Here is a 57671-nt window from a genome sequence, read left to right as displayed (position 1 = left end):
ATCGAGATCACTCCCGACGGATCGGTCTTCGCCAACGGGATGCAGCTTCAGTAAGCTTCGCACCTATATTCTGTTGCAACGAAATAGCCCGGCAGAAGAGGTCCTTCTGCCGGGCTAAGCTTTTCTGGTCGCCTTATCCTAGCCCTTAGTTAGGGACACAAGATATCAGCGGTCGTGGTCGTCGATGTCCGATTTGCCGGGCACGCCATCGCCGCCGTTACCGTCGCCATCTCCGGTTCCACCGCCGCCACCATCGCCACAGTTAGATATGCAACCCGGATCGGCTGCATGAAGGTTTGCTGGCACCATCAAAACAGCAGCTAAAAGTGCCACGAAAAGACTTGGGATTTTTGAAATCATAATTCCCCTCCTAATAAATTTTCTGCCCAACCACGCGGGTATTAAATTCAGGTTGCGCTCTGCAGCTTACTAAAAATGCGCCTTCAAGCCCAACTTTCTGCCGCCATTTAGACACACTCTCGCCCCACTTGCGAAACCCGGCGTCCCGCAGAAGAAGAACAGGTCGACACCGAAACGGGCCGACCAGTTCAGAGGACAACGGGAAATAAATTGCCAGGGCAGGCAAGCAGCGCGCGTCAGATCATCCGAATGACATCCTTATCAATCGACAGCATATAGCCGCGGCGGGCGATGGTTTTCACCAGAAGCTCGCTCATCAGCTGGTTGCCCAACGCGTCGCGCAGGCGCTTGATACGGGTGGCGCCAGCGGCCTCGTCGCACTCGGACGGATCACGCCCCGAAATCAGCCCCTCAAGCTGCGAGCCAGACAAAACATCCTCGTCCATACGCGCTTCGGCCAATGCAGACAGGGTTTCGATGGCCGCCTCGGTCAGCGAGAACTCCATGTTGTTCAGATACACGGTGCGTTCCTCGCGGCTGATCAGAAGCGAGTTCACCTGAATTCCCGCGCGCTCGATCTCGCTCATGCGGCGGTTCAGACCAAAAATGGTCAAAAGAAACACAAGCGCCGCCACCAAAAGCGCTGCGGCAAAGATCAGCAGCACGAAAATCACCATGCGATAGCTGGTCAACGTATCGGCAAATGATGTGCCTGACTGGGCCAGAATCTCAAGCAGCTTGATCTCGGCCCCAGAATTCAGCGCGTCATTCTCCACGAAGATCTGTTCAACCCGCGCGTTAAAAGCATTCGCGTCCGGCAAGGTCATGAACAGGAACACGGCCGCCACCAGCAGAATCGCAACGATCGCTGCAATCCCAATGACAACCACGCGATTCGAGCGCTTCAGCGCATCAGTAGCGAAGGAAGAATTTTCCGGCACTTTCTTTCCTTTCCTCAAGACCTGTGGCGTCGAATATGGATTGGACTTTCAGAAGGGACCAGCCATTGGCCTCCAACCGGTCACTTATCTGCCGATTTGCAGCCTTGCGATTATCGCAGACGCTATCCGACAGCTCAATCACACCATAGTGAAGCTTTAGCGGGTTATCCCGTTTGGCCTTGTAATCCGCATAGCACGCGGCCTGAGCCGTCGATGCCATGGCGACAAGAAGTAAAGTAAGAGCGGTACGTTTCATCATGCGTCGACCATGCGGCGCGGGGGCTGGTTATTCAATAACAAACCCGGTCTGAACGCACTGATAGGGGATAACACTGCCCCGTTATTGCCTGTCTTTCAGGGGGATCCGCATGTTGGGGACATGACAAGCGCCTGCCGCACCGATCCAACAGACAGGAGGGTCCGATGATCCCGAATTCAATGCCCCGCTCTTTGATAAAACTCGTTCTTAGCGCTGCTGTCGCGGCGACGTTGGCCGCTTCACCCGTTCAAGCGCGCGACGCCACGGATGGTGATGACACCGCTGCCATCATCGCTGCGCTTCTGGGCCTGGTCACGCTTGGCGTCTTGCTGTCCGAGGGTGACGACAAACCCTCGTACTCCTATGGGCATGCCTCGCGCCCCCATAAACCGGCCTACCCGCACCGTATCAGCAAACGCAAAGCCCTGCCGGAACGCTGTCTGCGCGAATTCCGCACGCAAACCGGCCGCAAGGTCATGTTCGGCAAACGCTGCCTAGAGAAAAACTTCAAATACGCCAGTGATCTGCCCCGCACCTGTAAGCGCGATCTGATCGTGAAGAACCGCAAAGGCATCTACGTCAACCGCAAGGTGTTCAAGCCCGCATGCCTCAGCAAACGCGGCTACCGTGTCGTACATCGCTACTAAGTATATCGAGCAGCGGCGTAGCGGTCCCTTACACTTTACGCGCCGTTCAACTTGGCAGAGGCTTCGGCCTCTGCCCTTTTTACTTGCGAGGCAGGCCGGATTGGGTCAGGCCATATATATGACCAAGACTGTTCCAGATTTCAGCTTTGAAGCCGCCGCGATGACCCGTGGTTTTCGTCATATCGCCGGCGTGGACGAGGTCGGGCGCGGCCCGCTCGCCGGTCCCGTCACCGCTGCCGCCGTGATCCTGAACCCCGATGACATCCCGGAAGGGTTAAACGATTCCAAGAAGCTGTCCGCAAAACGGCGCGAGGCGCTGTGGGATGCGATCCATGAAAAGGCCTGCGTGTGCATCGCCCATGCATCGGTCGAAGAGATCGACGAACTGAACATCCTGCGCGCCAGCCATCTTGCGATGGAGCGCGCGGTGGCAGGTCTGTCGCAACAGGCGGACTATTTGCTGATCGACGGAAACCAGACCCCGCGCGGGTTGAACGGCCCGTCCGAAACCATCGTGAAAGGCGATGCACGGTCGGTGTCGATTTCCGCCGCATCCATCGTGGCGAAAATTGCCCGCGATCGGATCATGGTGGATTTGGCGCAACAGTTCCCCGGCTATGGCTGGGAGACGAACGCCGGATACCCGTCAAAAAGCCACAGGTTGGCGCTGCAAAATCTTGGTGTAACCCCACACCATAGACGTTCGTTCAAACCGGTACACAATATCTTGTATCAACAGTAAAATGTAAGTTGCTGATTCAAAAAAGAATTTGACGGCGAATCCACTTTGACTCATCCTGTTCTCATCAAAACGAGCGTGAAAACACGCCGCTGATAGAGCGCAAAAGCGCCGGTACATGAGGCAGAAATGGTAACCAAAACCAAAACGAAGGCGGCTGTAGAGCTGCCCCTGAACCAGATTCTTGATGGCGACTGCATCGAGGTGATGAACAGTCTTCCGGAAAACTCGGTCGATATGATCTTCGCGGATCCCCCCTATAACTTGCAGCTGAAAGGTGAACTTCACCGCCCGGACAATTCGAAAGTCGACGCCGTCGATGACGAATGGGACCAGTTCGACAGCTTCAAAGCATACGACCAGTTCACCCGCGCCTGGCTGAAAGCCGCGCGTCGTATCTTGAAACCAAACGGCGCAATTTGGGTCATCGGCTCGTATCACAACGTGTTCCGCATGGGTGCCGAGCTTCAAAACCAAGGCTATTGGATCCTGAACGACGTCATCTGGCGCAAGTCGAACCCGATGCCGAACTTCCGCGGCAAGCGTTTCACCAACGCGCATGAAACGATGATCTGGGCCTCGAAATCCGAAGGCGCCAAGTACACCTTCAACTATGAAGCCCTGAAAGCGCTGAACGAAGGTGTTCAGATGCGTTCCGACTGGGTGCTGCCGATTTGCACGGGCCACGAGCGCCTGAAAGACGAAAACGGCGACAAAGCACACCCCACCCAGAAGCCCGAAAGCCTTCTGCATCGCGTTCTGGTCGGCGCCACCAACCCCGGCGACGTCATCCTTGATCCGTTCTTTGGCACCGGCACCACTGGCGCCGTTGCGAAGATGCTGGGTCGTGACTTCATCGGCATCGAGCGTGAAGAGGCATACCGCAAGGTGGCCGAGAAACGCATTTCGAAGGTGCGCAAGTTCGACAAAGAAGCCCTCACCACCACGCCGTCGAAACGCGCCGAGCCGCGCGTTCCCTTCGGCCAGCTTGTTGAACGCGGCATGCTGCGTCCGGGCGAGGTTCTGACCAGCCCGCGCGGGAAAACCGCAAAGGTCCGCGCTGACGGCACGCTGATTTCCGGCGAGGCCCGTGGCTCGATCCACCAGGTGGGTGCTGCGTTGGAAAGCGCGCCCAGCTGTAATGGCTGGACCTACTGGCACTTCAAGCAGGACGGAAAGAAAGCTCCGATCGACCTGCTGCGCCAGCAGATCCGCGCGGAAATGAACTAAGCCAGACCTCCTTACACAACAGAATTTGCGTGGCGCGCGACAGACGCGCCCGCATCATCAGGTACCGCCTGTGCCTGTGGCCCGCCGCCACAGCACAACCTGACTGACCCTGCCTACTTGTTAGGCAGGGTTTTTTTTGCTTTCTGGGGGCATGACCGCGATCCTTTATTCTTTCCGCCGCTGCCCTTATGCGATCCGCGCCCGTCTGGCGCTTGCCAGCGCCGGCGTTCCCGTCGAACTGCGCGAGATCCTGTTGCGTGACAAACCGGCTGCGTTTCTGGTCGCCTCGCCCAGCGCGACGGTGCCATGTTTAGTCTCTAATTCAGGGGTTTTGGACGAAAGTCTGGACGTGATGACATGGGCTTTGACGCAATCCGACCCAGAGGGATTGCTGGACATGCCCGAAGCAGGGCACACCCTGATCGATCGCTTCGACGGCCCCTTCAAGCGCGCGTTGGACCTAACGAAATACGCGGTGCGCCATCCCGACAGTGATCCAGAAAAGACGCGGGCCGAAGCGATGGAGATGCTTGGTGCGCTGGAAGATCAACTGGCTGAGGGATGGTTGTTTGGCGCTCGCCCGACGCTGGCGGATCTGGCCATCCTGCCCTTCGTCCGTCAGTTTGCGAATATCGACAAAGCGCGCTTTGACAGCGAGGCCACACCTAACGTTTTGGCTTGGTTAGAAACGTTTTTGGCCAGTGACCGCCTGTCCTTCGTAATGAAAAAGAACACTGTTTGGACGGAAGGTGGCACGCCCTTGATGTTCCCCTAACGGATCACCGGCGGCGGCAGAGCGCCCGTCTTGTAGGCGTTCCAATCAGTCACCTCTGGATAGTATTGCTTGCGCCACGCGCGCACACGCGGGTTCATCACGCGTCGCCAGACGGGTGGGACCAACGCCGCCATCGTCATAATCGGATAGCCATGGGGCAGTTGCGGTGCCTCGCTATCGGGATAGGTCTGCAACAGCGGGAAGCGTCTGGCCGGTTTATAGTGATGGTCCGAGTGGCGCTGAAGATTGATCAACAGCCAATTCGACGCCTTGTGATCCGCGTTCCAGCTGTGATGCGGCATCACGCGTTCGTATTTCCCGTCGCCCAAATGTTTGCGGGTCAGGCCGTAATGCTCAACGTAATTCACCAACTCCAACTGCCAGACAGCGACAAACGCCTGAAACGCAAACAGCGCAAGACCCATCCAGCCGCCGATCCAGACCGCCAGAATGATCGCCACGAACTGCAGCGTGCCATAGCGCCAGAACGGGTTGGCGCGATCAAAGGCCGACAATCCTCGCCGGGCCAGCATCGCTTTTTCCGCCCTCCACGCCGAAATCGGTGCCTCGATCAGCACTCGAAAGAAAAAGCGGTGGAAGCCTTCGTTGTATCGCGCAGTCACCGCATCACGGGTGGTGCCAACATGGGGGTGGTGGACCAGCAGATGTTCAGTGCGGAAATGGCTGTAGAGCACGGAGGCCAACAATAGGTCGCCCAACCAACGCTCGAACCGGTTGGATTGGTGCATCAGCTCGTGGCTATAGACGATCCCCACGGTGCCGGACAGCACGCCAACGCCAAAGAATGCGCCGAATTTTTCGGCCATCGACAGGTGCTCGGCCCCCGTGACGTACCAGATCATACCATAGATCATCACGAACTGAATCGGGAACCAGATCATGGTGATCAGGCGATACCAGAACAGATCCGCGTCCTCGATCATCGGGTCCGCGTTCTCGGTGTAGCGCCCGGTAATCGCGTCAAGAATGGTGTAAAGCCACCATGTGCCCAGCGGCGGCAGCAACAAATACCATCCGCCCTGCGTTACGGCGGCAATCACCAACAGAGGCAGAGCGATCGAAATGCCAAAGGGCGCAGCGTTGCGAAAGCGCGAGATCTTGGACGCAGGAAGCATGGTTTGGTCCTTCTGTACACGCGAAGACTAGCGGCGAATCCGCGTCCGCTCAATGCGACAGATGCGTTGTCGCCACGTCAAAGGCCTTGCGCATCACGGTCGGCAGATCCGAGCGTTTGACGTCCATAAATCGACCCTGTTTCGGCTGAACTTGGCCTTCTGTCTGCACAACCTGCAGTGAGAGATGTAGGTTGAAATGCGTAAAAACGTGCCGAACTTCCACGCCGGGATCCTGCCAATCGGTGTCAAATGGGGGCTGCTCGACGGCAACATCACCCCAATCCGCACCGGGCCAACCCAGCATGCCGCCAAGCAGGCCCTTCTCGGGCCGGCGCTCTATCAGCCATTCACCCACTTCATTTCGCGCCAGATAAGCCACCCCGTACCGCGTGGGTTTCTTGGCCTTTGGCTTCTTCTTGGGAAGCTCGACCTGAACGCCAAATTTCCGGGCCAAACAGTCTCTATTCCAAGGGCAAATGCCACAAGCAGGCGACTTTGGCGTGCAGATAGTAGCGCCCAGATCCATTACGGCTTGGGCATAATCGCCCGCCCGATCTTGCGGCGTCAGCGTTTCGGCCAGTTGCGTCAACTCACCCTTGGCATCCGGCAGAGGCGTTTCAACGTGAAATACCCGCGACATGACGCGTTCGACATTCCCATCCACAACCGTTTCCGGCAAATCATAGGCAATTGCCGAGATCGCGGCAGAGGTATAGGGCCCGATCCCCGGAAGCGCCTGAAGCCCATCGCGGGTCGTGGGAAAAGCACCCAGCGCGGCAACTTCGCGCGCGCACTTTAACAGATTTCGCGCCCGTGCGTAGTATCCAAGTCCGGCCCATTCGCCCATAACCCGCTCATCCTCGGCCGCAGCCAAATCCTGAACTTTAGGCCAAATGGACATGAATCGGGTGAAATAGTCTCTTACCGCGGCGACGGTGGTCTGCTGCAACATGATCTCGGACAGCCAGACGGCATAGGGATCCGGTACCACACCTTGCGCCCGGTCGGCCGGGCTGACGCGCCACGGCAGATCGCGGGCATGGCGATCGTACCAGTCCAGAAGATCGGCAGTTTTCGGCACGTCACGCACGTGTTATCTCCTATCCGTCGTTTGTTCTGGCATAGCAAAGTGAACCGCCTAGAATAAGCGAAAAGAAACGAGTCACACGTATCTGTCAGATGGAAAAGCCCGCTAAATACCCCCGCCGCAAGAAGGGTTTCGAGCGTACCTCGTCCCTGCTGTCGGCCCGGATTCGCAAAGCCAGCGAGACCCGCGGCTTTGCGGTGACGCGTGTGCTGACCCATTGGGCGGAAATCGTGGGAGAGGCGACGGCCGGAATCTCGCGCCCCGTGGACATTTCCTATGGGCGCGGTGGTATGGGTGCGACGCTGACCGTGCTGACCACCGGCGCGCAGGCGCCCATGCTGGATATGCAAAAGGACCAGCTGCGCGAAAAGGTGAACGCGGTCTATGGCTATAACGCCATCTCGCGCATCCGGATTACGCAAACGGCGGCAACGGGCTTTGCCGAGGGGCAGGCCCAGTTCACCCACGCCCCGAAGAAACAAACTCCGCCTGACCCCAAGGTCCTGGCGCGCGCAACAGACGCGGCCAAGGACATAGGTGATGACGGGCTTCGATCTGCGCTAGAGCTTTTAGCGCGGAACGTCATAACAAAAAACAAACACAAGGCATAAAACAGATGAATCGCATCCTTCCGATCCTGATCGCAGCCGTGATCGCCATTGGCGGCGCGTTCTATATGACGCAAAATAACGGCTCTCTGCCCGGCGTGTCCGTGGCCGAGGCACAGAGCAACGACGCGGCAATCGAACCAGCAGCTGATATGTTTCTGGGCGATGAAAACGCTCCGGTTACTGTGATCGAATACGCCTCGTTTACCTGCCCCCACTGCGCGAACTTCCACGAAGGGGCATTCAAGAATCTGAAGCAGAACTATATCGACACCGGCAAAATCAAGTTCGTCCACCGCGAAGTCTATTTCGACCAGTTTGGTCTTTGGGCTGGCATGATCGCCCGCTGTGGCGGCGAAGAGCGGTACTTTGGTATGGCCGACCTGATTTACGGTGGTCAGAAAAACTGGATCGCCGATGGGTCCCCCACCACCATCGTGGCCAATCTGAAGAAACTGGGCCGCACCGCCGGAATGACCGACGAACAGATGGATGCCTGCCTGCAGAACGAAGACTCGGCCCGCAGCATGGTCGCTGCATATCAGCAGAACGCTGGTGCGGACGAAATCACGGGCACCCCGACATTCATCATCGACGGCACCAAATACTCGAACATGAGCTATGTCGACTTCGCGGCTATCTTGGACGAGAAGCTGGGCGAATAAGAGATTTGGGTTAGGGCCTATCTGGCTCTAACCCACCAAAACACGTGCAAGCGCCGCGTCAACAGCGCTCCAATCCTCAAGCTCCAATCGCACTGGCACGGTCAGCACCTTGCGGCGGAAACCGTCCGGAAGACGCACGGCGTCTTTCTCGGTCGTGACCAGCTGCGCGCCGAGCGTGGCGGCCTCAAGTTCTAGCCGCTTCATCAGCGCATCAGTCAAAGGCTGGTGATCGGCCAAAGCTTCGGCCCGCAGCAGGTTTGCACCCAGATCGCTGACGGTAGCAAAGAACTTCTCTGGCAGGCCAATCCCGGCGAAGGCCAACACGTCCATCCCCTGCCAATCCATGCCGGTTTGAAGCGGCTCGAGCTGCCCGGTGACACGTGGACAGGTGATCATTTCATCCCATTTCTGCCGGAATAGGGTCTGCGCGCGGGCATGACCGACAGACAACAGGAGATCCGCACGCTTCATCCCGGCGCGGACGGGTTCGCGCAAAGGACCCGCCGGAATGCAGCGTGCATTCCCGAACCCTTTCACCGCGTCGACCACCACGATGGACAGGGTTTTATGGACGCTTGGGTTCTGAAATCCGTCATCCATCAAGATGATCTCGGCACCCGCAGATTCGGCAGCCTGCACCCCCTTCACGCGGTCGCGGGCGATCCAAGTGGGCGCAAAGGCGGCCATCAAAAGCGGCTCGTCCCCAACCTGATCGGCCCTGTGCAGACGTTCATCCACGCGCAGCGGCCCTTCCTCGCTTCCGCTATGTCCGCGCGACACAATATGCACCACCCTGCCCTGCGATATCAGTCTCTGTGCCAGCGCAATCGTGGTTGGCGTCTTCCCCGTGCCGCCCGCATTGATGTTGCCAATACAGACCACCGGGACCGAGGCACGATACCCCTGATCCGCGCGTGCAACGCGCCGGGCCGTGCCAAATCCGTAAAGCCAGCCCAAAGGCGCCAGCAGACGGGCGCGCCAATTGGGTTTGTCGGGGTCGGTGAACCAATAACTGGGTGTACGCATCAAAAACCCTTTCGACTTTCAGCTTCGTCCAGCAAATCCAACAGCCGCCGCATCAAAAATTCGCCGACTTCCGCGCCCTTGGTGGTGACGTCCCATGCAGCCATCGCCATCTCGGCCGCCTTGTCCGGCGCCAGAAGATGCTCGATCTCGACCGCCAGAGTCGCCGCGTCGCGCACCCGACGGGCCGCACCGGCGCGGGTTAACCGCTCCAGAGACGCCGCGTGCCGCCCTCCTTCCGGACCGAAGAGCACAACAGATCCAAGCGCCGCGGAATCCAGTGGGTTCCGGTTGGCCCCACCAGCCAACGTGCCGCCGATCAAGGTGATCGAGGCCAAATGCATCCAAAGCGCGCATTCATCCGCGCGATCGACGACAAAAATCTGGTCATCACGATGCGGGCAATCATCCTTGGACCGTGAAGAGATAATCCAACTGTCACTCTCAAGCTGCATGGCCAGCTCAGCGGCGCGGGCAGGGTCCTGAGGGATCATGACCAGTAAAAGCCGATGCGATTTGCGGATCAGAAGGCGATGCGCAGACAGAATGGCGTTCTCTTCGCGTGGATCCACTCCTACAGCCAGCCAGACCGGCCGCGCGTCCAGTTTCTGGGCGATGCGATCTCGTTCCTCGTTGTCACAGTTGGGCACCTGACTAAGCGGCTGAAGAATACCGGTGACGTCCATCCTTTCGGGCGGGGCACCAAGTTGCAACAACTCGCGTCGTGATGCCCCATCTTTGGGCAGAATAGAGTCTAATTCGACCACCGCGTCGCGCAACGCTGACAGCTTGAAGCGCTGCTTCAGTCCGCGATCCTGCGGTGCGCAGGCGCCCATCCAGATGACGGCGACGCCCGATTTCTTCAATGCGGCATGCACAACCAGATCGATTTCGGGCCGCACCCAGAGCACCACATCCGGTTGCCAATGCTCAAGAAAATTGCGGATCGCGGCGGGCTCGAACTTGGGGCTAACCTGATGAAGAACGTCATGCGGAACCGTGTGATCCGGATGTAGATCCTGCGTGGTCAACAAAAGCGTCACATCCCCCATTTCAGCCTGCAAGGGCGGGATGAGCGATGACAGCGCCTCGGCCTCGGTCAAGTCGGCTAGGCACGCCCAGATTAGCAGCCCATCAGGACGCGCCTGATCGGATCGGCCCTGCCGCGCCCGCGCGACAGTCCGCGCAGCATCGTCCTGCGCCTCGTGTGCTGAGGTACTACCATTGGCTGGCTTCTTGCCTTGCAAAGCTTGCAAGCGCCGCAACAGCGATGATCCGATCAGCGACATGGCCTGCCTTTTCCTAACACGCCCAATTGGCGCAGATACCGTGTGTCAGATTACGGGAAGCTGCGACAGGGGGAAAGACGCGATCAGTGATGCCATTCGCCACGGGTCAACATGGTGATTTGCTGCGTGATCCGCGCGAAGCTGCGGCGCGCGCGTTCGGACTGGTGGCGGGCGCGTAGATAGCCGTGCACCAACCCAGCTTCATTGAACCAAGCCGCTTTGCCGCCAGCGTTCAGAATGGCGTCACGATAGTCGCGCCCATCATCCGCCAAAGGATCACATTCCGCTGTAATAGAGACTGTTGGCGGCAGGTTGCCAAAGTCCGTGTCCTCAAGCGGCGCTGCCGTGGGATCTGGGCCGTCAGGCGGCGTCGCAAAGCGGATCTTGTTGTAGAATTTCAGATCCTCCATCGACAACATCGGCGCATTTGCGTGGTCGATATAAGAGCCTAAGGTCATGTCTCCGCCCAGGCCCGGATAAATCAGGACCTGCCCGGCGATATCGGCCTGTCCGCGCAACGCATGGCAAGACGCGGCAGCCAGATTTCCACCGGCGCTATCCCCCACCAAAATAAGCGGTTTGGGCCAGGTTAGAGCCACATATTGCACGACGGAAAGCGCATCCTCGAACGCGGCTGGGTGGGGGTGCTCCGGGCAAAGGCGATAGTCGGCGCTAACCACACGCAGCCCGGTTTGATCAGCGATTTCGGCGCAGACATCATCGTGGCTTTCAAGCCCGCCGACCACGAAACCTCCTCCGTGGAAATAGACCACAGTGCCCTGTGGGTTGTTTGGTTCATAGATGCGTGCCGGGACGATATCGATCCGCTCGTCCCGCACGGCCAGCCCCTCGGGATAGCCCGCGAAGAAGGCGCGGCACATATTGTTGTACACCTCGCGCTGCTGGGCCGCGGTGCGGTTCACCGAATCCGGGGGATAATGGGCGTCCGTCTCGCGAATGAAGCGCCAGATTTCGTCGTCGATCAGCTTTGAATAATCCATGCCCGCAGGCTAGGCGGCATGATCCAGCTTGGCAAGCTGGCGCGCGGACAGCCAGCTGGCGGCAGACAGGGCGGCGGCGGTGCCAAGACACAGGGGCAACCCGCCGATCTGATAGGACAGACCGGACAGAAGCGTGCCGATCAGGCGCCCAGCGGCGTTGGACATATAGTAAAAGCCGACATCCATCGTCACACGCTCGGCCTTGGTGAAGGCGAGGATCAGATAGGAATGGAGCGAGCTGTTCACCGCGAAGACAAAACCAAACACCAACAGGCCCGTGACCAGAACCGGGGTCAGCCAAGGACCGGGGAAGAGGGCGGCGACGGCGAGCGCGCCAATCACCACGGTCAGGATGCCGACCCAGAGCGTTGCAAGGCGGGGAAAATCATGCGGGTCGCGCTGTGCGGCCTTCAATAGTTTCGGCGCCCAAGCTTGAACCGCACCATAGGCGATGATCCACAGGGCCATAAAGCTACCGATCAGAAAGAATGCGCTGCGGTCTCCGGCGTGCGTCCCGTCCGAAACGACTGCGTGGAAGTACACCGGAATGCCCACGACAAACCACACGTCACGCGCGCCGAACAGGAACATTCGCGCCAGAGACAGGCGGTTGATCCGCACGTCTTTCGACCAAACTTGCGAAAACTTGGCTGATTTAGAGCCTTTTGGAAGCCCTGCTGGCATGAAGGCCACCACCCCAATCAGGATCGCGCCCAGTACGATGGCCATGGCAATTACAGACGGGGTGAAACCGATCAGCGCCAGCAAAGCGGCCCCCATCAGGAAGCCAAACCCTTTCACCGCGTTCTTCGATCCCGTCAGGATCGCCACCCATCGGAACAACCCGTCGCCCTCGGGCGCGAGCAGTTTCACCGCGCTTTTGGACGACATCTTGGACAGATCCTTCGCCACACCGGACATGCCTTGCACCACCATCACATAGATGACCGAGGTCACGACCGCCCAATCTGTCGACAGCTGCGACAGGGCGATCAAGGCCACAATCTGCAGGGTTAGACCCGCATAGAGCGTCGAGGTCAGGCCAAACCGCGCCGCAATCCAGCCCGCAGACAGGTTGGTGACAACGCCCATGAACTCGTAAAGCAGGAACAGCCACGCCAAGGTGAAGGGCGAGAAGCCCAGCGTGTGGAAATGCAGCAGCACGAGCATCCGCAACGCGCCATCCGACAGCATGAACGCCCAATAGGCGGCTGTGACGGCGATATATGCGGCAAGCCCCTGTTTGGGCTCGGTTAGGGTCACATCTGGGCTCCGACCATGCGGGCAACATCGGCCAAACGGCAGGCGTAACCCCATTCATTGTCGTACCACGCATAGATCTTCACCTGCGTGCCGTTGATCACCATCGTCGACAGCGCGTCAATGATCGAGCTGCGCGGATCGTTGGTGTAATCGGCAGACACAAGCGGGCGTTCCTCGTAGCCCAGAATGCCGTTCAGATCGCCCTCGGCGGCCTCTTTGAAGAAAGCGTTGATTTCCTCGGCGGTGGTTTCACGCTCGACCTCGAACACGCAATCGGTCAGCGAGGCATTCAGCAGCGGAACACGCACGGCGTGGCCATTCAAGCGTCCAGTCAGCTCGGGAAAAATCTGCGTAATCGCCTTGGCCGACCCGGTTGAAGTCGGGATCAGCGAGTTCAGCGCGGACCGCGCGCGGCGCAGGTCCTTGGCCGGGCGATCCACGATGGTTTGTGTGTTGGTCACGTCATGGATCGTGGTCATCGAACCGTGCTTGATGCCGATGCGATCCAGCAGCACTTTCACCACCGGGGCCAGACAGTTCGTCGTACAGGACGCCGCGGTAACCAGATCATGCCCGTCATACAGGTCATGGTTCACGCCATAGACGATGTTCAGGGCGTTCTCTTCCTTCACGGGGGCCGAGACGATCACCTTTTTGACGCCAGCCGCATAGTAGGGGGCCAATTTCTCATTGGTTTTGAACGCGCCGGTGCAATCGATCACCATGTCGATGCCCATTTTCTCGAGCGGCAGACCTTCCAGCGTCCACGATCCCGTCAGCGCCATTTCCTGACCGTTGATCATGATGCTGTTTTCACCCGCCGAGAACTCGGCCGGCCAGCGGCCATGCACGGTGTCCCACTCCAGCAGATGCGCGTGTTGTTCGGCATTGCCGACGGGGTCGTTCAGCAAAACGATCTCTCCGGGGGCACCGTTGTCGATCAGGTCCCGCAGAACCAGTTTGCCCATGCGGCCCAGTCCGTTGATTGCGATACGTGTCATGTCATGCCCCTTTCGATGGTTCCTTCCAGCGCGGAATATGTCGAAGGCGTAACAGATTTATGACGCTGCAAACAATGGGGTCAAAGCGAGGCGCGCGGGGACAAGCTCATCGCGTGGGATGCGGTTTCCGAGGTCTGGGTCAGCGAGATCACATTGCCCTGCGAATGGGTGGAATAGCCCGTGTTAGAGACACCTGGGACCACCTGAACCTCGGCCCCCTGCCCCGTCAGACGGGCAATCCACGACTTCGTATCCGTCCGGCTTGCCGGGTCACCCGAGACCAACCAAACCACACGGCGGCCATTGCTCGCCATCCCCGCATAATCCGTCAGGGCAGCGTCATCTGCGGTCATGCGAGTCGCGTCACGGCGAGTTAGCGCCAGAATGTCAGCATTGGCCGAGGCATCGTGGATAATCACATCGGCCCGCTGCATCACGGACAGCGCACGGAAGGTCAGCAGATCCTGTGCGCCCGATCCGATGCCTACCAGCCAAATCCCACCCTTCTGATCCGGGTCTTCACCGGTCAGGGACTGGTCGATCAACTCTTCGGCGCGTTCGACGTCGCCAGCCAAGAAGGCATCGCCAATCGGGCCTTCGATCATTTGTTCCCAGAACCGACGACGGGCACGGCCACCGGTGATATGTGTCTCGATTTTGCCTCGAAAGCCGCTGAGGAAGCTGGCTAGTCGACCATATCCGGACGGCAGAAGCGACTCGATCCGGGCACGTAGAATGCGGGCGATGACAGGTGCGGCACCTCCGGTCGAGATGGCAATGGTGACGGGGCTGCGATCGACAATCGACGGCGTGATGAAATCGCACAGCGGCTTCACATCCGCCACGTTCACCAACGCACCTTCGGCCTTGGCAGCGGCATGCAAGAACTTGTCCCGCTCGGGGATGTCGGACGCGCCATAGGCGATGATGCAGTCCTTGAAATCTTCCTTTTCCGGCAGGCGCGCGTGGTGTGTCACACCCGATCGCTGAAGCAGTCCTAGCAGTTCGTCCTGTGGGTTGGGTTCAAACACATGCACCACAGCACCGGCGTCCAAGGCACGTTCAACACGTCGAGCAGCGGTGGTACCGCCCCCGTCTATGACCACTTTCCGGCCCTTTATATCCAGAAATATTGGTAGATGATCCATGTCGCGCCTCCGATGAGTTGCCAGTGATATGCACATGATCGGGAAATATTTCCATAGATTCGCCAATCCAACCCGCTTGAAAAGGACGGAACGTCCGACGACCCCACCCAGAAGGATCATTGTTCCGCTACCGGCGAGCTTTATGGTCCAATTTTGCGACACGATCGCGCCTAGAGCTGAGTCGCCAATACGCAGAATCTGGATATAATCGCAAGGGTTTCTGGACCTACCGGACCCCCCATCCAAATCGGCATTTTAGGAACAAGACCAACAGGGTCGCGCTAAGATGCGTCCGCCAACCGAACCGCTAAAGCGGCATTAGGACCAGCAACACGTGATGAGCAAACCGGAAAACATCCAGATCGACACCTCCCCCCCCGTCTCGGACGAGGTGCGCAAGACGACGTGCTATATGTGCGCCTGCCGCTGCGGGATCAATGTGCACATGAAAGATGGCAAGGTCGCCTATATCGAAGGCAACCGCGATCACCCCGTGAATAAGGGCGTTTTGTGCGGCAAGGGGTCCTCGGGGATCATGCAACACTATGCGCCGTCGCGCCTGCGTGCGCCGCTGAAACGGGTCGGCCCACGTGGTTCCGGCGAGTTTGAAGAGATTTCCTGGGACGAAGCGCTGGAGATGGCCGTCGGTTGGATGGGCCCGCTGCGCAACGAAGACCCCTCGAAGCTGGCGTTTTTCACCGGGCGCGACCAGAGCCAAAGCTTCACCTCGTGGTTTGCACAAAGCTATGGCACGCCGAACTATGCGGCGCATGGCGGCTTCTGCTCGGTCAACATGGCGGCGGCCGGCATCTATACGATGGGCGGCGCGTTTTGGGAGTTCGGCCAGCCCGACTGGGATCGCACTAAGCTGTTCATGCTGTTTGGGGTGGCGGAAGACCACGACTCGAACCCGATCAAGATCGGTCTGGGCAAGCTGAAGGAACGCGGCGCGCGCGTGATTGGCGTGAACCCGATCCGTTCGGGCTATAACGCCATCGCGGATGAGTGGGTGGGGATCACCCCCGGCACGGACGGGCTGTTCATCCTTGCGCTGGTGCACGAGCTGTTCCGCGCGGGTCAGGTCGATCTGAACTATCTGTCGCGCTACACCAACGCGGGCTTCATCGTGAATGAAGAGCCTAACACAGCTGAAACCGGCCTATTCTTCCGCGGTGCAACCGGTAAGCCGCAGGTGATCTGCCGCGAGACCGGCAAGCTGGCGGACTATGACACACCCGGTGTGATGCCCGATCTAGCGGCGACCTACCGTCATGCGGGCCAGACGCATCGCCCCGTGTTCCAGCTGATGGCCGAACGCTATCTATCGGACGAATACGCACCCGATGCCGTGGCCAATCGCACCGGCATCCCTGCAGACAAAATACGCTCTATTGCAGCCGAACTTGCCCGTGTGGCGTTCGAGGAAGAGATCGTTCTGGACCAGCCTTGGACCGATTGGAAGGGCGAGAAACACGACAAGATGATCGGGCGCCCGGTCAGCTTCCACGCGATGCGCGGGATCTCGGCGCATTCGAACGGCTTCCAGACCTGCCGCGCGCTGCATGTTCTGCAAATCCTGCTGGGCTCGGTCGAGGTTCCGGGTGGGTTCCGCTTCAAACCGCCCTACCCCAAACCGGTCGAGGCACATCCCGTCCCACATTGCGGTGTCACTGTGGGCGGACCCCTGAACGGCCCGCATCTGGGCTTTGTGCGCGGGCCCGAGCATCTGGCGTTGAAAGACGACGGTAGCCCAGCGCGGATCGACAAGGCGTTTACATGGGAAAACCCGATGTCCAGCCATGGGCTGATGCATATGGTGATCTCGAACGCGCATGCTGGCGATCCGTACAAGATTGATACGCTGTTCATGTATATGGCCAATATGGCGTGGAACTCGTCCATGAACTCGTCCGAGGTGATGCGGATGCTCACCGACAAAGACGAGAGTGGCGATTACGTGATCCCGCACATCATCTATTCCGACGCCTACAGCTCGGAGATGGTGGCTTATGCGGATCTGATCCTGCCCGACACGACCTATTTGGAACGTCACGACTGTATCTCGCTGCTCGATCGCCCGATTTGCGAAGCCGACGGCGCGGCCGATGCGATCCGCTGGCCGGTGGTTGAGCCCGACCGCGACGTGCGCGGGTTCCAGACCGTGTTGATCCAGCTAGGCGTCAAGCTGGGCCTGCCCGGTTTCGTCAACGAAGACGGGTCCGCCAAGTACGAAGACTATGCCGATTACATCGTCAATCACGAACGTCGTCCCGGCGTCGGACCGCTGGCCGGGTGGCGCGGTGAAGATGGCAACGGCAAGGGTCGAGGAGAGCCTAATCCAGCCCAAATCGACAAATATATCGAAAATGGCGGCTTCTGGATCAACCATGTGCCAGAGAACGCCAGCTTCTATAAGCCGTGGAACAAGCACTATCAGGAATGGGCGGTGAAGCGCGGGATTTTCGACGTGGAAAGCCCCTATGTCTTCAGCCTGTATGTCGAGCCCATGCGCAAATTCCAGTTGGCCGCTGAAGGGTTCGGTGACCGCCAGCCCCCCGACAATCTGCGCGCACGGATTGGCGAAACAATGGACCCGCTGCCCATCTGGTACGAACCGTTTGAAGAGGGCAATGTCGATACAGACGAATACCCGATCCACGCCCTGACTCAGCGCCCGATGCATATGTATCACTCGTGGGGGACGCAGAACGCGTGGCTGCGGCAGATTACCGGCAAGAATTACCTCTATCTGCCCACCAAACTCTGGGAAGAACACGGGTTTGAAGACGGCGATTATGCCAACGTGTCGTCCGTCCATGGCCAGATCACCGTCCCGGTCGCCCATCACGCTGGCCTGAACGGAGGCACCGTCTGGACTTGGAACGCCATCGGCAAACGCAAAGGGGCGTGGGCGCTGGACGAAGACGCGCCAGAAGCCACCGAAGGCTTTCTTCTGAACCACCTGATCAGCGAGCTTCAGCCGCCAAAAGGCGACGGGTTGCGCTGGACGAACTCGGACCCGATCACCGGGCAGGCGGCGTGGTTTGATCTGCGCGTGAAAATCGAGAAAGCAGACCCTAAACCAACGGAAAGCCAGCCTGCGCACCCGCCGATCAAATCCCCCGTGGGCAAAGGCCCCAAAACTGTGGCGAGGAAGATCTGATGACTGCTTTGCCTTCGAAAACCGATAAGAAGCTGGGGCTGGTCATCGACCTTGATACCTGCGTGGGCTGTCATGGTTGTGTGACCGCTTGTAAGGGCTGGAACACGCAGAACTATGGCGCGCCGCTGTCCGATCAGGATGCCTATGGTGCGGACCCGTCCGGCACCTTCCTGAACCGCGTGTTCAGCTATGAGGCCCAACAATCCGGCTGCGCCTCGCAAACCGTGCACATGCCGCGGTCGTGCTTGCACTGCGAAGACGCGCCTTGTGTCACCGTCTGCCCCACCGGCGCGAGCTATAAGCGCGAAGAAGACGGGATCGTTCTGGTGAACGAGGATCGTTGCATCGGCTGCGGCCTCTGCGCATGGTCCTGCCCTTACGGCGCGCGCGAGCTGGATCGCGAAGCGGGTGTGATGAAGAAATGCACCCTCTGCGTGGACCGGATCTACAACGAAAACCTGCCGGAAGAAGACCGCGTGCCCGCTTGCGTGCGCACCTGCCCCGCCGGCGCCCGCCATTTCGGCGATCTGGGTGACCCGGACAGCGATGTGTCGAAACTTGTCGCGGATCGCGGCGGGTTTGACCTGATGCCGGATCTGGGCACCAAGCCCGTAAACAAATACCTGCCGCCCCGCCCCAAGGATCAGCTGGAAACAGCCCCCCTGAACGCGGTCGCTGACGAGCCTAAGGGCTTCCTAGGCTGGCTGGACAAAGCGCTCGACAAGCTCTGACGGAGGAAACGGATGCATCCCGCACCCAGTGTTATCATCTTCACCACCTTTTCCGGGCTTGGCTTCGGGCTTTTGGCCTGGATGGGGCTTGGTATTCCAAATGTCGGCGGCATGACGCTGCTGGCGTTCTTCGTCATCGCCTATGTTCTGGCGGCGGGCGGGCTTCTGGTCTCGACCTTCCATCTGGGCAACAAGAAGAACGCGATCTATGCGTTCAGCCAATGGCGCACGTCTTGGCTGAGCCGCGAGGGCGTGGCCTCGGTCGTTACGCTTCTGCTGTTTGGCTTGATTGCTATGGCCCGGATCTTTATGGGCGCCGAAATGGCATTTTCTGGCGTAATAGGCTCTGTTTTGGCGCTTGTTACGGTCTTCACGACCTCGATGATTTACACCCAGCTCAAGACGATCTCGCGCTGGAGCCAACCACTCACACCTATTTTGTTCCTGCTGCACGCAATCGCAGGCGGGGCGCTCTTGGCGGGGCAAGTAAAGATCGCAGGCGTGCTGTTGGCCGCGCTGGCCGTCGTCATGTGGTTGCACTGGCAGCAAGGTGATGCGCGCGCCGCGAACCGTGGCACGCTGGGCGACGCCACCGGGCTTGGTCATCTGGGCGAGGTGCGCATGTTCGAAAGCGGCCACACAGCGCGCAACTATGTGCTGGACGAGATGGTCTATCGCGTTGGCCGCAAGCACGCGCAAAAGCTGCGGATGATCGCGCTGGGCGCGGGCGCCGCCCTGCCCGCCGCCATATTGCTGCTGACCCCAGCCGGTCACGCCACCGCTTTCATAGCTCTGGCCCTGCATATCGCGGGCGCGATCGTCGGCCGTTGGCTGTTCTTCGCCGAAGCCGAGCATGTTGTGGGGCTTTATTACGGCAAGTAAGCCTTTTCATTGAACCTTCATCCCCGTGGGCCTATCACGGGGATGGATTATGAATGAGGGCGACATGGCCAACCATCTTTACAAGCGTGACCTTCCCGATGGGCTGGACCTTGGTCCGGTCGTAGCCATCGACTGTGAAACCATGGGTTTGAACCCGCATCGCGACCGCCTGTGCGTGGTGCAGATGTCGGGCGGCGACGGCAACGCCCACATGGTACAGGTCGAGAAGGGCCAGACCAGCGCGCCGAACCTCGAGAAGATGCTGACCGACCCCAACGTGCTGAAAATCTTCCACTTCGGCCGCTTCGACATCGCCGCCATGCTGAACGCATTCGGCGTGGTCACGGCGCCTGTCTATTGCACCAAGATCGCCTCGAAACTGGTGCGGACCTATACGGATCGGCACGGGCTGCGGAACCTGCTGGATCAGCTGCTGAAGGTCGACATCTCGAAACAGCAGCAGATGAGCGACTGGGGCGCAGAAGAGCTGACCCCGGCGCAGCTGGACTATGCGGCATCCGACGTGTTGCACCTGCACCGCCTGCGCGAAGAGCTGGACATGCGCCTTGCCCGCGAAGGGCGGACCGAAATGGCCCAGGCCTGCTTCGACTTCCTTCCCATGCGTGCCCGGCTGGATCTTGCCGGTTGGCCCGAACAGGACATCTTTGCGCACTAAAGGGTGTCTTGGAATCCGGTGCATCCGCGCTAGATAACAAGCAACCCTACGGAAAGGCCCCGCATGTCCGGCACCCGCATCACATATACGCGTCTTGTGAACTGGCTGAAGATCATTCTGCCAGCCACCGCGCTTGTGCTGCTGTCGCTGATGTTTCTGGTGTCCAAGTCCATCGACCCGACCACGTCCCTGACCTATGCGCGGATCAATCTGGACGAGCTGACGGGCGAGCAGAAGATCACCAATCCAAAGTTCTCGAGCGTGACCGAAGACGGTGCGGCGATACAATTCAGTGCAGCCAGCGCGGCCCCGGACGCGGAACGCACCAACCATTTCAAGGCCTTGGATCTTGTGGCGGATATCGAAACTCCGGACGGCGCGCAGGTGCACATCAAGGCGGCTCAGGCCGATATTGATGGCGAGGCACACCAGATCGACCTGTCCGGCGGCGTGTCTTTGCGTACCTCGACAGATTACTGGATCTCGACCGAAACGCTGACCACCTCAATGGACAGCACCTATGTCGCCAGCAACGGCCCGGTCGAGGCGACAGGCCCGATGGGTGACCTGTCGGCGGGCGATGCGGTGATTTCGCGCGCAGAAGGTGAAGACGGCGGATATGTTCTTGTTTTCAAGGATGGGGTGAAGCTGGTATATGATCCGAAAGACAAGGGGGAACCCCGGTGATCAAACGCAGTTTTATCTATTCCATTTTAATGGCGATCTGTTTGCCGGTCGCCGCTTTTGCACAAGCAAATGTTGCCTTTGGCGGATTGAAGCATGACAGCAGCTTTCCCATCGAAATCTCGGCCGATCAGCTGACCGTGGACCAGTCCAGCGGGGCTGCGACGTTTTCCGGCAATGTGGTGATTGGTCAGGGCGACATGCGCCTAAGCGCCGGCAAGGTGCGCGTGGAATACGCAACGGGCGCCGACACGACCGGCGAGATCTCGCGCCTGCATGCCACAGGTGGCGTCACCCTTGTGAACGGCGCCGAAGCCGCTGAAGCACGCGAGGCTGTCTATACCATCGACACGGGTATGGTTGTGATGACGGGCGGCGTGATCCTGACGCAGGGCCAGAATGCGCTTTCGTCTGACAAGCTGACCGTGAACCTGCAGAATGGCACCGGCCAGATGGACGGGCGGGTCAAATCGATCATTCAAACCGGGGCAAACTAATGACCGCCCCCAATCTGACAGTTCAAAATGGCGATGCCGGGTTGCGCATCATCGGATTGCGCAAAAGCTATCGCAAAAAGCCGGTGATCCGCGAGGTGAACCTGGAACTGAATCGGGGCGAGGTTGTTGCACTTCTGGGCCCAAACGGCTGCGGCAAATCCACGACGTTCTACGCAATCGCCGGTCTGATCACGCCCGAAGCCGGGCAGGTCATCATCGACGGACAAGACGTGACGCTTTTGCCGATGTATCGCCGAGCGCGCCGCGGTATTGGATATCTGCCGCAGGAAATGTCGATCTTCCGGGGCATGAGCGTTGAAGACAACATTCTGTCGATCCTCGAGATCTCGACCAAGGACCGTCACAAGCGCCGTGAGCGGCTGGAAGAGCTGCTGAACGAATTCTCGATCAGCCACCTACGCCGCACCCCCGCGCTGGCCCTGTCAGGCGGCGAACGTCGCCGCTGTGAAATCGCGCGACTCTTGGCATCGAATCCCAAGTATTTGCTGCTGGATGAACCCTTCGCGGGCGTCGATCCGATCGCAGTCGGCGAGATTCGCACATTGGTTCATGACCTGAAAAATCGTGGCATTGGCGTGTTGATCACCGACCACAATGTACGCGAAACGCTCGAGATCGTGGACCGTGCCTATATCCTGCATGACGGCCATGTCCTGATGAGCGGCACCACCGACGAAGTCGTCAAGGACGAGAACGTCCGCCGTGTCTATCTGGGTCAGAATTTCTCGATCAACTGACGAATGTGACATCGGGTCGCTTGACAATCCCTACCGACTCGTCGCCAAATGAAGGTGATGCATGAACACGCAAACCTTCGTTCGTGCCGTGCCCACCTTGGGCTCGCACATTTGATCGCCCCAGACCTGATCGGGCGGACAAATCTCTGCAAAGACAAAACATCCCCATGTTTTAAAACAGTTTTCTTGCTTTATGCCCCCGTGGCATAGGGCCAAATTCCTACAGCGATCAAAGGAGATAGGATGCAATATCAAATCAGTGGCAAGCAGATCGACATTGGTGAAGCCCTTCAGGTTCACGTGAAAGAAGAACTTGGCGGCATTGTTCAAAAGTATGCTGAACGCCCCACCGATGCGCAGGTCATCTTCTCGAAAAGCGCACATGAATATGTCTGTGAAACCATTGTTCACCTGTCCACTGGGCTGACCGCTCAGGCCAAGGGTCACGCGACCGAAATCTACGCGGCATTCGACCAATGTGCCGAGAAAATGGAAAAACAACTGCGTCGTTATAAGCGCAGGTTGAAGGACCATCACCGTGACCGCGTCGATCCGGTTGAAGTTTTCGGAGGATCCTCGTATATCCTCGCCAAAGAAGAAGGCCACGACGAGGCAGAGGACGCTACACTCCAGCCCATGATCATCGCCGAAATGGAAACGCGCATCCCGTCGCTTTCCGTTGGCGAAGCTGTCATGCAGATGGAGCTGGCCCACGCCCCCGTACTGGTTTTCAAGAATGAGAAAACTCAGGGTATGAATGTCGTCTACCGTCGTGAAGACGGAAATGTCGGCTGGATTGACCCGGTTAACAACGAAGCGTAGGCCCCCCGCCTTGGCGGGCGGGAAATTGGTCAAAAATGGAACTTGCGAGCATTTTGGCACCGTCCGCCGTAAAGGTACTTTCGACGGTGTCGTCCAAGAAGCGTCTTTTTCAGGACTTGGGCGACATCGCTGCGGATTGCTATGGCATCAACGCAGAAAATGCGTTTGCCGCCCTGTCCGAGCGTGAAAACCTTGGCCCGACTGGCGTTGGTCGCGGCGTTGCCCTGCCGCACGCTCGTCTGGCTGGTGTGACCGAGGTCACCGGCTGCTTCGTGCGCGTTGAAAAGCCGTTTGATTTCGATGCCGTGGATCGCCAGCCCGTTGACCTGATCTTTGCGCTGTTTGCCCCGGAAGATTCCGGTGTGGACCACCTGAAAGCGCTGGCGCTGGTGTCTCGCTCGATGCGTGATGCGTCGATCTGTGCAAAGCTGCGCGCCAATACGGACACCGCTGCCCTGCATGCGCTGTTGACGGATAGCCTGTCGAACAAGGCGGCCTAAGCGCCGTCCGTCAGGACTTCCCCCACGGCCTGAAGCCGAACATCATATAATCGCGCTGATAGGCCGCCTTCACGGCGGCCTCGACCCGTTCATCATAGATCTGAGCCAGCGTGAACGGCGCATCATCTTGTTGCGCGGGAGGTTTGGGCGCACCAAGATCCACGTCATGCGCAAGCGCCGCCAGCCCGTCCTCAAGCTCGTCTTCTCGAAGAATACGGTCAGGCAACTGGAACTCTGAAAACCCTTTTATTACAGCGGATTGCGTGGCCCAAACCGCATCGACACGAAGCCCGGTTTGACCCGCAAGATTGCGCCGCACGAAATCTGCGAAAGCGATGAATGCCGTGCGATGGGTGGCTTCATCCCAGCTGTCATCGGGCAGATGCTCGGGCAGGGGAACATCATAGTTCTCGCGCAGGGCATTCTTGATGTCCCAATAGGTCTTGGGACCATCTTGCAGGAAATGCGTGCAGAACGCGGCGTGCAGGCGCGCAACCGGGTGGCGCAGCACGGTGAAGGTGCGGTGCCCTTTGTTGCGGTTCTTCCACTGGCGCAGCGATTTCTGGTTAAACTCCGAGGACAGCGCGCCGAACCCTTCCATCCAGGCTACCACACGCTCCACCGGACCGCCCTTGATCGGTAGGAACATCAGCGGTGCATTTTCGGCGGTGATATAGGTCGGCACGGCAGGCGCACGCGCAGGTTCGAAGTTTGGCACTTTACCTAGGTCGAACAAGTCGATGTTGCGGACCGTCTCGACAAGCTCATCAATGTTGCGGACCTTGTCGGCCAGTGTTTCGGGGTTCTGCTTTTTGTACTTGCCCGAAAACTTGGAGATCTCGTGCTCGGCCCCCAGAAACTTGCCCAGCCCATTCACAACATCGATATTTTGCGTGTCTTCGTAGTCGATATAGAACGCCGTCTGGCCGGTCTTCTGCAGTCGACCTTTGATATTTAGCTGGAAAGCCTTGTATTCATAGAAGAATTTCTCGAACTCGCTTGAATCAAACCTCACGCGGAACTTCTTGGCATCCTTGCCGTTGGTCAGCGCCCATTGCTGCGTGGCCCAGGCAATTCGGCGGCTGACATAGCTTTCCACCTGATTGCGGGTCAGGACCACCTTGGCGCAGCGCGGGTCGTCGATGACGTGCTCGAAAATGCGCATGTCGTGGTCGTGGAAGAACCGGAAACCGGGAATGCCGTCAGTGCCCGCTTTCATCTGCTCCAGCAGCCTCACCGGGTTTTTGTCCCGCTGGTTTACGGTGACACCGAACAGCTCTTCCAGATCGGGCTTCACCATGAAATAGGGGTTGAACGCCTCGCCATAGCATTGGATCCCGTCGAACTGATCCAGATTGCTTTCCAGAAAGTTGGACCCCGTGCGCATCTCGGCGAGGATGATGAAACAGTCGAATTTCTTGGTCATATTACTTAGTCACCAAATAGGGCGTGGCGCGCTCGGCCTGAGGGGGCTCGGGCGCATAGTCGGTTGGAAAATCACCCGCAAGATGCAGATGCATCCCCTGGTTCTTCAGATTTTGCAAAAACTCTCCGAACCCGCCCAGATGCACCATCTCGGGCGGGGCAGTCAGCTTGGGGCGGTCGCGGGCGGCCAACTGATCCACAACATCCTGTAGCGGTTCGATCGGGTTTCGGACAAAGTTGGACAGGGTCTGGATTTTGACGCGCGCGCGGCAGTGATCAGACCGAAGGACGCTTAGAAACGCGCTTTCCGTCTTTTGCAGGCGCGCAGCCGTGCGGCGAATGTCGGCAAATCGGCCTTCGGACAGGAAAAGCGGCACCGCCCACGCCCCCGAAATGACATGGATCCGCGCATTGGCGTCGCGCGCGATGTTCCACGTGATGTCCTGCGTGTCTGCCGGGCCGAACTGGAAACACTGCCGATCCCCCCGCGTGTTCCAGATCAGGTTGGTCAAAAACGCCGTGCTATCATAGTCACGCAACGCCGCCGAGGACGACAGCGCCCCGAAATACTCGGCCCCACCACCTGCAAAATGCGCGCTATCGGGCGCAAACAGATGCCCATGCACCCGCACTTTGCCAAAGCTGGACAGCCAAGGCTCGAAGCCACGGAACATCTCGGTGAAGCCCTGCAACACGACATAGGGTTCTGCCGTCACCCTGTTGCCCCAGCGCTGGTGCGGAAAACGGCTTTGCATCAACAGACCGGGCCGCCCCTTGGTGCGGCGATCAACCGCCTTGGCGAAGATTCGGTCGATCTCGCCGGGGTTGGGCTCGGCCCCAGCGCTAAAACTGGGCGCGTCCGACAGGAAGCTGTCGTAAAGCCGATCCGCATGGGGCCAGATTTTCCGCGCCAAAAAGCAGTCCGAACGCCGGAGAAGCTGCAGGTGATCATCATAGAACACATGCGGTTTTCCCTGATAGTCAAACTTCGACAGGGTCAGGGAGCGGCTTTCGATTTTGTTCGAATGCTGGCGGGATAGGGTCTGATAATAGCTTTCATCCGGGATCCAGACCCGGCGGAAATAGGCATCATTCACCGAACGCCGTGGATCGTTCAGGATGGCCAACAGCGTGTGCCGCGTCAGGCACCACCACTGACTGCCCAGATGCGGCGAGATCCCCAATGGAATGCGGCGCTTATACCCAACCCGGCGCTGAAACCGCACATAGCCATCAAACAGACGACGCCGGCGCTTCCACGAGAACGGAAACCGCAGCGTGAAGCGTTCGGTGTTCAATCCGCCGATGGCCCAGGGGACATCCTCGGTCGTGACGCTTTCGATGAAATCGGTGGTGGGCCGGTCACGCAGGTAATCCGTCAGCTCGGCCACCGGACGCAGAGGCAGACAGCTGCCCGAGGCCAAAAGCACGTGCTGCACATCGGGGAACCGTTCCAACATCAGCTCGGCCGCGGCTTGACTAGCGGCCACAAGCGACCAAGTCCCCCACTCGCAACGGTGCCGATCGCAGAACAGCACATTGTCCCTATCCGCCAAGCTTTTAACGAAGCGGTCATAGGTGTCGCGGTCTACGCGTTGGTCGACATGCAGCACCACGGGGCAGCCGTGATCGGACCAATGGCGCGCCAGTTGGGTCGCGCGGTGCAGAGCATCGTGCACGATCATGACGACGCCCAAGCTCATGCCCAGTTCCCCTTAGACATCAGGCCCAATACCTCAAGCTGTCGCCAGTTGATGTATTCTTCGCTCCACTCACACCAAAGGACCGGATCATCCGCCATTCGCGTGTTATAGGCGCGATATTCGTGGCTGTTGGCATAGTGCTGGCGGCGTTGCAGCTCTTCCTTCGACTTTGCCTCGAACGTGTCAAGAAACTTGGCGTGCAGCAAGCAGCCCGAGGCTTTCTCGCCCCCGGATGCGTCGTAAACAAGGTTCAAACCGCGCGGTAAAAGCGTGTGGGTCGAGCTGACATAGGCATAGGACCGCCGCCATTTCACCAAGGGGATCTTGTTCAGGGCCGGGGCGCGTTCTGGGTTGTCGTCAAAGAAGACGCGGGCGCGCACGCCGCCTTGGATCCATAGGTTCCGGAACTGGCTATTCTTGCGAATGGTGTAGTTGCCGCTGTCGAACCAGCGCGTGATCTCAAGCGGGTTCTGACCGGCCTGATAGGGTTCGGCCCCAATCGGTCCTTCGGGATACATATCCATCAGCATCGCGCCGAAGCTTCTGATCTCGCTTGCGTCCAGCCAATCGGTCAGGGCGCGCAAGGGGCGCGTGTCGCAGAACGGATAGACAAAAAACTCGTCCGTATCGACGGTCAGGCACCAGTGGTCATGCCCGTACTTGCGCTGCAGCCAGTTCAACCAGTCCACGCCAAACTTCGCACGCTTATAGCTGGCCTGCGTGGTCCACAGCGACACATCATCCTGCTGCGCCAGATATTCCCGCGACCCATCATCCGAGCCGTTATCCACGATCAGAAAGTGATTAACACCCAAGTCTCTGTAATATTTCAGGAAATAGGGCAGGCGGACCAGCTCGTTGCGCAGGGTTGTGAAGACAAGGATGTCTGCGGGCGCAATCTGTGCGGTGCGGTTCTTCACCGCCGACAGCTCGTGCCGTTTGCGAAACCCACGGATCAGGTGGCGCTTGCGCTTGAGCCTAAGGCGATATGACGTCAAAGCGCCCAAATCTTGTCCTGTCCGTTAATGCCTGTATCAGGTGGCGCGCTTCTGCCCGTGGCTGGCACAAAGCGCGGTCCACCTTTGCTTTTATATCTAATTTCTAAACGTCTTCCATACATCGCGCAAATCCCTTCACGCGATGGTGTTAGTCGGTCCAGCCTCCTGTCGACATCAAACCCAGTCGGGTCAGCTGCTGCCAGTCTTCGAAACGGCACGCATCGGGGTGCCACAGATCGGGCGCATCTCCGATAGCGTCGTAGTAGGCGTCAAACTGATCAGGCTGCCCGAAATGCTCGCGCCGGGACTTTTCTTCCCCAGACCGTTCCAGAACGCCGGGCAAAAACTTGGTATGAAGCAGAACGCCAGACAGGGTGTCTGCGCCGTTGACTGCGGGCGGGCCATCCCATTCGTGGTTCAAACGCGGCGGCAGGATCGAATGGGTCGAGTTTGCATAAGCATAGCGGCGCGACCACTTGACCAAGGGCAGCTTGTTCAGGGTCGGGCCACGTGTTGGGTTCTTTGGAAAGAACACCCGTTCACGCGCGCCACCCTGAAGCCATAGATTTTGCATCGGCGCCTGCCGAACCGCGCGATAGGGGCCATCATCGAACCACGGCAGCGCCGCGATGGGGTCGTCCACTGCGTCTGCCGCACCCAGCGGCCCTTTGGAATAGAGGTCCAGCATCAACGCACCCAGCGCCTGTGCACCCCTTGCCTCGAGCCTCTGCGCCAGAGCGGGCAGGGGGCGTTTGTCGTGATGCGGATAGATCAACAACTCGTCTACATCGACTGTCAGGCACCAATGCCCGTGCCCATAGCGAAACTGCAGCCACGTCAGCCAATCCACCCCGAACCGCGCGGATTTGTAACTGGCATCGGTGCTCCACAGGGATACATCGGGCTGCTGGGTCAGATACTCGGCGCTGCCATCCGTGCAATCATTCGCCACAATCAGGAAGTGCCCAACCCCAAGTCGGCGATAATGGGACAGAAAGAAGGGCAGGCGCTGCATTTCGTTACGCAGCACGACAAAGGCCAGAACCTGATCTTTCTGGATCAGGTTCGTATGGTCACTAACTGGGGTCAGCTGCCGCCGAGACCGGATCGACCGCCACAAAAGACGTCGACGTTTCAAACGCATCCGATACCGCGAAATCAGACCGGACACGCCCCTCGTCACGCAGGATTACTCGGCAGCTTTGTTCTGGGCCACGAGATCGTGCAGATAGCCGATAAACTCGTCCCGCAGTTCTTCTCGGGCCATGCCGAAGGCCACGGTGGCCTGCAGGAACCCGGCCTTCGAGCCACAATCGAAGCGTTGGCCGCGGAAGCGATAGCCAAACACATCACGTCCCTGTTCCAGTTCGTTTGCGATGGCATCGGTCAGCTGAATTTCCCCACCGGCACCGGTTTGCTTGCGGTCCAAACTTTTCAGAACATCCGGGGTCAGGATGTAGCGGCCAATCACGGCAAGGTTCGACGGGGCTTCGTCAATCGAGGGTTTCTCGACCATGCCGCGGGTCGATACCAGATCGCCCATGTCCTCTTTCACGTCCAGCACACCATAAGCGCTGGCCTTTTCAGGCGGGACTTCCATCGCGGCAACCATGCAGCCGCCGGTGTTTTCATAAGCCTCGACCATCTGCTGCAAGCAGGGCTTTTCGGCAGCAATCACGTCATCGGGCAGGATCACGGCGAAGGGTTCGTCCGCGATCAGGCGACGGGCACACCAGACCGCGTGGCCCAGCCCCAGCGCCTTGTGCTGGCGCATATAGGCGATAGCACCAGATTTCATATTGGTGTCTTTCAGGATCTCAAGAAGCTGGTCCTTGCCCTTCTTGCGCAGCTCGCGCTCCAGCACGGGCGCGTTGTCGAAATAATCTTCCAGCGCGCCTTTGCCGCGCGAGGTCACAAAAATGAACTCCTTGATGCCAGCAGCGCGGGCTTCGTCAATAGCGTATTGGATCAAGGGCCGGTCAACCAGCGTCATGATCTCTTTCGGGATGGATTTCGTCGCGGGAAGGAAACGGGTTCCCAGTCCAGCCACGGGAAAAACCGCTTTGGTAACCTTACGCTGCATAAACTTCACCTTTGTACTAATCGCGGTAAATTCTTCGAGTTTCCACCGTCCGGTGAGTGGTCGACGGCATCACGTCAAAGTTACGCTTACTTGTTCATTCTCTAATTTATAAATTTGAAAACATCATGTCTTTCTCCAACTATTTTACAGCAAGGCGGATTTTTTCTCGAATCTATTCCAAAATCACAGCGCGGTCGAAGCATTACGCAATGCCAAGCTCCTGCAAAATGGCCTCGATCCGTGGGACATCTTCGGGGTTGTTCAGCTCCCAGAACTGGCGGGAACGGGCGTCGACTTCAACACACTGAAGGGGTTTCTCGCGCTCTAGAAAGCGCAGCTGCTCCAACCCTTCCAGCTGCTCCAATGGCCCCGCCGACCACAGCGGATAAGCGGCAAGTGCTGACGGGCGGTAGGCATAGACGCCGACATGGTGAAACACCGGCGTCTGGTCATGATCGGACCAGCCATTGCCCTGCGTATACGGGATCACCTCTTTCGAAAAATAGAGCGCGTGCCCTTCCGCCCCGAACACCGCCGTCGTCCCGCCGACACGTCCCGCCTTGCGGTCTTCCAGAAAGCCGTTCAGCGCACGGCCATCGCAGCGTAGAACCGGCGTTGCCACCTCGGCAGTCGGGTGGGTTTCCAGCGCAGCAACCAGCTCTTCCACGAACCATGGAGGCGTCAGGGGGGCATCGCCCTGCAAATTGACGATGACATCGAAATCTTCGCCCAGCGCGGTCAGGGCTTCGGCGCAGCGCTCGGTCCCGTTTTCGCAGGTGTCCGAGGTCATCACGACCTCGGCCCCAAAGCCTTCCGCCTCGTCCCGGATGCGGTCATCATCCGTGGCCACCACAACCCGATCCACGCCGCACACGGCTTTTGCGGCCTCCCAACTGCGGTGGATTAGGGTCTTATTTTGCCCGGTTGCCCCCCGCAGCGGCGCAAGCGCCTTGCCCGGATATCGGGTCGAGGCATAGCGCGCCGGGATGACAATCAGCGTCGCCATGCGGGGTCAGGCTTTCTTCAGGTCGACACCCGGCGCGTAGGCGATGAAGAACGGGTTCTCATAGATCGGTTTGCCATAGGTCAGCGGTGTATGATCGTCGAACCGAACCACATCACCACCCGCACCTTTCAGAACGGCGTGTCCGGCAGCTGTGTCCCATTCCATCGTGCGGCCCACGCGGGGATACAGATCCGCCTCGCCGGTGGCGACAAGACAGAATTTCAAAGAGCTACCCGCCGATTTACTGTCTTTCACACTGTACTTGTTGATGTAATCCTCGGTCGCCTGATCGCGGTGCGATTTCGAAGCGACGATGAACAGAGCGTCATTGTCCGGTGTCGAGACGTTAATCGGCGACAACACGCCCACGGTGTCTTTTGCGAACGGACCTTGCTCCTCCACGCTTTCGCCACCCGCGCGGGTGAAGAACATGCGGCCCTTGGCGGGGGCGTAGACCACGCCACGTACAGGGCTTCCGTCTTTGACATAAGCGATGTTTACGGTGAAATCGCCGCGGCGGTGAATGAACTCTTTCGTGCCGTCCAGAGGGTCCACGATCAGGAATTCGCTGGCCTGTTCGCTGTGGCTGTCGGCTTGTTCTTCAGTCACCAACAACACATCCGGGAAGGCCGCACGCAAACCGGCTGAAATCAGGGCATCTGCAGCTTCATCAGCCGCCGTTACGGGGCTGTCGTCCGACTTGGCGCGCACATCGAAATCGTCCGAGTTGTAGATCTCCATGATCACGTCACCCGCTTCCAAGGCCAGCGTGCGCATAACAGTTTCCAGACGCTCAAAATCCAAGACGGAACTCCTTAAATACGGCCAGATACGGCCTTGTTGATAACATTTTGCACCCCCCTTATGATCAACCAGTAAAGGATCAGCAAGAAATCCCTGTTAAAAGCACTGCATAACCGTTCAAGGTAGCGCCATGTTCGAGGCAAAGAAGAGATATTCACGGCTGTCGGCAGCGTTTTCCATGCTCGAGGTCATCTTCCACATGACCGCGCACAACGTTCGCAGTACGCATACAAATGCCTTTATGGCGATTGCGATCAACATGATTCAGATAATGATCATGTTGGCTGTTTTTTATCTTATGTTCTCGGTACTCGGACTGCGCGGGGCGGCTTTGAGGGGCGATTTCCTGCTGTATCTTCTGTCGGGCATCTTCGTTTTCATTACGAACATCAAAGCGATGAGCGCCGTGGCCGGAGCATCCAGCCCGACAGACCCGATGATGCAACACACGCCAATGAATACGTTTGTGGCCATGGTCTCGTCAGCTTTAGGGTCGCTCTACCTTCAAATTCTGACGATCAGCCTTGTTCTGGCAGTCTATCACATGGGCTTCACACCCATCACGATTGACCAGCCGGTCGGAGCAGTTCTTATGCTCCTGTTGGCGTGGTTCAACGGTGTGTCGATTGGTGTGGTTTTTCTTGCTCTGAAACCGTGGTTCCCGCAGTTCACCAACATTGCAAAAACGGTTTATATGCGCGCAAACATGATCGCGTCGGGCAAGATGTTCGTGGCCAACGCGCTTCCGTTCTACATGATTTCAATGTTCAACTGGAACCCTCTGTTCCATATCGTCGACCAGACGCGCGGGTTCACGTTTGTGAACTACAATCCGCACTACACCAACTGGATGTATCCGTTGATATGCTCTCTTGTGATTGTCCTTGTGGGCTTGATGGGCGAAAGCTATTCCCGTCGACATGTTTCCGCCAGCTGGGCGGCGCGTCAGTAATCACAATTACACGCTTTCTATGGGTCTGATCGGCGAAAAGAACGCGAAACCTCAAATTGACTCGGCTTTTTTGACCCAATAGGGGCACGCGACCGCTTGCAGGCCCCATTTTGCCTACTTATATACGCCGAGACGCCGGAGATGGATTGCTCCTGAACCGGTAAAAATTTGGGATCCGGGGCCGATGCTTTGCAAGGTCGGTCCTGACAACATCGCCTATAGAGAGGATATTACGCATGGCCAAAGTCATCGGTATCGACCTCGGCACCACCAACTCGTGTGTTGCCATCATGGACGGCTCGCAGCCGCGAGTCATCGAAAACGCAGAAGGTGCGCGTACCACGCCTTCGATCGTCGCCTTCAAAGATGAAGAGCGACTGGTAGGCCAGCCGGCCAAACGTCAGGCTGTCACCAACCCCGACAACACTGTCTTCGCCGTGAAGCGCCTGATCGGCCGCAACATGAACGACCCGGCTGTTGAAAAAGACAAGAAGCTGGTTCCCTACGCAATCGTAGATGGCGGCAACGGCGACGCATGGGTTGAAGCTGCTGGCGAAAAGTATTCGCCCTCGCAGATCTCGGCCTTCATTCTGGGCAAGATGAAAGAAACGGCAGAAAGCTATCTGGGTGAAGACGTCACTCAGGCCGTGATCACCGTGCCCGCGTATTTCAACGACGCTCAGCGTCAGGCCACCAAAGACGCCGGCAAGATTGCTGGCCTTGAAGTGCTGCGCATCATCAACGAGCCGACCGCAGCCGCACTGGCCTATGGTCTGGACAAAGAAGAGACCCAAACCATCGCAGTTTATGACCTTGGTGGCGGTACCTTCGACGTAACCATTCTGGAAATCGACGACGGCCTGTTCGAAGTGAAATCGACCAACGGCGACACGTTCCTTGGTGGTGAAGACTTCGATATGCGTATCGTCCAGTATCTGGTCGACACCTTCAAAAAGGAAAACCAGGTCGATCTGTCGAAAGACAAGATGGCTCTGCAGCGCCTGAAAGAAGCCGCTGAGAAAGCCAAGATCGAACTGTCGAGCGCCTCGCAGACCGAAATCAACCAGCCCTTCATCTCGATGGGTTCGGATGGTGCACCGCTGCACATGGTCATGAAGCTGACCCGCGCCAAGCTGGAAAGCCTTGTGTCGGACCTGATCAAACGTTCGATCAAACCGTGTCAGGCTGCTCTGAAAGACGCTGGTCTGTCGACTGGCGACATTGACGAAGTGGTTCTGGTTGGCGGTATGACCCGCATGCCGAAAGTGATCGAAGAGGTCACCAAATTCTTCGGTAAAGAGCCCCACAAAGGTGTGAACCCGGACGAAGTGGTTGCCATGGGTGCTGCCATTCAAGCCGGTGTTCTGCAGGGCGACGTCAAAGACGTTGTTCTTCTGGACGTCACCCCGCTGTCGCTGGGTATCGAAACGCTGGGTGGCGTGTTCACCCGCCTGATCGACCGCAACACGACGATCCCGACCAAGAAGTCGCAGATCTTCTCGACCGCGGAAGACAACCAGAACGCTGTGACCCTGCGCGTGTTCCAAGGTGAACGTGAAATGGCTGCGGACAACAAGATCCTGGGTCAGTTCAACCTGGAAGACATTCCGCCCGCACCGCGTGGCCTGCCTCAGATCGAGGTGACCTTCGACATCGACGCCAACGGCATCGTTGAAGTGGGCGCCAAGGACAAAGGTACCGGCAAAGAGCAGAAAATCACCATCCAAGCTTCGGGTGGCCTCTCGGATGAGGACATCGAAAGCATGGTGAAAGACGCCGAAGCCAACGCCGAGGCCGATAAAGAGCGTAAAGAGCTTGTCGAAGCCCGCAACCAGGCCGAAAGCCTGATCCACTCGACCGAGAAGTCGATGGAAGAGCACAACGACAAGGTCGACCCGACCACGATCGAAGCCATCGAGCTGGCAATCGCCGCGCTGAAGGACGATCTGGCCAAGGACGACGCGTCGGCTGACAAGATCAAAGGCGGCGTTCAGAACGTGACCGAAGCGGCCATGAAACTGGGCGAAGCGATCTATAAGTCGCAGCAGGAAGAAGCTGCTGGCGAAGCTCCGGAAGAAGCAGACGGCCCCTCGGCCGTGGACGATGACATCGTCGATGCCGATTTCGAAGACCTCGACGATAGCAAACGCTAAGTCGCTTAGGTGAATGGCGGGGCGGCCACGCTGCCCTGCCTCCCTCCCAAGTGGAGACGACCCCATGGCAAAACGTGACTACTATGAGGTTCTTGGCGCTTCGAAAGGTGCTTCGGCGGACGAGCTGAAGAAAGCCTATCGCAAGAAAGCCAAAGAGCTTCATCCAGACCGGAATTCCGACAATCCCGACGCCGAGTCTCAGTTCAAAGAAGTGAACGAGGCTTACGACGTTCTGAAGGATGCCGAAAAGAAAGCCGCTTATGACCGCTTTGGCCACGCCGCTTTCGAGGGCGGTATGGGCGGACGTCCCGGCGGCGGCCATCATGGCCAAGGCGACTTCTCCAGCGCGTTTTCGGATGTGTTTGACGATCTGTTCGGCGACTTCATGGGCGGACGTGGCGGTGGCCGCGCGCGCGCGCAACGTGGATCGGACCTGCGTTATAACCTGCGTGTGACGCTGGAAGAAGCATTCTCGGGACTGCAGAAAACCATCAACGTGCCGACTTCGGTCGCCTGTGATGAATGCAGTGGCACCGGATCAGAATCCGGGTCCGAACCGACCATGTGTCCTACCTGTCAGGGCATGGGCAAAGTGCGTGCGCAGCAAGGTTTCTTTACTGTCGAGCGCGCCTGTCCGACCTGTCAGGGCACCGGTCAGATGATCCAGAACCCTTGCAATTCCTGCCACGGGGCAGGGCGCAAGGAAAAGGAACGCTCGCTGTCGGTAAACATCCCTGCCGGTGTTGAGACCGGCACCCGAATTCGTCTGTCTGGCGAAGGCGAGGCTGGCATGCGCGGTGGGCCTTCGGGCGACCTGTACATCTTCATCGAAGTGGCCGACCACGCCATTTTCGACCGCGAAGGAACGCATCTGCACTGCCGCGTTCCGGTCTCGATGACCGCTGCTTCGCTGGGCGGCGATATCGAGGTTCCGACCATCGACGGCGGCCGTTCTCGCGTGAAAATCCCGGCAGGCAGCCAATCGGGCCGTCAGATGCGTCTGCGCTCGAAAGGCATGCCCGGTCTGCGCGGTGGGCCAAACGGTGACATGTATATCGAGCTTGCGGTGGAAACGCCGGTCAACCTGACCTCGCAGCAGAAAGAGCTGCTGCGCGAGTTCGAGAAACTGTCGGAAGAGAACAACCCTGAAAGCTCGAACTTCTTTACGAAGGTCCGAAGCTTCTGGGACAGCATGAAGGGCTAATCGCCCTAATCAGAAAACCAAGCGCCCCGGTGTTGCACAAACGCCGGGGCGCTTTTCGTTTCTGAGGCGCGTTAACCGTTCATTCACCAGATTCGGGACAAGCTGTCCCAATGACCGACCAGCGAGACTTCCACTTCGCAGAGATGCCGCAAAGCCTGTTCGACACGGACGAGGCACCAGCGACACCCATTGCGATGAAGGCTGGGAAGCTGCCGTCCTATATCAAGGACCATCGGCAACGGCTGCGCGCGCGGTTTAACGAAGGTGGGGCGCAAGCAATGCCGGACTACGAACTGTTGGAGCTCTTGCTGTTCCGTTCAATCCCCCGGCGCGACGTGAAACCCATCGCGCGGGAACTTCTGGACACGTTCGGCGACTTCAACCGCGTGGTTACGGCACCCGCCGATCGGTTGCGCACGGTGTCAGGCATCGGGGAATCCGTCATCACCGACCTGAAGATCATCGAAGCTGCGGCGCATCGCATGGCGCGCTCTAAGGTGATGCAGCGGCAGGTTATTTCCAGCTGGGACGCGGTGCTGGACTATTGCCACACCACCATGGCACATCGCGACACAGAACAATTCCGCGTGCTGTTTCTGGACCGTAAGAACGTGCTGATCGCGGATGAGGAACAGGCGAAAGGCACCGTAGATCATGTGCCTGTATACCCGCGCGAGGTTGTAAAACGGGCGCTGGAACTGAATGCCTCGGCGTTGATCTTGGTGCACAACCACCCGTCCGGGGATCCGACGCCATCGGAAAGCGATATCCAGATGACGGCACAGGTGAATGACGCGGCGAAGGCGTTGGGAATTTCGCTGCACGATCATCTGATCATCGGTAAATCAACCGAGCTGAGCTTTCGGTCCGAGGGCTATCTGTAACCCTCAGTCCACCCAGATCTCGACCCGGCGGTTCACACTGCGGCCCCACGCGCTGTCGTCACAGGCCATCGGCATCGCTTCACCAAAGGCGTCGATCCGCATCTCGACACGAGACAAGTCGAAGGCCTCAAGCTGCGCCAGAACCTGATCCCGCACGGCACGCGCGCGGCGTTCGGACAGTTTTCGGTTCTGTTCGGCTGCGCCCTGCCCATCAGAAAAACCGATGAAAGACAAGCGCTTACCGTCAAAATACCCGCTTTCCAGCGCCTCGGCGAGCAAGGCCACGTTCGACCGCGAGGGCGCATCCAAATGGGTCGAGCCGCCCTCGAAACGGAAGCTGATCGACAGCCGCTCGGACCCGGTCAGGGTGGTGATCATGCGCTGAAGCTCGTCCAGCGCGACCTCGTCCCCGCCTGCAGTGATCGCATTGGCCATCCGATCCCCCTGCGCACGCAGCGGCTGTCGGGTCAGTGCCTGATCCACAAAGCCCGCACGACGGGTCACGAATTGCGCACTATCAGTGCGCAGATAGCTCATAAACTCGCGCCCGATCTGGGGCAGGCGGCGTTCCGGAAGGTACAGGAACATCGGCATGGTCAGGGGATAGTCCTCGGACTTGATCGACGCGCGCGACGCATGGACCGAGAAGCCGCAACGCCCCGAAAGCTCGACCACTTCCCCACTGCCGCGCTGCGTATAGGTCGTCATCGCGATGCCATAGGGATCACGCGCAATCGCGTCGGCAAGGGTACGGCTGGTCGGATGGATCACCACGCGGTCGGACAGGGTGACCCCCTGCGCCGAAATGACATCCTGCATGAAGACGGGGCCGAACCCCTCTTCCACATCCATCATGTAAGGCGTGATTGGCGCATCCTCGCCCCCCAGCTCGGACCAGTTCTTGATCTTTCCCGCATAGATCGCCGCCAGTTGCGAGATCGAAATCCTGGTTACCGGATTACCCGGCGCCACGATGGGCACCAACGCATCCAGCGCCGCCACCCGGCTTTGACGTGCCATCCGCAGATCACCCAACCCGGCATCCCGCGCCAGCGTCCGCTCGCGGATGGTGGCTTGGCGCATCGACAGGACCATATCGGCCTGCTGGCTGAGGAGGTCAGCAAAGCCTTCCGAGCTGGTGGTCAGCTTGATGGTAAAGCGCGCGACCTCTTGCCCGCTGCCACCTTCCAAAAGCGTATAGAGCGTGCCAACCCCTTGAATATCCTCGCGTTTCAGGGCGTACCCGTTGCGCAGGGCAAAGCCCTCGACCAGCGCGGGGAACAGGACGGCACCCATGTTATGTGCCCCCGATATCGTCAATTCAGCCACGAACGGGCCAAGGCTGGGACAGCCCGGTCCTTCGCAGCTAACGCCCGAGCTGTCGACGGTCAGGATGCCGAACTCGGTATCGACGCGATAGAACTCGCCATCGAAGGTCAAAAGATAGCCGGTCAGCTCGATGGATCCATCGCGCGAGGTCAGGGTCACGTCCTGCGCTTGGGCCACAGAACTGCCGATCAGCGTAATCGCGCAGATTGCAGCCAGAAGGCGCACAAGGATATCAGGTAGAAATCGAGTCACACGGGGACCATAGATATTTCCGCGCCCAACGCCAGAGGCTCTGTTCGTGAAGGTTGATTTTCCAAGGGGCGGCGTGGCTGATCTGACAATGCCTTGCAGGTTATCTTGGGGGAAGCGACGCGACCGCCTCAACGATGTCCGGCGCGATCAGGGCGGCCCCTGCCGGGCTGGGATGATCACCGTCCAGATACAGGATATTGGTAGTATCTGCATTTACACAGCGGGTTGTCGCGACATCGCAAAACCCCGCATGAATCGGCGCAATCATGACATTCTGTGACTGCTCCTGAACCGCTTCAAACGCAGCGATCACAGCCTCGGTTCGTGCGACATAGACGCTATAATCTGTAGACAAAGATTGATCGTCGTTTCCCGCGAAGTGCATGCGTTTCGCGATCAATTCGGGCACGCTCCACCCAGCCTCGGGGATCGGTTCGACCAACACCAGATTGAAGCGCTGTGCCAGACCTTCCAATTTAGATCGAAGCAGATCGAACTGTCCGGTGTGAGGTGTTGCGCCCAGATCACGTACATCCATGCGCGTTCCATGCTCCACCCCACCTTCACCATTATCAAAGCGCGTACCATGCAGATAGGCCGGGAACCGTGCAGCCAGTACCAGCGTATCAATCCCAACCTCATCCGCGTAAGCCAGAATTGCGTCCACGAACTCGGCGCATTCATGGGCGGAAGACTTATGTATGTGCTCCATGTTGGGCAGCGGGATGCAGCCGCCATAGGACCCGACATAGACATTCCGCCCGCTTGCGTTCAGGGCCGCGACCACTTGTTGCCAGACAGCCGCCACATGGCTGTCCCCCAATAAAAGAACTTCGCCTGATGCGTCAGGAACTGTGTGATAACAGGCCTGTTTCGGTACGAATTTTGACCGGTTCTCATCAAAATGGCAGGTTCTGTCGATCCGATCTGTATGCATCGACAGAATTGCGCGCGCTTCGGGTGAAAAGCGGTCTGGAAAGCCGCTGTTCACATGCCCCCACGCGCCAAACCCAGCAATCAGAACCAGTCCAGCAATACTGGTTGCAAAGATAGAAGATCGGGATTTCACCCATGTGTTTGGTCCTGCACGAAACGGCTGTTCGACATAGCGCCAGCTGAAGGCGGCAAGGATCAGGGATACCACCGCCAGACCCAGCATCAGGGCAAGGTTGGGTTCGGTCAGGCTGCGAATGCGGGCGAAGGCGAACAGAGGCTGGTGCCACAGATAGGCGCTGTAGCTGATCAGCCCGATCCCTACGATGGGCTTTGTGGACAGAAGGGCTGCAACCCAGGTTCCCTGCTGCCCGAACAGGATGATCAAGAGCACGCCAACCACGGGCAGCAAGGTATAGAGGCTGGGGAACGGGGTCGTGTTGTCAAACAGAAAGACCGCAACCCCGATCGCCAAAAGGCCCAGCGCGGCGGCGGCGTCATTTCCGGGCAGAGCGCGACGGTGTAGTGCGAAGGCGCCGAAAGAGCCGGCCAACAGCTCCCACACGCGGCCGGGGGCGAGGAAGAAATTGGCGGCAGGGTGGGTGCGCCAGCCCCATTCCGTAAGGCCAAGGCTGATCACCGCGATCAGGGCCAGGATCCAGATCACCGCGCGCCTGCCCAGTTTCCACAAAGTAAACAGCAAGACGGGGAAGATCACATAAAACTGCTCTTCGATGGCCAAGCTCCAAGTATGGAGGAGTGGTTTCATCTCCACGCCTTCCTCGAAATACCCGCTTTCCATCCAGAACAGGAAGTTCGAGGAAAACAGGCTGACCGCCACAAGGCTTTGCGCATAATCGCGCAATTGTGTGGGCAGCATCCACAGGATCGCGAAGGGAATGGTGCAGGCCACAACAAAGAACAGCGCGGGCAGGATGCGGCGCGCGCGACGTTCATAGAACTTCAGAAGGCTGAAGCGCCCACGCACGATGTCTTCGATCAGGATCGAGGTGATCAGGTAGCCGCTGATAACAAAAAAGACGTCGACGCCAACAAAGCCACCTTCAAACAGGCCAATGCCCGCATGGAACAAAATGACCGGTAAAACGGCAACCGCTCGCAAGCCATCAATCTCTGGCCGATAAATCATTAATCAACAAAGTCCTGTCAAATACCGCTTAACGACAGGTCATCTATCGGCGGTCCTGCAAAAAATTGTTGTTATGTGGTGCGGTCGCGCCGCCCTGCGACGCGACAGAATTAGGCCAGTCGGCCGTGGCAGTGCTTGAACTTTTTGCCTGATCCACAGGGGCAGGGGTCGTTGCGCGACGGGTTGCCCCAAGTGGCCTGATCGCTCTCGTCAAAGCCTTCCACAGCGTTTTCAGCCATCTCGGCAGCCTGCGCCGCTGCCGCCTGCTGTTGAAGCATCTGCTGCATCATGGCCTGCTGTTCATCTTCCGTCATTGGGCGGATCTGAGACAGTTTCTTGGTCACGTCAGACCGCAGACCGTCCAGAAGACTTTCGAACAGCTGGAAGGCTTCGTTCTTGTATTCGTTCAGCGGATCGCGCTGTGCATAGCCACGGAACCCAACAACCGAGCGCAGGTGATCCAGCGTCAGAAGGTGCTCGCGCCATTTCGAATCGATCGTCTGCAAGATCAGCTGCTTTTCGATCGTGCGCATGGTCTCGGGGCCGAAATCAGCCGCCTTTTTCGCCATGAACGCGTCCGAGGCATCATACAGACGCTCGCGGATCGAGTCGTCATCGACGCCTTCTTCGGCGGCCCAATCAACGACGGGCTCTTCAAAGCCCAGATGCTCGATCACGTCGGCCTGCAAGCCTTGGGTGTCCCACTGATCGGCATAGGATTTCGGCGGCATGTATTGATCAACCAGATCGTCGATTACCTGATGACGCATATCGCCTGCGATTTCGGACAGGTCCTCGGCTTCCATGATTTCCAGACGCTGACCAAAGATCGCTTTACGCTGATCGTTCATCACATCGTCGAATTTCAGAAGCTGTTTACGAATGTCAAAGTTGCGACCTTCGACCTTGGCTTGCGCACGCTCCAGCGACTTGTTCACCCACGGGTGCACAATGGCTTCGCCTTCCTGCATGCCGAGGGTCGACAGAACTTTTTCCAAGCGCTCGGACCCGAAGATGCGCATCAGGTCATCATCCAGCGACAGGAAGAAGGCCGAGCGGCCCGGGTCACCCTGACGGCCCGAACGGCCGCGCAGCTGGTTATCGATCCGGCGGCTTTCGTGGCGTTCGGTGGCCAGAACGAACAGGCCGCCTGCGTCTTTCACCGCTTGTTCATCCGCCTCATGGGCGTCTTCGATCTGAGCGCGCAGTGCTTCGTGATCCCCATCCGGGTTGGCGGCGATCGCTTCCATGATCTTGAATTCAACGTTGCCGCCCAGCTTAATATCGGTCCCGCGACCCGCCATGTTGGTGGCGATGGTCACCGCGCCCAGCTTGCCGGCATCGGCCACGATTTGCGCCTCGCGCTCGTGCTGGCGGGCGTTCAGAACGTCATGCTTGATCTTGGCATCGGTCAACAGTTGCGACAGCTGTTCCGATTTCTCGATCGAGGTTGTGCCGACCAGAACCGGCTGACCCTTTTCGTTTGCCTCGTGGATTTCCTTGACGATGGCGTCGAATTTCTCGCGCTCGGTGCGGTAGACGGCATCATGGTCATCGATACGGGCAATCGGGCGGTTGGTGGGGACTTCGACCACACCAAGGCCATAGATCTCGGCGAATTCCTCGGCTTCGGTCAAGGCCGTACCGGTCATGCCACCCAGCGTGCCATAGAGGCGGAAATAGTTCTGGAACGTGACCGAGGCCAGCGTGACGTTTTCCGGCTGGGTTTTGCAGCCTTCCTTGGCTTCGATGGCCTGGTGCAGACCTTCCGACAGACGGCGACCCGCCATCATACGGCCGGTGAACTCGTCGATCAGAACCACTTCGCCATCGCGGACGATATAGTCCTTGTCGCGGGTGAACAGCTTGTGCGCGCGCAGGCCCTGATTCACGTGGTGCACGATGGTTGTGCTTTCAGGATCATAGAGCGACTGGCCCTCGGGCAGCAGGCCACGGGCGTGCAGCAGCTCTTCCAAGAACTCGTTGCCTTCTTCGGTGAAGGTTGCACCGCGGGCTTTCTCGTCGATGGTGTAGTGCTCTTCGGTCAGCTCGGGGATCAGCGCGTCGACGGTGACATAAAGTTCCGAGCGGTCCTCGGACGGGCCCGAAATGATCAGCGGGGTCCGCGCTTCGTCGATCAGGATCGAGTCGACCTCGTCCACAACCGCGAAGTTATGGCCGCGCTGGGACATATCCTTCAGCTCGGACTTCATGTTGTCACGCAGATAGTCAAAGCCCAGCTCGTTGTTGGTGGCGTAGGTGACGTCGCAAGCATAAGCCTCGCGCTTTTCGTCTTCCGCCTGATGCGGATAGACAACGCCGGTCTTCATACCCAAAGCGCCGTAAACCTTGCCCATCCATTCCGCGTCACGCTTGGCCAGATAGTCGTTCACGGTGACGATGTGCACACCTTTGCCCGACAGTGCGTTCAGATAGGCCGGGAAGGTTGCCACAAGGGTTTTCCCCTCGCCGGTCTTCATTTCGGCAATGTTGCCCTGGTGCAAGAAGATCCCGCCCATCAACTGCGTGTCAAAAGCCCGCAGTCCCAGCGCACGCTTGGCAGCTTCGCGACAGTTGGCGAAGGCCTCGGGCAGGATCGCGTCCAGCTTTTCGCCGTCCGCCACACGTTGCTTCAATTCTTCGGTCTTGGCGACGATGCCGTCATCCGTCAGGGCGGCGAATTCGTCCTCGAGCGCGTTGATCTTTTCGACAATGGGTCGCGTGGCCTTGATCTTGCGATCATTCGGTGTGCCAAAGACTTTACGCGCGATTTTTCCAAGCATATTTTTGTGCCTCAATGCGGTTTAACGCTGGTTTGACCAGAGGAAACTTGCCCGTCCCGATCCAGCCACCTATCTAAGTGCTCAAGAACCCACGCTCTTAAGCCCTTAGCGATGTAAGCGTCGGGTGGAAAACTGTCAATGTTGCCGGGGAATCCGGCCTGTTTTGAAGGATATTTTCATGATTTATCGCCACGCGGCCGCCTTTGGCTTCGCCCTCTCGCTGACTTTGGGTGCGCCCGCCTTTGCCCAAGACGACGCAGCACCCGCAGTCGAGGTTCAGGCCGACACCGTTCTGGCGACCGTAAACGGCGAAAATATCACCGTGGCGCACGTGATCGCCTCCCGTCAGACCTTGGCACAGCAGTATCAACAGCTGCCTGATGACGTGCTATTTTCAGGTCTGGTCGAGCAGCTGATCCAACAAACCGTTCTGGGGCAGGCTGCGGACGAAATCAGCCGCCGGAACGAAATCATTCTGGAAAATACCCGTCGTGAAATGGCCGCAGCCCAGCACGTCGACGCGATCGTGACCGATGCCGTGACCGAGGACGCCCTGCAGAAGGCCTATGATGCACAGTATGCGGATGCAGAGCCGACGAAAGAGTTCAGTGCCGCGCATATTCTGGTGGCCACCGAAGACGAAGCGAAAGAGCTGATCACCAAGCTGGACGGTGGTGCAGATTTTGCCGAGCTGGCGAAAGAGTTCTCGACCGGCCCGTCGGGCCCCGGTGGCGGTGATCTGGGCTGGTTCGGTCCCGGCATGATGGTGAAGCCGTTCGAAGACGCGGTATTCGCGCTTGAAACCGGCGCAGTGTCCGCCCCCGTTCAGACCCAGTTCGGCTGGCACGTGGTCAAACTTAACGAGACCCGCATGGTTGGCGCACCGGAACTGGACGAAGTCCGCGCCGAACTGGCCGCCCAGATCGAGGCCGACGCCGTTGATGTGGCTCTTCAGGCACTGCTGGACGGTGCAACAATCGAACGCACAGCGCTGGAAGGGATCGACCCCGCTGTCTCGCGTGATATGACACTGTTGGACAACTGATCTTTAGGGGACAAAGATGGGCAAGACGGCGAAAATCAAAAAGCTGAAAAAGAAGGTTTCCAAGCTGAAGGCCAAGCTGGCCGCGGCGCAGGACCACACGCACGAGGTTTCGCCGCTTGCGCCCGCAAGCTTTCCCGACCTGCCGGTGATTGCCGGGGCCAAGTTCTCGGCGGTTAAGGCGGGTGTAAAATACAAAGATCGGCTGGATGTGATGCTGGCCGAACTTCAGCCGGGGACCACTGTGGCTGGCGTGTTCACAAAATCCGCCACGCGATCTGCGCCGGTTCTGGACTGTCAGGCCAAGCTGGGCGGCGCGTCCGATAGGGGTGCGGCCTTCTTGGTAAACGCCGGCAACTCGAACGCGTTCACTGGCGCCACCGGGGACGGGTCGGTTGCGGCCATCACCTCGGCCGTTGCAGGGGCTTTGGATGTACCGCAAGAGCGCGTCTTCACCGCCTCGACGGGCGTGATTGGCGAGCCGCTGCCCCATACCCGCATCACCGCCAAAATTGACGAGCTGAAGGGGCTTCTGACCCCCGATGCGATGCAGGACGCGGCGCATGCCATCCGCACCACCGACACCTTCCCCAAAGGCGCCAAGGCCGAGGTGAAGATCGGCGACCGGATCGTGCATATCGCAGGGATCGCCAAGGGTTCGGGCATGATTGCGCCGGATATGGCGACAATGCTGGTGTTCATCTTCACCGACGCGAAAATCGCGCAGGGCGACCTGCAGGCGATGCTGTCGGACCTGAACGAAGACAGCTTCAACGCGATCACCGTGGACAGCGACACATCGACCTCGGACACGCTGCTGCTGGCGGCGACGGGGGCGTCGGGGGTCGAGGTCGATCAGGACAACGCCGCCTTCCGCACCGCGTTGAACGAGGTGATGCTGGATCTGGCCCATCAGGTTGTCCGCGACGGCGAAGGCGCCACGAAATTTGTCGAGGTCCGTGTGACTGGCGCAAAATCGAATGCAGACGCCAAGGTGCACGCGCTCGCCATCGCCAACTCGCCCTTGGTGAAAACCGCTGTGGCTGGCGAGGATCCCAACTGGGGCCGCGTGGTCATGGCCATCGGCAAGTCCGGCGCCTATGCCGACCGCGATCTGCTGACGATCCGCTTTGGGGATATTCTGGTGGCGGAAAAAGGCTGGGTCTCGCCCGCCTATCGCGAGGAAGATGGCGCGGATTACATGAAGCAAGACGACCTGCTGATCGACGTCGATCTGGGTGTGGGCGAGGGCACGGCCACCGTTTGGACCTGCGACCTGACCCACGCGTACATCCAGATCAACGCGGACTATCGCTCGTGAAGACAATTCTGGTTTCTGCCGTCGCCCTGATCGACCCGGACGGGCGGATCCTGCTGGCGCAACGCCCGGAAGGAAAGTCCATGGCGGGCCTGTGGGAGTTTCCGGGCGGCAAGGTCGAGCAAGGTGAAACGCCCGAGGCCGCCTTGGTCCGCGAATTGCATGAAGAGCTGGGGATCGAGACATGGAACTCCTGCCTCGCGCCTTTGTCCTTCGCCAGCCACAGCTATGATGACTTTCACCTGCTGATGCCGCTATTCGCCTGTCGCAAGTGGAACGGCACGCCAACACCGCAAGAAGGCCAAGTGCTAAAATGGGCGCGGGTGAACCAGCTACGTGACTTCCCGATGCCGCCCGCCGACATCCCGCTGATCCCGGTTCTGCGCGAACTACTGTAGGCAACTGACCCACGGCAAAACATGAAAAAGGGGACGGAAAACCGTCCCCTTTTCTTATTCATCAATCGGCGGTGCGATTAGTCCAGCGTACGCTCGACTTCTTCGCGTTCGAAGATCTCGATCACGTCATTCGGACGGATGTCGTCATAGTTTTCAAACGCCATACCGCATTCCTGACCGGACAGAACCTCTTTCACTTCGTCTTTGAAGCGCTTCAGGGTCTTCAGCGTGCCTTCGTGGATCACCACGTTGTCGCGCAGCAGGCGCACGCCCGCCGAACGGCGGGCCACACCTTCGGTGACCAGACAGCCGGCAACCTTGCCAACGCCCGACACTTTGAAGACTTCGCGGATTTCTGCATAGCCGATGAAGTTCTCGCGAACTTCTGCCGACAGCAGGCCCGAGGCCGCCGCTTTCACGTCGTCCACAAGGTCATAGATGACCGAGTAGTAGCGGATCTCGACACCCTTCTGGTTGGCCGAGTTACGGGCCGAGGCGTTCGCACGGACGTTGAAGCCGATAACCGGTGCGCCCGAGGCTTCCGCCAGACCCACATCGGTTTCGGTGATCGCGCCAACACCATAGTGCAGCACGCGCACGCGGACCTCTTCGTTGCCAATCTTTTCCATCGCCTGAACGATGGCTTCGGCAGAACCCTGTACGTCGGCTTTGACCAGGATAGGCAGCTCGGCCACATCCTTGTCGGCTTTCGCTTTGGCCATCATCTGTTCCAGCGTGGTCGCAGCACCGGCAGCGGCACGTTTGTCCTTGGCGGCTTGTTCACGATACTCGGCAATCTCACGTGCCTGAGCTTCGGTATCCACCACGTTCAGAACGTCACCAGCTTCGGGCGTACCGTTCAGACCCAGAACCTCGACCGGAACCGAGGGGCCTGCTTCTTTCACGCGATCGCCATGATCGTTGACCAGCGCACGGACCTTACCCCACTGCTCGCCCACGACGAAGATATCGCCCTGTTTCAGCGTCCCGTTCTGAACCAGAACGGTGGCAACCGGACCACGGCCCACATCAAGCTGGGCTTCGATCACAGCACCGGAAGCGGCGCGGGTCGGGTTGGCTTTCAGTTCCAGAATTTCCGACTGCAGCGCGATGGCTTCCAGCAGTTCATCCAGACCGGCGCCGGTGATGGCGGACACTTCAACGTCCTGCACGTCACCCGACATCTTCTCGACGATCACTTCATGCTGAAGCAGCTCGGCGCGAACCTGATCGGGGTTTGCGGTCGGCTTGTCGCATTTGTTGATCGCAACGATCATCGGAACCCCAGCCGCTTTGGCGTGGTTGATGGCTTCGATGGTCTGCGGCATGACGCTGTCGTCAGCAGCCACAACCAGAACAACGATGTCTGTCACCTGCGCACCACGGGCACGCATCGAGGTAAACGCCGCGTGGCCGGGCGTATCCAGGAAGCTCAGCGTAGTACCGCTGTCGGTTTTCACCTGATAGGCGCCGATGTGCTGGGTGATGCCGCCAGCTTCGCCAGCGGTTACTTTCGCATCGCGGATCGCATCCAGAAGCGAGGTTTTACCGTGGTCAACGTGGCCCATGATCGTGATGATCGGGGCACGATCTTCCAGGTCTTCCTCTTTGTCTTCTACGCTATCGATCACGTCTTCAACGTCAGCATCCGAAACGCGGACGATCTTGTGGCCGAATTCTTCGATGATCAGTTCCGCGGTGTCAGCGTCGATGGCTTGGTTCTGCGTCACCATCATGCCCATTTTCATGAGCGACTTCACAACGTCAGCAACACGTTCGGCCATACGGTTGGCCAGTTCCGAAACAACAATGGCTTCGGGAACCTGAACGTCGCGGATAATCTTTTCCCGCTCGACATTCTCACCCATGGCTTTCTGGCGTGCACGTTCTTGCTTACGGCGCATCGACGCAACCGAGCGCTGGCGACCATCGCCACCACGCATTGCTTGGTTCACGGTCAGCTTGCCCGAACGGCGACCATCATCGCGGCCCTTGCCACGGTTTTGGCGGTCGTTCGCGCCACCGCGATCGTCTTTCTTGCGCGGAGCAGAAGACGTCTTTCCGGGGCCACGCTGTTCAGCTGCCTGCGCCGCTGCCGGATCCGCTGCCGGGGCAGCAGGGGCCGCTTTCGCACGGGTCTTGGCTTCTTCAGCTTCGCGCTTTTTGCGGGCCTCTTCTTCGGCCTTGGCTTTCAGCGCTTCTTCACGCTCGCGCTCGGCGCGTTCCTTGGCTTCGGCTTCTTCGCGACGACGCTTACGGTCTTCTTCACGTGCCTTTTCTTCGGCAGCACGCTTTTCGGCTTCCTCGGCTTCGCGAGCCTTGGCAGCCTTGAGCGCCTTCATGCGGCGTTCCATTTCGGCATCCGAAATCCCGGCGGGACGCTTGCGCGGATCCCCACCAGCGGGCGACTTGCCCGAACCACCAGCTGCCGCACCCGGCTTGGGCACGACAACGCGCTTGCGTTTCGTTTCGACCACGACGTTCTTGGTGCGCCCGTGGCTGAAGCTCTGCTTCACCTGGCCGGGGCGGCTTCCGCGCAGGCCGAGGGTCTTTTTGCCGTCATTATCGCTCATCTGGTCTTCGTACCTTTCCGGCGAGCCTTCCCGCCGTCGTTGTCTTGCACAACACGCATCGCTGTCAGTTTCTGGGCTTCCTCTACAACACGAGAGGCCAAACCGCCAGACGCAAGCGCGCCATGTATCACATTTTCACGTCCAAACGCCAAACCCAGCTCGTCGCCGGTCAGACATTCAATAAACCGCCCCTCTTCGCGGGGCGGTCTGAGTTTCGATTTACCGCGCTCGGACCCATCCGAAGCTTGGATCAAAACCTTGGCCTGATCTTTCATCAGCCAGTCTTTAACTTTCTCATACCCGGCGACCGCCTGACCCGCTTTGCGCGCCATTGCGATCAGATGCGTCACCCGATCTACATAGCTACGCTCAAGCAGATCGAGCAGCCCGTCTGGCACGGTGACCGGCTTACGCGCAGCGCGCGAAAACAGGCCTTTCTTGATCGCCGTGGCAATCGCCGCACGGTTCGCAGCGACATAGATCCCACGACCCGGCAGCTTGCCCAACAGATCGGGCACCACCATGTCATCCGGCCCCACCACAAAGCGGATCAACCCGGCCTTTGGCCGCGTTTCCCCGGTTGCGATGCAGCGCCGTTCGGGCTCTTCCGGCCGCTTATTATGTCCACCGCGCGTCATGCGTTGCCCTCTGAGACCTGAAATCAGGCCTCAGCTCCTTCTTCAGCAGCTTCCGCTTCTTCTTCGCCTTCAGCAGCTTCCGCTTCCAGTTCTTCAGGATCGACCCAGCCCAAAAGGATACGGGCCGTCATGACCATGTCCTGAGCTTCTTCCAGCGAGATGCCGAACTTCTCAAGCGAACCGTCATCCTTGATGCGTTCGCCGTCCACGGTGGTCCAGCCACCAGCCAGTTCCCAGTCGGCGCAGGTTGCGAAGTCTTCCAGCGATTTCACACCATCTTCGGCCAAGGCTTCGACCATCTGAGCGGTCAGACCTTCGAACGCGATCAGGCTGTCTTCGACACCCATAGCACGGGCGTTTTCCAGCGCCTTGGCGGCCTGAGCTTCCAGATATTCGCGGGCGCGGGTCTGCAGTTCGTTGGCGGTGCCTTCGTCAACACCGTCGATGACCAGCAGTTCGTCCACCTCGACATAGGCGACTTCTTCCAGATTGGTGAAGCCTTCCGAGACCAATAGCTGGGCAAAGAACTCGTCCAGATCAAGGGTCTCCATGAACAAAGCGGTGCGCACAGCGAATTCTTTCTGGCGACGTTCGCTTTCTTCAGCTTCGGTCATGATGTCGATATCAAGGTTCGTCAGCTGGCTTGCCAGACGCACGTTCTGACCGCGGCGACCAATGGCCAGCGACAGCTGTTCATCGGGCACAACCACTTCGATCTTGCCGGCTTCTTCGTCCAGAACAACCTTGGACACTTCAGCGGGCTGAAGCGCGTTCACCAGGAAAGTCGGCTGATCTTCGTTCCACGGAATGATGTCGATCTTTTCGCCCTGAAGCTCGTTCACGACGGCTTGCACGCGCGAACCACGCATACCAACACAGGCACCAACCGGATCGATCGAACCGTCATACGAGATCACGGCAATCTTCGCGCGCGATCCGGGATCACGGGCCACGGCTTTGATCTCGATGATGTTGTCATAGATCTCGGGCACTTCCATCTTGAACAGCTCGGCCATGAATTCCGGCGCGGTGCGCGACAGGAAGATCTGCGGGCCGCGGGCTTCGCGGCGCACATCTTTGATGTAGCAGCGGATACGGTCGTTCGGGCGATAGCTTTCGCGGCCGATCTTCTCATTACGGCGCAGGATGGCTTCGCCAGCACCCACGTCCACGATGACGTTGCCGTATTCTTCGCGCTTGACCTGACCGTTGATGATGGTGCCGGCACGATCCTTGAACTCTTCGTACTGACGATCACGTTCAGCTTCGCGCACCTTCTGCAGGATCACCTGCTTGGCGGACTGAGCAGCAATACGGCCCATTTCAACCGGCGGAACTTCTTCGCTGTACACGTCACCCACTTCGGGGTTTTCCATGTACTGCTTGGCCTGTTCGACGGTGAACTCGGCCTGATAGTTTTCCAGCTCTTCATCGGCGACGACGGTGCGCACGCGAGTGAAAGTGGCGCGGCCGGTCTTGCGGTCGATGGACACGCGAATGTCCATTTCCGCGCCGTAACGCGACTTGGCTGCACGCGCCAGGCTTTCTTCCATCGCTTCGATGACCAGCGCGGGGTCGATCATCTTTTCGCGGGCGACGGCCTCGGCGGTTTGCAGAAGCTCAAGCTGGTTAGCAGAGGTAATTGCCATTCTCAGTCCTCCTCGGAACCGGTGATTTCTTGAATTTCGTCAAATTGGGCTTCGTCGATCTGGCCCGCGTTTTTGCGCTGACGCAGCGCCTCGCGGATCAGGTCGTCGGTCAGAACCAGCTTGGCATCCGCCAGCCAGTCAAAGTCGAGGCCAATGATGACCTCTTCGCCCTGGTTCTCGATCTCGATCAGAACCTCGTTTCCTTCTACGCCTGCAAGGTTTCCCTTGAAGCGTTTGCGCCCGTCGATCAGTTCAGACGTCTCGATCTTGGCGACATAACCCGACCACGCGTCGAAATCTTTCAGACGGGTAAGCGGACGGTCGATGCCGGGCGAGCCGACCTCAAGCGCATAGTTTTCTTCAATCGGATCTTCCACATCCAAGATCGCGCTCAGCGCGGTCGAGATCTGGGCACAATCATCAACTTCGATCCCGCCATCAGGACGCTCGGCCATGATCTGCAACGTGGGCGTATTGCCGCCCATCAGGCGCAGGCGCACCAATTCGAACCCCATGTCTTCGATCACAGGGCTGACGATCTCGGCCAGACGACGGTCAATCGCGGATTTTGCAACAAGGTTGCTCACACGTATCTCCAAAACAAAAAAACGGGCCAGCGGGCCCGTCGGATTTATCCGGTGGAGCTTCGGGGGTGGAGGCCGAAGCGCCGCTGTTGAAAAGGGATATAGGGGAAAGCTGGTGAGTCTGCAAGCCTTACGCGTTTGGCACCCTTGCGACGGGGAAAACAGTCGTGATTTTGCCTTAAGAGCGCGTGGCTTGTTGCCGGTTAGAAATCAAAGAGACAGCGCCTCGCGCGTGGTCGACAGCTTCTCCATCGTCGTCACCAGCTCGTCCGCGATACCGCGTTCCGACAGGGCGTGCCCAGCCAGATGGATCATCCGCAGATCAGACGTGGGCCAGCGGCGGTGCAGTTCCCATGACATTTTCGGGGGACAGATCATATCGTGACGGCCCTGTACGATGGTGCCGGGAATATGCGCGATGCGTTCCATGTCACGCAGGATCTTGCCGTCTTCATCCAGAAAGGCGCCGTGACGGAAATAGTGGTTCTCCAACCGGGCAAACGCGCGGGCATATTCCGCCGGGCTGTCGATCGTCACGCCGATATTATGGATCGAAGCCAGCGCGTTTTCCCATCCCGTCCATGCGCGAGCAAAGCGGGCTTCTTCCGCGTAGTTTCCGGAAAACAGGCGACGATGGTAGGCCGAGATCATATCATGACGCTCGGCCTCGGGGATCAGGTGCTCAAAGCGGTCCCACAGCTCGGGCCAGAACCGCCCAGCGCCGCCGCCGTAAAACCACTCAAGCTCGGATTTGGTGGCAAGGAAGACACCGCGCAACACCAGATGCGCCACGCGGGACGGGTGCGCCTGCGCGTAAATCAGGGACAGCGTTGCCCCCCAGCTTCCGCCAAACACGATCCAGCGCTCAATGCCCAGCTTGGTGCGGATCTGCTCAATATCGCGCACCAGATGCCATGTGGTATTGTGATCAATACTGGCGTGAGGACGCGAGCGTCCACAGCCGCGCTGGTCAAACAGGATGATGTGATAGAGCCGCGGGTTAAAGAACCGCCGCATCGCAGGCGAAGACCCGCCCCCCGGGCCGCCATGCAAAACCACCACGGGAATTCCGTCGGGATTGCCGGATTGTTCCACATAGATCTTGTGGCCGTCGCCGACATCCAGCATATGCCGATCGAACGGGTCGATCGGAGGATACAACCTTGCGGCTGCGCTGTTTTTTCCTGCGGCCTTATCCATGAGACCTCTATATAATGCCCATGACGCGCCCGCCATCAGAAAGAAGGTATCCGATGACTGCCGATAACCAGACCACCGTCGACCCCGCCGAAGTCGCCAAATTCGAGGCGATGGCCGCCGAATGGTGGGACCCCACGGGCAAGTTCAAACCGCTTCACATGATGAACCCGGTGCGTCTGGATTATATCACAAACCAGATCGCTGCCGAGTTTGGCCGGGATCTGAACGATGTCGAGCCGTTCAAAGGCCTGCGCCTGTTGGACATCGGCTGTGGTGGGGGGCTGCTGTCCGAACCGATGGCCCGTCTTGGCGCCACGGTGATTGGCGCGGATGCGGCGGCGGGCAACATTCCGGTCGCGCAAGTCCATGCCGAGCAGATGGGATTGGATATTGATTACCGCAATTGCACCGCCGAAAGCCTTGCCGACGCGGGCGAGCAGTTCGACGTGGTTCTGAACATGGAAGTGGTCGAGCATGTCGCCGACCCGCTGGCCTATCTAACCGCCTGTCAGCAACTGTTGAAGCCGGGCGGATTGATGGTGGCGTCCACCATGAACCGCAATCCGAAAAGTTATATGGTCGCCATCATCGGCGCCGAGCACATCATGCGCTGGCTGCCCAAGGGGACCCATGAGTGGTCGAAATTCATCACGCCTGATGAACTATCCGACCTGATCGCCGCTTCTGGTCTGAACGTGGTGGATCGCATGGGTATGGTCTTCAACCCGCTGGGCTGGAGCTGGTCGCTGTCCTCCCAAGACCTGTCGGTGAACTACGCCATGACCTCGATTAAGCCGCAATAGGCTCTATTCCGGCGGTTTATAGGCAGAAACCGTGGATTTGGCCCAATCCAGACAGGCACAAAGCGGTCGGCGTGGGTACCCAGCGTGTATTGCCCGTCTGCATCAACAGGTCGGTGGTGAATTCATGCGCCTTCATTCAACGTCACTTAGGATCTGGCGCATCTCTCGCAAGACCGGCAGCACGTTGCGCACGTTCTCGGCCCCGATCTGCTTCACCATGTTCGAGATGATCGGCGTGATCGCCGCCAAAGCCGCATCTCGCGCAGCCCTGCCAGAGGGCGAGATCGTAACAAACTTGCGCCGGGCATCATCCCAGTCAGGGCGAATATGCACGTGCCCAGCCCATTCCAATTTGTTCAGCGTATTCGTCATCGCACCACGCGTGACATGAAACGACTTGGCCAATTGCGCGGGGCTTTTTTCTTCCCCCACGCGGGCCAAGTGATTCAACACCGAAAAATGGCTTAGCTCCATACCCTTCGGCAGCGCTTTCGACAGGCGGTTGCGCGCCAGCTGGTCGGCCATGAACATCTCGCTGAACAGGGCGACAGACAGAGTTTCGGCAGAGCTTTCGGACATCAGGGGCCTTTGAATTCTCGATCATGCGTCAGGGATGGAACGCGTTGGCGCGACCTTCCCACGTCTGCAAGGTCAAGATCAACCATTGTGATGCCCGGTGCGACACCAGCGTCGGCCAAAACCTCGCCCCAGGGCGAAACAACCAAAGAATGTCCGTATGTCGCGCGCTTCGGGGTGTTCTGCCCGCACATCGCCGGGGCCAAAATAAACACGCCGTTTTCAATCGCGCGGGCGCGCAGCAGGCTTTCCCAATGGGCCGCCCCCGTGACCGGAGAAAACGCGGCAGGAACCGTGATGATCTGCGCACCGGCCTTGGCCAGCACGCGATAGAGATGCGGAAAGCGCATGTCATAACAGATGGTCATGCCAATTTGGCAGAACTCGGTCTGGGCAACGGTGGCGCGGTCGCCGGGACGATAGCCTGCGCTTTCGCGATAGCTTTCCGTGTCCGAGATCTGCACATCAAACATGTGGATCTTATCATAGCGCGCGACGATATCCCCAAGCGGAGAAATCATGAATGACCGATTGGCAAAGCGCCCGTCCGGGTCGTCGGTCTTCAGCGCAAGCGAGCCAATCAACAGCCAGATTCCCAACTCGTGCGCCTCGTATCGCAAGGCGGCGAGCGTGGGGTCATCTTGTTCGTGGTGCAGAACGTCTTGCTGATGGCGGCGGCTGGTCGAAATGATGTTCGACACTTCGGGGGTCAGGACAAACTCGGCCCCGTCCTGTGCAGCCTGCCGGATCATGTCGCGCAATGGCCCAAGGTTCGCGGCCGGATCATCCCCGGCCGTAAACTGGATCAGCGCGACGCGCATTGCTCAGCCCGCCAGCAGCGGATCAAGTTTCCCGCTGCGTTCAAGGTCATACAGGTCATCGCACCCACCCACGTGGATGTCGCCAACAAAGATCTGCGGCACGGTGTGGCGGCCATTGGCGCGCGACATCATCTCTTGCTTGCGCTCTGGCTTCATCAGCACGTTAATCTCGTCAAACGCGACGTTCTTGCTGTTCAAAAGGCGCTTGGCTGCATGGCAAAACCCGCAGAGCGGCGAGGAATAGATGGTGACAGACTGCATCAGAGGCTCCGTACGAGGTATCTGTGGATAGGTTTACAGCCAGTTAGGCATCGCGGGCAACGCGTGCAAGGGATAGCACCTTCACAGATGCGGCACCGGCACGAATTGCCGCATGCGCCGCCGCATGAAATGTCGCACCCGAGGTCATGACGTCGTCCAAGAGCAATACATCCCTGCCCATCAGCTGCGCGCCATATTTGGGGTGAGGAAGGATGGCATGGTGCATATTAGCAAAGCGATCTTCGACGCTCATCCCGTCATGCATGGCAGTGCGGCGCGGGCGGATCAGCGCTTGCGGTGCGTGCTCCAACCCGGTTTCACGAGATAAGGCCCGCGACAGCTCGGCCGCTTGGTTATAGCGCCGCTTCAAGCGCCGGGTCCAATGGATGGGGATGGGGACGATCAGCAGGTCATCGTGCAGGATATCCGCCGCCGCGCGTGCCAGCCACGGGGCGAAACTGCGGGCAAGCTCGGGCCGGTCGCCATGTTTCAGGGCAAGGATCATCCGGCGCGCATTGCCGCGATAGAGCAGGGCAGAGCGCCCCTGTGTCCACGGACGCTGCCGCGTCATGCAGGCGTCGCAATGCACGATGCTGTCCTCATCTTCACCGGGCAGGGGTTCGCCACACAGATCGCAGGACAATCCACTGATAAACGGCGTATCCCGCCAGCATTCCGGGCACAGCGCAAAGTCCGTATCGGTCGGTGCATCGCAGCTGACGCATTGCGGCGGATAGATCAGATGCAGCGCTGATTGCATTTTCGCCCTTTCCAACTATGGTCCGCCGCCATGAGACTGCCTGACGACACACCGCCCAAGCTGACCAACCGCGCCCAACTGGCGCAAAACCGCCGCCGCGCAACGGCGGACGGCATGTTCTTGCAGGAACTGGCCGCGGATGAGGTGAAGGATCGCCTGACAGAGGTTAACAGAACGTTTACCAAGCCTGCGATTGTCACCGGTTTCCCGGATGTGTGGGCCGAAAGCTTCCCAGATGCGGTGATTGTCCCCGATGACGACATCCTGTCGCTGGAGCCGGGCGCGCATGATCTGGTGATCCACGGGTTGTCGCTGCATTGGGCCAATGACCCGGTGGGGCAGATCATCCAATCCCGCCGCGCGCTGATCAATGACGGGCTGTTCATGGGGGTGATGTTTGGTGGGCAAACCCTGTCCGAACTCCGCGCTATTTTGTCCGAGGTCGAAGTCGCCCGCACCGGCGGCCTGTCCCCGCGCGTCGTCCCGATGGGCGAGATCCGCGACCTCGGCGCGCTACTTCAACGCGCGGGCCTTGCGCTGCCTGTCGCGGACAGCGCTGTGCGGCAGGTGACATACGCTGACGCTTACGCCCTCATGTGCGATCTGAAAGCGATGGGCGAGCGAAATGCGCTGGAACAGAGACTAAACTTGCCTCTGAGCCGCGCCTTCTTTGATGACGTCAAAACTCGCTATGCCCAGCACTTCCCCGCAGATGACGCCCGCATCACCGCCAGCTTCGAAATGATTTTTCTGACCGGCTGGGCGCCCGACGAAAGTCAGCAAAAACCGCTGCGCCCCGGCTCTGCTGCCGCCCGCCTGGCGGATGCCTTGGGCACGGACGAGAACAAATTGTCCGATTGACCTGAAATATATTCTGTTTAAGTGATCTGAGACGCGAACAAGGACGTAGCCATGATTATGCAAAAGCCCACGGATCATCCCAAACTCCCTACCCGTAAAGTCGGTGTTCTGTTCGCCAATCTTGGCACGCCCGATGGGTATGACTATTGGCCGATGCGCCGATATCTGAATGAATTCCTGTCGGACAAGCGCGTCATCGACTATCCCGCATGGAAATGGCAGCCGATCCTTCAGACCATCATTCTGACCAAACGCCCGAAATCCTCGGGCGAGGCGTATAGGTCGATCTGGAATGAAGAGCTGGGTGAAAGTCCGTTGATGACCATCACAAAGGCGCAAGTGGGCAAGCTTCGCGCCGCATTGGAAGCAAAATACGGCGCTGAGGTCATGGTTGATTTCTGCATGCGCTATGGCAATCCGTCGACCAAGTCGAAGGTTCAAGAAATGGTGGCGGCGGGCTGCGACCGCATCCTGTTTTTCCCACTTTATCCGCAATATGCGGGCGCTACGATGGGCACCGCGAACGACCAGTTCTTCCGCGCCTTAATGGACGAAGCCTGGCAACCCGCATCCCGCACGATCGAGCCCTATTTCGATGATCCCGCCTATGTCGACGCTTTGGCGCAGTCGGTGGAAAAGGGCT

56 protein-coding genes (2 of these 56 only partly in view) are annotated in these 57671 nt (G+C 58.8%); 26 read left to right on the top strand and 30 right to left on the bottom strand.

The genetic code is table 11. From position 1 onward, the window contains the following. Positions 1-54 carry the 3' portion of a DUF2125 domain-containing protein gene (locus G0Q00_RS13615; RefSeq protein WP_163040192.1) on the top strand. The gene continues 1494 nt to the left of window position 1, outside the view, so only the last 54 of its 1548 coding nucleotides appear in the window; its start codon lies beyond the left edge, outside the window; it ends in the stop codon at positions 52-54. A gap of 111 nt (positions 55-165) precedes the next feature. Here the strand turns inward: G0Q00_RS13615 and G0Q00_RS13610 are convergent, their stop codons facing one another. The 3 genes from G0Q00_RS13610 to G0Q00_RS13600 form a co-directional block, all read right to left on the bottom strand. Beyond that, entirely contained in the window at positions 166-333 is a 168-nt protein-coding gene (locus G0Q00_RS13610) for a hypothetical protein (RefSeq protein ID WP_163040190.1), read from the bottom strand. Between the two features lie 263 nt (positions 334-596). Next, complete coding sequence (locus tag G0Q00_RS13605; RefSeq protein ID WP_163040188.1) at positions 597-1301, bottom strand: helix-turn-helix domain-containing protein; 705 nt, start codon at positions 1299-1301, stop codon at positions 597-599. Then, entirely contained in the window at positions 1273-1560 is a 288-nt protein-coding gene (locus tag G0Q00_RS13600; RefSeq protein ID WP_370458574.1) for a hypothetical protein, read from the bottom strand. Before G0Q00_RS13600 ends, G0Q00_RS13605 begins: the two co-directional genes overlap by 29 nt. 164 nt (positions 1561-1724) lie before the next feature. Here G0Q00_RS13600 and G0Q00_RS13595 point away from each other — a divergent pair, with 164 nt between their 5' ends. The 4 genes from G0Q00_RS13595 to G0Q00_RS13580 all read left to right on the top strand — a co-directional run bounded on the left by G0Q00_RS13595 (position 1725) and on the right by G0Q00_RS13580 (position 4951). Beyond that, positions 1725-2207 (top strand): hypothetical protein, encoded by a 483-nt coding sequence (locus G0Q00_RS13595; protein ID WP_163040186.1) that lies wholly within the window; start codon positions 1725-1727, stop codon positions 2205-2207. Between the two features lie 118 nt (positions 2208-2325). Beyond that, positions 2326-2949 (top strand): ribonuclease HII, encoded by a 624-nt coding sequence (locus G0Q00_RS13590; protein ID WP_163040184.1) that lies wholly within the window; start codon positions 2326-2328, stop codon positions 2947-2949. A gap of 126 nt (positions 2950-3075) precedes the next feature. Then, positions 3076-4176, top strand: a complete 1101-nt coding sequence (locus G0Q00_RS13585; protein ID WP_163040182.1) for a site-specific DNA-methyltransferase — start codon at positions 3076-3078, stop codon at positions 4174-4176. A gap of 151 nt (positions 4177-4327) precedes the next feature. Continuing rightward, the gene (locus G0Q00_RS13580) at positions 4328-4951 is read left to right on the top strand and encodes a glutathione S-transferase (RefSeq protein ID WP_163040180.1); all 624 of its coding nucleotides are present in this window, start codon (positions 4328-4330) and stop codon (positions 4949-4951) included. Here the strand turns inward: G0Q00_RS13580 and G0Q00_RS13575 are convergent. Continuing rightward, on the bottom strand, positions 4948-6087 hold the full coding sequence (locus G0Q00_RS13575) for an alkane 1-monooxygenase (RefSeq protein WP_163040178.1): 1140 nt from the start codon (positions 6085-6087) through the stop codon (positions 4948-4950). The two genes, G0Q00_RS13580 and G0Q00_RS13575, sit on opposite strands and share 4 nt — an antisense overlap. A 49-nt stretch (positions 6088-6136) precedes the next feature. After that, entirely contained in the window at positions 6137-7177 is a 1041-nt protein-coding gene (mutY, locus tag G0Q00_RS13570) for an A/G-specific adenine glycosylase (RefSeq protein ID WP_163040176.1), read from the bottom strand. An 89-nt stretch (positions 7178-7266) separates the two neighbouring features. Here mutY and G0Q00_RS13565 point away from each other — a divergent pair, with 89 nt between their 5' ends. Further along, a complete protein-coding gene (locus tag G0Q00_RS13565; RefSeq protein ID WP_163040174.1) occupies positions 7267-7785 on the top strand; it encodes a DUF721 domain-containing protein in 519 nt (172 codons plus the stop codon). 5 nt (positions 7786-7790) lie between these two features. Further along, the gene (locus G0Q00_RS13560; RefSeq protein WP_163040172.1) at positions 7791-8447 is read left to right on the top strand and encodes a DsbA family protein; all 657 of its coding nucleotides are present in this window, start codon (positions 7791-7793) and stop codon (positions 8445-8447) included. Positions 8448-8474: 27 nt separating this feature from the next. On the opposite strand, the gene lpxK is transcribed toward G0Q00_RS13560, so the two are convergent. The 6 genes from lpxK to G0Q00_RS13530 all read right to left on the bottom strand — a co-directional run bounded on the left by lpxK (position 8475) and on the right by G0Q00_RS13530 (position 15172). After that, a complete protein-coding gene (gene lpxK, locus G0Q00_RS13555) occupies positions 8475-9473 on the bottom strand; it encodes a tetraacyldisaccharide 4'-kinase (RefSeq protein WP_163040170.1) in 999 nt (332 codons plus the stop codon). Continuing rightward, positions 9473-10759 (bottom strand): 3-deoxy-D-manno-octulosonic acid transferase, encoded by a 1287-nt coding sequence (locus tag G0Q00_RS13550; RefSeq protein ID WP_163040168.1) that lies wholly within the window; start codon positions 10757-10759, stop codon positions 9473-9475. The genes lpxK and G0Q00_RS13550 overlap by 1 nt, the downstream gene beginning before the upstream one ends. Before the next feature lie 83 nt (positions 10760-10842). Next, the gene (locus G0Q00_RS13545; protein ID WP_163040166.1) at positions 10843-11760 is read right to left on the bottom strand and encodes an alpha/beta hydrolase; all 918 of its coding nucleotides are present in this window, start codon (positions 11758-11760) and stop codon (positions 10843-10845) included. Positions 11761-11769: 9 nt separating this feature from the next. After that, entirely contained in the window at positions 11770-12954 is a 1185-nt protein-coding gene (gene arsJ, locus G0Q00_RS13540) for an organoarsenical effux MFS transporter ArsJ (protein ID WP_370458581.1), read from the bottom strand. Between the two features lie 65 nt (positions 12955-13019). Continuing rightward, positions 13020-14024 (bottom strand): ArsJ-associated glyceraldehyde-3-phosphate dehydrogenase, encoded by a 1005-nt coding sequence (locus tag G0Q00_RS13535; RefSeq protein ID WP_163040163.1) that lies wholly within the window; start codon positions 14022-14024, stop codon positions 13020-13022. Positions 14025-14104: 80 nt separating this feature from the next. Then, positions 14105-15172, bottom strand: a complete 1068-nt coding sequence (locus G0Q00_RS13530; protein ID WP_163040161.1) for an NAD(P)-dependent oxidoreductase — start codon at positions 15170-15172, stop codon at positions 14105-14107. A gap of 337 nt (positions 15173-15509) precedes the next feature. Here G0Q00_RS13530 and G0Q00_RS13525 point away from each other — a divergent pair, with 337 nt between their 5' ends. The 9 genes from G0Q00_RS13525 (at position 15510) to G0Q00_RS13485 (ending at position 23885) form a co-directional block, all read left to right on the top strand. Continuing rightward, a complete protein-coding gene (locus G0Q00_RS13525; RefSeq protein ID WP_163040159.1) occupies positions 15510-18335 on the top strand; it encodes a molybdopterin oxidoreductase family protein in 2826 nt (941 codons plus the stop codon). Continuing rightward, on the top strand, positions 18335-19066 hold the full coding sequence (locus tag G0Q00_RS13520) for a 4Fe-4S dicluster domain-containing protein (protein WP_163040157.1): 732 nt from the start codon (positions 18335-18337) through the stop codon (positions 19064-19066). The genes G0Q00_RS13525 and G0Q00_RS13520 overlap by 1 nt, the downstream gene beginning before the upstream one ends. A 12-nt stretch (positions 19067-19078) precedes the next feature. After that, on the top strand, positions 19079-19948 hold the full coding sequence (locus tag G0Q00_RS13515) for a DmsC/YnfH family molybdoenzyme membrane anchor subunit (protein ID WP_163040155.1): 870 nt from the start codon (positions 19079-19081) through the stop codon (positions 19946-19948). 64 nt (positions 19949-20012) lie between these two features. Then, positions 20013-20624 carry a ribonuclease D gene (locus tag G0Q00_RS13510; RefSeq protein WP_163040153.1) on the top strand — a complete coding sequence of 204 codons (612 nt, stop codon included), beginning with the start codon at positions 20013-20015 and terminating at the stop codon, positions 20622-20624. Positions 20625-20687: 63 nt separating this feature from the next. Beyond that, positions 20688-21311, top strand: coding sequence for an LPS export ABC transporter periplasmic protein LptC (gene lptC / locus G0Q00_RS13505; protein ID WP_163040151.1), 624 nt, complete (start codon positions 20688-20690; stop codon positions 21309-21311). A 29-nt stretch (positions 21312-21340) separates the two neighbouring features. After that, on the top strand, positions 21341-21805 hold the full coding sequence (gene lptA / locus G0Q00_RS13500) for a lipopolysaccharide transport periplasmic protein LptA (RefSeq protein ID WP_163040149.1): 465 nt from the start codon (positions 21341-21343) through the stop codon (positions 21803-21805). Then, positions 21805-22563 (top strand): LPS export ABC transporter ATP-binding protein, encoded by a 759-nt coding sequence (gene lptB, locus G0Q00_RS13495; RefSeq protein ID WP_163040148.1) that lies wholly within the window; start codon positions 21805-21807, stop codon positions 22561-22563. The genes lptA and lptB overlap by 1 nt, the downstream gene beginning before the upstream one ends. Before the next feature lie 243 nt (positions 22564-22806). Further along, positions 22807-23385, top strand: coding sequence for a ribosome hibernation-promoting factor, HPF/YfiA family (hpf, locus tag G0Q00_RS13490; RefSeq protein ID WP_163040146.1), 579 nt, complete (start codon positions 22807-22809; stop codon positions 23383-23385). A gap of 35 nt (positions 23386-23420) precedes the next feature. Continuing rightward, the gene (locus G0Q00_RS13485; RefSeq protein ID WP_163040144.1) at positions 23421-23885 is read left to right on the top strand and encodes a PTS sugar transporter subunit IIA; all 465 of its coding nucleotides are present in this window, start codon (positions 23421-23423) and stop codon (positions 23883-23885) included. Between the two features lie 10 nt (positions 23886-23895). On the opposite strand, the gene G0Q00_RS13480 is transcribed toward G0Q00_RS13485, so the two are convergent. The 7 genes from G0Q00_RS13480 to cysQ all read right to left on the bottom strand — a co-directional run bounded on the left by G0Q00_RS13480 (position 23896) and on the right by cysQ (position 31904). Continuing rightward, entirely contained in the window at positions 23896-25311 is a 1416-nt protein-coding gene (locus G0Q00_RS13480; RefSeq protein ID WP_163040142.1) for a sulfotransferase family 2 domain-containing protein, read from the bottom strand. Between the two features lies 1 nt (position 25312). Beyond that, a complete protein-coding gene (locus G0Q00_RS13475; RefSeq protein ID WP_163040140.1) occupies positions 25313-27013 on the bottom strand; it encodes a beta-1,6-N-acetylglucosaminyltransferase in 1701 nt (566 codons plus the stop codon). Beyond that, the gene (locus G0Q00_RS13470) at positions 27010-28020 is read right to left on the bottom strand and encodes a glycosyltransferase family 2 protein (protein ID WP_163040138.1); all 1011 of its coding nucleotides are present in this window, start codon (positions 28018-28020) and stop codon (positions 27010-27012) included. The genes G0Q00_RS13475 and G0Q00_RS13470 overlap by 4 nt, the downstream gene beginning before the upstream one ends. A gap of 139 nt (positions 28021-28159) precedes the next feature. Next, a complete protein-coding gene (locus G0Q00_RS13465; protein ID WP_163040136.1) occupies positions 28160-29155 on the bottom strand; it encodes a glycosyltransferase family 2 protein in 996 nt (331 codons plus the stop codon). Between the two features lie 45 nt (positions 29156-29200). After that, positions 29201-30094, bottom strand: a complete 894-nt coding sequence (gene galU, locus G0Q00_RS13460) for a UTP--glucose-1-phosphate uridylyltransferase GalU (RefSeq protein WP_163040134.1) — start codon at positions 30092-30094, stop codon at positions 29201-29203. A gap of 202 nt (positions 30095-30296) precedes the next feature. Further along, positions 30297-31100, bottom strand: coding sequence for a 3-deoxy-manno-octulosonate cytidylyltransferase (locus tag G0Q00_RS13455; RefSeq protein ID WP_163040132.1), 804 nt, complete (start codon positions 31098-31100; stop codon positions 30297-30299). Positions 31101-31106: 6 nt separating this feature from the next. Beyond that, positions 31107-31904 carry a 3'(2'),5'-bisphosphate nucleotidase CysQ gene (cysQ, locus tag G0Q00_RS13450; protein ID WP_163040130.1) on the bottom strand — a complete coding sequence of 266 codons (798 nt, stop codon included), beginning with the start codon at positions 31902-31904 and terminating at the stop codon, positions 31107-31109. 130 nt (positions 31905-32034) lie between these two features. Between cysQ and G0Q00_RS13445 the strand changes: the two genes are divergently transcribed. The 4 genes from G0Q00_RS13445 (at position 32035) to radC (ending at position 37097) form a co-directional block, all read left to right on the top strand. After that, positions 32035-32856, top strand: coding sequence for an ABC transporter permease (locus G0Q00_RS13445; protein ID WP_163040128.1), 822 nt, complete (start codon positions 32035-32037; stop codon positions 32854-32856). 236 nt (positions 32857-33092) lie between these two features. Continuing rightward, entirely contained in the window at positions 33093-35009 is a 1917-nt protein-coding gene (dnaK, locus tag G0Q00_RS13440; protein WP_163040126.1) for a molecular chaperone DnaK, read from the top strand. Between the two features lie 64 nt (positions 35010-35073). After that, entirely contained in the window at positions 35074-36213 is a 1140-nt protein-coding gene (gene dnaJ / locus G0Q00_RS13435) for a molecular chaperone DnaJ (RefSeq protein ID WP_163040124.1), read from the top strand. A gap of 110 nt (positions 36214-36323) precedes the next feature. Further along, complete coding sequence (gene radC / locus G0Q00_RS13430) at positions 36324-37097, top strand: DNA repair protein RadC (RefSeq protein ID WP_163040122.1); 774 nt, start codon at positions 36324-36326, stop codon at positions 37095-37097. 3 nt (positions 37098-37100) lie between these two features. On the opposite strand, the gene G0Q00_RS13425 is transcribed toward radC, so the two are convergent. The 3 genes from G0Q00_RS13425 to secA all read right to left on the bottom strand — a co-directional run bounded on the left by G0Q00_RS13425 (position 37101) and on the right by secA (position 43544). Then, the gene (locus G0Q00_RS13425) at positions 37101-38678 is read right to left on the bottom strand and encodes a phosphate ABC transporter substrate-binding/OmpA family protein (RefSeq protein WP_370458573.1); all 1578 of its coding nucleotides are present in this window, start codon (positions 38676-38678) and stop codon (positions 37101-37103) included. A gap of 100 nt (positions 38679-38778) precedes the next feature. Continuing rightward, a complete protein-coding gene (locus G0Q00_RS13420) occupies positions 38779-40761 on the bottom strand; it encodes an acyltransferase family protein (protein ID WP_163040120.1) in 1983 nt (660 codons plus the stop codon). A 110-nt stretch (positions 40762-40871) separates the two neighbouring features. Next, a complete protein-coding gene (secA, locus tag G0Q00_RS13415; protein ID WP_163040118.1) occupies positions 40872-43544 on the bottom strand; it encodes a preprotein translocase subunit SecA in 2673 nt (890 codons plus the stop codon). Positions 43545-43722: 178 nt separating this feature from the next. On the opposite strand from secA, the gene G0Q00_RS13410 reads away from it, so the two are divergent. The 3 genes from G0Q00_RS13410 to mutT are packed head-to-tail and all read left to right on the top strand — an operon-like array spanning position 43723 to position 46302. Beyond that, positions 43723-44589, top strand: a complete 867-nt coding sequence (locus G0Q00_RS13410) for a peptidylprolyl isomerase (protein WP_163040116.1) — start codon at positions 43723-43725, stop codon at positions 44587-44589. A 16-nt stretch (positions 44590-44605) separates the two neighbouring features. Continuing rightward, a complete protein-coding gene (argJ, locus tag G0Q00_RS13405; protein ID WP_163040114.1) occupies positions 44606-45907 on the top strand; it encodes a bifunctional glutamate N-acetyltransferase/amino-acid acetyltransferase ArgJ in 1302 nt (433 codons plus the stop codon). Next, complete coding sequence (mutT, locus tag G0Q00_RS13400) at positions 45904-46302, top strand: 8-oxo-dGTP diphosphatase MutT (protein ID WP_163040112.1); 399 nt, start codon at positions 45904-45906, stop codon at positions 46300-46302. Before argJ ends, mutT begins: the two co-directional genes overlap by 4 nt. A gap of 77 nt (positions 46303-46379) precedes the next feature. Here the strand turns inward: mutT and infB are convergent, their stop codons facing one another. The 5 genes from infB to pip form a co-directional block, all read right to left on the bottom strand. Continuing rightward, the gene (infB, locus tag G0Q00_RS13395) at positions 46380-48875 is read right to left on the bottom strand and encodes a translation initiation factor IF-2 (protein ID WP_163040110.1); all 2496 of its coding nucleotides are present in this window, start codon (positions 48873-48875) and stop codon (positions 46380-46382) included. Continuing rightward, complete coding sequence (locus G0Q00_RS13390; RefSeq protein ID WP_163040108.1) at positions 48872-49513, bottom strand: RNA-binding protein; 642 nt, start codon at positions 49511-49513, stop codon at positions 48872-48874. The genes infB and G0Q00_RS13390 overlap by 4 nt, the downstream gene beginning before the upstream one ends. Before the next feature lie 23 nt (positions 49514-49536). Then, positions 49537-51162, bottom strand: coding sequence for a transcription termination factor NusA (gene nusA, locus G0Q00_RS13385; protein WP_163040106.1), 1626 nt, complete (start codon positions 51160-51162; stop codon positions 49537-49539). Positions 51163-51164: 2 nt separating this feature from the next. Then, complete coding sequence (gene rimP, locus G0Q00_RS13380; RefSeq protein WP_163040104.1) at positions 51165-51749, bottom strand: ribosome maturation factor RimP; 585 nt, start codon at positions 51747-51749, stop codon at positions 51165-51167. A gap of 207 nt (positions 51750-51956) precedes the next feature. Next, positions 51957-52946 carry a prolyl aminopeptidase gene (gene pip / locus G0Q00_RS13375; RefSeq protein WP_163040102.1) on the bottom strand — a complete coding sequence of 330 codons (990 nt, stop codon included), beginning with the start codon at positions 52944-52946 and terminating at the stop codon, positions 51957-51959. Positions 52947-52999: 53 nt separating this feature from the next. On the opposite strand from pip, the gene ubiG reads away from it, so the two are divergent. Continuing rightward, positions 53000-53749 carry a bifunctional 2-polyprenyl-6-hydroxyphenol methylase/3-demethylubiquinol 3-O-methyltransferase UbiG gene (gene ubiG, locus G0Q00_RS13370; RefSeq protein ID WP_163040100.1) on the top strand — a complete coding sequence of 250 codons (750 nt, stop codon included), beginning with the start codon at positions 53000-53002 and terminating at the stop codon, positions 53747-53749. Between the two features lie 132 nt (positions 53750-53881). On the opposite strand, the gene G0Q00_RS13365 is transcribed toward ubiG, so the two are convergent. Genes G0Q00_RS13365 through G0Q00_RS13350 form a run of 4 tightly spaced genes read right to left on the bottom strand, consistent with a single transcriptional unit; the run spans position 53882 to position 56167 of the window. Further along, a complete protein-coding gene (locus G0Q00_RS13365) occupies positions 53882-54328 on the bottom strand; it encodes a MarR family winged helix-turn-helix transcriptional regulator (protein WP_163040098.1) in 447 nt (148 codons plus the stop codon). Next, positions 54328-55146, bottom strand: a complete 819-nt coding sequence (locus G0Q00_RS13360; protein ID WP_163040096.1) for a carbon-nitrogen hydrolase family protein — start codon at positions 55144-55146, stop codon at positions 54328-54330. Before G0Q00_RS13360 ends, G0Q00_RS13365 begins: the two co-directional genes overlap by 1 nt. A 3-nt stretch (positions 55147-55149) precedes the next feature. Further along, positions 55150-55407, bottom strand: coding sequence for a glutaredoxin 3 (gene grxC, locus G0Q00_RS13355; protein ID WP_163040094.1), 258 nt, complete (start codon positions 55405-55407; stop codon positions 55150-55152). Positions 55408-55450: 43 nt separating this feature from the next. Then, positions 55451-56167, bottom strand: coding sequence for a ComF family protein (locus G0Q00_RS13350; RefSeq protein WP_163040092.1), 717 nt, complete (start codon positions 56165-56167; stop codon positions 55451-55453). A 30-nt stretch (positions 56168-56197) separates the two neighbouring features. Between G0Q00_RS13350 and G0Q00_RS13345 the strand changes: the two genes are divergently transcribed. Next, positions 56198-57028 (top strand): SAM-dependent methyltransferase, encoded by an 831-nt coding sequence (locus tag G0Q00_RS13345; RefSeq protein WP_163040090.1) that lies wholly within the window; start codon positions 56198-56200, stop codon positions 57026-57028. Between the two features lie 51 nt (positions 57029-57079). After that, positions 57080-57671 carry the 5' portion of a ferrochelatase gene (hemH, locus tag G0Q00_RS13340; RefSeq protein WP_163040088.1) on the top strand. The gene runs 443 nt beyond the window's last position, so 592 of the gene's 1035 nt are visible here — the first part of the coding sequence; it begins with the start codon at positions 57080-57082; its stop codon lies beyond the right edge, outside the window.

Source organism: Aliiroseovarius sp. PrR006, from assembly GCF_010500215.1.
In the GTDB taxonomy this organism is placed as follows: domain Bacteria; phylum Pseudomonadota; class Alphaproteobacteria; order Rhodobacterales; family Rhodobacteraceae; genus Aliiroseovarius.
This window is presented reverse-complemented; position numbering and strand designations above follow the sequence as displayed.

Coding starts and splice junctions, on each gene's coding strand:
- G0Q00_RS13480 (WP_163040142.1), bottom strand. CDS start 25,311: ATGACCAAGAAATTCGACTGTTTCATCATCCTCGCCGAGATGCGCACG.
- G0Q00_RS13585 (WP_163040182.1), top strand. CDS start 3,076: ATGGTAACCAAAACCAAAACGAAGGCGGCTGTAGAGCTGCCCCTGAAC.
- secA (WP_163040118.1), bottom strand. CDS start 43,544: ATGCTTGGAAAAATCGCGCGTAAAGTCTTTGGCACACCGAATGATCGC.
- G0Q00_RS13475 (WP_163040140.1), bottom strand. CDS start 27,013: ATGAGCTTGGGCGTCGTCATGATCGTGCACGATGCTCTGCACCGCGCG.
- infB (WP_163040110.1), bottom strand. CDS start 48,875: ATGAGCGATAATGACGGCAAAAAGACCCTCGGCCTGCGCGGAAGCCGC.
- lptB (WP_163040148.1), top strand. CDS start 21,805: ATGACCGCCCCCAATCTGACAGTTCAAAATGGCGATGCCGGGTTGCGC.
- G0Q00_RS13580 (WP_163040180.1), top strand. CDS start 4,328: ATGACCGCGATCCTTTATTCTTTCCGCCGCTGCCCTTATGCGATCCGC.
- G0Q00_RS13515 (WP_163040155.1), top strand. CDS start 19,079: ATGCATCCCGCACCCAGTGTTATCATCTTCACCACCTTTTCCGGGCTT.
- G0Q00_RS13545 (WP_163040166.1), bottom strand. CDS start 11,760: ATGGATTATTCAAAGCTGATCGACGACGAAATCTGGCGCTTCATTCGC.
- G0Q00_RS13345 (WP_163040090.1), top strand. CDS start 56,198: ATGAGACTGCCTGACGACACACCGCCCAAGCTGACCAACCGCGCCCAA.
- G0Q00_RS13525 (WP_163040159.1), top strand. CDS start 15,510: ATGAGCAAACCGGAAAACATCCAGATCGACACCTCCCCCCCCGTCTCG.
- G0Q00_RS13595 (WP_163040186.1), top strand. CDS start 1,725: ATGATCCCGAATTCAATGCCCCGCTCTTTGATAAAACTCGTTCTTAGC.
- G0Q00_RS13520 (WP_163040157.1), top strand. CDS start 18,335: ATGACTGCTTTGCCTTCGAAAACCGATAAGAAGCTGGGGCTGGTCATC.
- G0Q00_RS13360 (WP_163040096.1), bottom strand. CDS start 55,146: ATGCGCGTCGCGCTGATCCAGTTTACGGCCGGGGATGATCCGGCCGCG.
- G0Q00_RS13390 (WP_163040108.1), bottom strand. CDS start 49,513: ATGACGCGCGGTGGACATAATAAGCGGCCGGAAGAGCCCGAACGGCGC.
- G0Q00_RS13350 (WP_163040092.1), bottom strand. CDS start 56,167: ATGCAATCAGCGCTGCATCTGATCTATCCGCCGCAATGCGTCAGCTGC.
- nusA (WP_163040106.1), bottom strand. CDS start 51,162: ATGGCAATTACCTCTGCTAACCAGCTTGAGCTTCTGCAAACCGCCGAG.
- dnaJ (WP_163040124.1), top strand. CDS start 35,074: ATGGCAAAACGTGACTACTATGAGGTTCTTGGCGCTTCGAAAGGTGCT.
- galU (WP_163040134.1), bottom strand. CDS start 30,094: ATGCAGCGTAAGGTTACCAAAGCGGTTTTTCCCGTGGCTGGACTGGGA.
- argJ (WP_163040114.1), top strand. CDS start 44,606: ATGGGCAAGACGGCGAAAATCAAAAAGCTGAAAAAGAAGGTTTCCAAG.
- ubiG (WP_163040100.1), top strand. CDS start 53,000: ATGACTGCCGATAACCAGACCACCGTCGACCCCGCCGAAGTCGCCAAA.
- pip (WP_163040102.1), bottom strand. CDS start 52,946: ATGGATAAGGCCGCAGGAAAAAACAGCGCAGCCGCAAGGTTGTATCCT.
- G0Q00_RS13365 (WP_163040098.1), bottom strand. CDS start 54,328: ATGTCCGAAAGCTCTGCCGAAACTCTGTCTGTCGCCCTGTTCAGCGAG.
- G0Q00_RS13445 (WP_163040128.1), top strand. CDS start 32,035: ATGTTCGAGGCAAAGAAGAGATATTCACGGCTGTCGGCAGCGTTTTCC.
- G0Q00_RS13530 (WP_163040161.1), bottom strand. CDS start 15,172: ATGGATCATCTACCAATATTTCTGGATATAAAGGGCCGGAAAGTGGTC.
- G0Q00_RS13590 (WP_163040184.1), top strand. CDS start 2,326: ATGACCAAGACTGTTCCAGATTTCAGCTTTGAAGCCGCCGCGATGACC.
- G0Q00_RS13550 (WP_163040168.1), bottom strand. CDS start 10,759: ATGTCGCTGATCGGATCATCGCTGTTGCGGCGCTTGCAAGCTTTGCAA.
- G0Q00_RS13560 (WP_163040172.1), top strand. CDS start 7,791: ATGAATCGCATCCTTCCGATCCTGATCGCAGCCGTGATCGCCATTGGC.
- G0Q00_RS13535 (WP_163040163.1), bottom strand. CDS start 14,024: ATGACACGTATCGCAATCAACGGACTGGGCCGCATGGGCAAACTGGTT.
- G0Q00_RS13410 (WP_163040116.1), top strand. CDS start 43,723: ATGATTTATCGCCACGCGGCCGCCTTTGGCTTCGCCCTCTCGCTGACT.
- G0Q00_RS13565 (WP_163040174.1), top strand. CDS start 7,267: ATGGAAAAGCCCGCTAAATACCCCCGCCGCAAGAAGGGTTTCGAGCGT.
- hpf (WP_163040146.1), top strand. CDS start 22,807: ATGCAATATCAAATCAGTGGCAAGCAGATCGACATTGGTGAAGCCCTT.
- grxC (WP_163040094.1), bottom strand. CDS start 55,407: ATGCAGTCTGTCACCATCTATTCCTCGCCGCTCTGCGGGTTTTGCCAT.
- lpxK (WP_163040170.1), bottom strand. CDS start 9,473: ATGCGTACACCCAGTTATTGGTTCACCGACCCCGACAAACCCAATTGG.
- G0Q00_RS13420 (WP_163040120.1), bottom strand. CDS start 40,761: ATGATTTATCGGCCAGAGATTGATGGCTTGCGAGCGGTTGCCGTTTTA.
- lptA (WP_163040149.1), top strand. CDS start 21,341: ATGGCGATCTGTTTGCCGGTCGCCGCTTTTGCACAAGCAAATGTTGCC.
- radC (WP_163040122.1), top strand. CDS start 36,324: ATGACCGACCAGCGAGACTTCCACTTCGCAGAGATGCCGCAAAGCCTG.
- G0Q00_RS13600 (WP_370458574.1), bottom strand. CDS start 1,560: ATGATGAAACGTACCGCTCTTACTTTACTTCTTGTCGCCATGGCATCG.
- G0Q00_RS13575 (WP_163040178.1), bottom strand. CDS start 6,087: ATGCTTCCTGCGTCCAAGATCTCGCGCTTTCGCAACGCTGCGCCCTTT.
- lptC (WP_163040151.1), top strand. CDS start 20,688: ATGTCCGGCACCCGCATCACATATACGCGTCTTGTGAACTGGCTGAAG.
- arsJ (WP_370458581.1), bottom strand. CDS start 12,954: ATGCTGTCGGATGGCGCGTTGCGGATGCTCGTGCTGCTGCATTTCCAC.
- G0Q00_RS13465 (WP_163040136.1), bottom strand. CDS start 29,155: ATGCGTTTGAAACGTCGACGTCTTTTGTGGCGGTCGATCCGGTCTCGG.
- G0Q00_RS13510 (WP_163040153.1), top strand. CDS start 20,013: ATGGCCAACCATCTTTACAAGCGTGACCTTCCCGATGGGCTGGACCTT.
- G0Q00_RS13485 (WP_163040144.1), top strand. CDS start 23,421: ATGGAACTTGCGAGCATTTTGGCACCGTCCGCCGTAAAGGTACTTTCG.
- dnaK (WP_163040126.1), top strand. CDS start 33,093: ATGGCCAAAGTCATCGGTATCGACCTCGGCACCACCAACTCGTGTGTT.
- G0Q00_RS13455 (WP_163040132.1), bottom strand. CDS start 31,100: ATGGCGACGCTGATTGTCATCCCGGCGCGCTATGCCTCGACCCGATAT.